This window comes from Pseudomonas sp. PDM22 (genome assembly GCF_014851965.1).
Taxonomy (GTDB): domain Bacteria; phylum Pseudomonadota; class Gammaproteobacteria; order Pseudomonadales; family Pseudomonadaceae; genus Pseudomonas.
In genome coordinates this window covers 54,080-111,505 of record NZ_JACVAR010000011.1, presented here as the reverse complement: position 1 = coordinate 111,505, position 57,426 = coordinate 54,080, and the positions used below count along the sequence as shown (strand labels likewise).

General features: G+C 64.8%; 51 protein-coding genes, 2 tRNA genes, 1 other RNA gene and 1 riboswitch (2 of these 55 only partly in view). Of the genes, 17 read left to right on the top strand and 37 right to left on the bottom strand.

Annotated features, from left to right (window positions below):
- The 10 genes from nusA to rlmE all read right to left on the bottom strand — a co-directional run.
- A protein-coding gene (gene nusA / locus IB255_RS29150; RefSeq protein ID WP_017518943.1) for a transcription termination factor NusA crosses the window boundary here: on the bottom strand, positions 1-1,135 show its 5' portion. The gene continues 347 nt to the left of window position 1, outside the view; the window shows 1,135 of its 1,482 coding nt (coding positions 1-1,135); it begins with the start codon at positions 1,133-1,135; its stop codon lies off the left edge, out of view.
- Positions 1,136-1,180: 45 nt separating this feature from the next.
- The gene (rimP, locus tag IB255_RS29145; protein WP_045216751.1) at positions 1,181-1,639 is read right to left on the bottom strand and encodes a ribosome maturation factor RimP; all 459 of its coding nucleotides are present in this window, start codon (positions 1,637-1,639) and stop codon (positions 1,181-1,183) included.
- Between the two features lie 127 nt (positions 1,640-1,766).
- Positions 1,767-1,843, bottom strand: a tRNA-Met gene (locus tag IB255_RS29140).
- Positions 1,844-1,936: 93 nt separating this feature from the next.
- Positions 1,937-2,022 (bottom strand) — tRNA-Leu (locus IB255_RS29135).
- 16 nt (positions 2,023-2,038) lie between these two features.
- Positions 2,039-2,431, bottom strand: coding sequence for a preprotein translocase subunit SecG (gene secG / locus IB255_RS29130; protein ID WP_081520701.1), 393 nt, complete (start codon positions 2,429-2,431; stop codon positions 2,039-2,041).
- A gap of 2 nt (positions 2,432-2,433) precedes the next feature.
- Positions 2,434-3,189, bottom strand: a complete 756-nt coding sequence (gene tpiA / locus IB255_RS29125) for a triose-phosphate isomerase (RefSeq protein WP_081520700.1) — start codon at positions 3,187-3,189, stop codon at positions 2,434-2,436.
- Between the two features lie 65 nt (positions 3,190-3,254).
- Positions 3,255-4,595 (bottom strand): phosphoglucosamine mutase, encoded by a 1,341-nt coding sequence (glmM, locus tag IB255_RS29120; RefSeq protein WP_081520699.1) that lies wholly within the window; start codon positions 4,593-4,595, stop codon positions 3,255-3,257.
- Entirely contained in the window at positions 4,592-5,461 is an 870-nt protein-coding gene (folP, locus tag IB255_RS29115) for a dihydropteroate synthase (RefSeq protein WP_081520698.1), read from the bottom strand. Before folP ends, glmM begins: the two co-directional genes overlap by 4 nt.
- 9 nt (positions 5,462-5,470) lie before the next feature.
- Positions 5,471-7,387, bottom strand: a complete 1,917-nt coding sequence (gene ftsH / locus IB255_RS29110) for an ATP-dependent zinc metalloprotease FtsH (protein WP_081520697.1) — start codon at positions 7,385-7,387, stop codon at positions 5,471-5,473.
- A 201-nt stretch (positions 7,388-7,588) separates the two neighbouring features.
- Complete coding sequence (rlmE, locus tag IB255_RS29105) at positions 7,589-8,212, bottom strand: 23S rRNA (uridine(2552)-2'-O)-methyltransferase RlmE (RefSeq protein WP_081520696.1); 624 nt, start codon at positions 8,210-8,212, stop codon at positions 7,589-7,591.
- Between the two features lie 79 nt (positions 8,213-8,291).
- On the opposite strand from rlmE, the gene IB255_RS29100 reads away from it, so the two are divergent.
- Positions 8,292-8,606, top strand: coding sequence for a YhbY family RNA-binding protein (locus IB255_RS29100; RefSeq protein ID WP_015478938.1), 315 nt, complete (start codon positions 8,292-8,294; stop codon positions 8,604-8,606).
- 42 nt (positions 8,607-8,648) lie between these two features.
- Here the strand turns inward: IB255_RS29100 and IB255_RS29095 are convergent, their stop codons facing one another.
- The 9 genes from IB255_RS29095 to grpE all read right to left on the bottom strand — a co-directional run bounded on the left by IB255_RS29095 (position 8,649) and on the right by grpE (position 19,494).
- Positions 8,649-9,053 (bottom strand): DUF4149 domain-containing protein, encoded by a 405-nt coding sequence (locus IB255_RS29095; protein ID WP_081520743.1) that lies wholly within the window; start codon positions 9,051-9,053, stop codon positions 8,649-8,651.
- A 10-nt stretch (positions 9,054-9,063) separates the two neighbouring features.
- Positions 9,064-9,540 carry a transcription elongation factor GreA gene (gene greA / locus IB255_RS29090; RefSeq protein WP_081520695.1) on the bottom strand — a complete coding sequence of 159 codons (477 nt, stop codon included), beginning with the start codon at positions 9,538-9,540 and terminating at the stop codon, positions 9,064-9,066.
- Entirely contained in the window at positions 9,537-12,758 is a 3,222-nt protein-coding gene (gene carB, locus IB255_RS29085) for a carbamoyl-phosphate synthase large subunit (protein WP_081520694.1), read from the bottom strand. The genes greA and carB overlap by 4 nt, the downstream gene beginning before the upstream one ends.
- 19 nt (positions 12,759-12,777) lie before the next feature.
- Positions 12,778-13,431, bottom strand: coding sequence for a leucine efflux protein LeuE (gene leuE / locus IB255_RS29080; RefSeq protein ID WP_026079047.1), 654 nt, complete (start codon positions 13,429-13,431; stop codon positions 12,778-12,780).
- Positions 13,432-13,460: 29 nt separating this feature from the next.
- Positions 13,461-14,597: a glutamine-hydrolyzing carbamoyl-phosphate synthase small subunit gene (gene carA / locus IB255_RS29075; RefSeq protein WP_081520693.1), complete on the bottom strand. Its 1,137-nt coding sequence runs from the start codon at positions 14,595-14,597 to the stop codon at positions 13,461-13,463.
- A gap of 187 nt (positions 14,598-14,784) precedes the next feature.
- Positions 14,785-15,591 (bottom strand): 4-hydroxy-tetrahydrodipicolinate reductase, encoded by an 807-nt coding sequence (gene dapB / locus IB255_RS29070; RefSeq protein ID WP_081520692.1) that lies wholly within the window; start codon positions 15,589-15,591, stop codon positions 14,785-14,787.
- Between the two features lie 79 nt (positions 15,592-15,670).
- A complete protein-coding gene (dnaJ, locus tag IB255_RS29065; protein WP_081520691.1) occupies positions 15,671-16,801 on the bottom strand; it encodes a molecular chaperone DnaJ in 1,131 nt (376 codons plus the stop codon).
- Between the two features lie 122 nt (positions 16,802-16,923).
- Entirely contained in the window at positions 16,924-18,840 is a 1,917-nt protein-coding gene (dnaK, locus tag IB255_RS29060; protein ID WP_081520690.1) for a molecular chaperone DnaK, read from the bottom strand.
- Positions 18,841-18,930: 90 nt separating this feature from the next.
- On the bottom strand, positions 18,931-19,494 hold the full coding sequence (gene grpE, locus IB255_RS29055; RefSeq protein ID WP_081520689.1) for a nucleotide exchange factor GrpE: 564 nt from the start codon (positions 19,492-19,494) through the stop codon (positions 18,931-18,933).
- A gap of 196 nt (positions 19,495-19,690) precedes the next feature.
- Between grpE and recN the strand changes: the two genes are divergently transcribed.
- Positions 19,691-21,367, top strand: coding sequence for a DNA repair protein RecN (gene recN / locus IB255_RS29050; protein WP_081520688.1), 1,677 nt, complete (start codon positions 19,691-19,693; stop codon positions 21,365-21,367).
- Between the two features lie 72 nt (positions 21,368-21,439).
- On the opposite strand, the gene fur is transcribed toward recN, so the two are convergent.
- Positions 21,440-21,844, bottom strand: a complete 405-nt coding sequence (gene fur, locus IB255_RS29045; RefSeq protein ID WP_009613072.1) for a ferric iron uptake transcriptional regulator — start codon at positions 21,842-21,844, stop codon at positions 21,440-21,442.
- A 96-nt stretch (positions 21,845-21,940) separates the two neighbouring features.
- Here fur and IB255_RS29040 point away from each other — a divergent pair, with 96 nt between their 5' ends.
- A complete protein-coding gene (locus IB255_RS29040) occupies positions 21,941-22,477 on the top strand; it encodes an outer membrane protein assembly factor BamE (protein ID WP_081520687.1) in 537 nt (178 codons plus the stop codon).
- An 89-nt stretch (positions 22,478-22,566) separates the two neighbouring features.
- On the opposite strand, the gene IB255_RS29035 is transcribed toward IB255_RS29040, so the two are convergent.
- Entirely contained in the window at positions 22,567-22,875 is a 309-nt protein-coding gene (locus IB255_RS29035) for an RnfH family protein (protein ID WP_081520686.1), read from the bottom strand.
- Positions 22,868-23,302 carry a type II toxin-antitoxin system RatA family toxin gene (locus IB255_RS29030; RefSeq protein WP_081520685.1) on the bottom strand — a complete coding sequence of 145 codons (435 nt, stop codon included), beginning with the start codon at positions 23,300-23,302 and terminating at the stop codon, positions 22,868-22,870. Before IB255_RS29030 ends, IB255_RS29035 begins: the two co-directional genes overlap by 8 nt.
- 154 nt (positions 23,303-23,456) lie before the next feature.
- Here IB255_RS29030 and smpB point away from each other — a divergent pair, with 154 nt between their 5' ends.
- Entirely contained in the window at positions 23,457-23,936 is a 480-nt protein-coding gene (gene smpB, locus IB255_RS29025) for an SsrA-binding protein SmpB (RefSeq protein WP_017518965.1), read from the top strand.
- Positions 23,937-23,972: 36 nt separating this feature from the next.
- On the opposite strand, the gene IB255_RS29020 is transcribed toward smpB, so the two are convergent.
- Positions 23,973-24,749 (bottom strand): FCD domain-containing protein, encoded by a 777-nt coding sequence (locus IB255_RS29020; RefSeq protein WP_081520684.1) that lies wholly within the window; start codon positions 24,747-24,749, stop codon positions 23,973-23,975.
- Between the two features lie 346 nt (positions 24,750-25,095).
- Here IB255_RS29020 and IB255_RS29015 point away from each other — a divergent pair, with 346 nt between their 5' ends.
- From IB255_RS29015 to ssrA, 10 genes are all read left to right on the top strand, one after another.
- Positions 25,096-26,772 (top strand): lactate permease LctP family transporter, encoded by a 1,677-nt coding sequence (locus IB255_RS29015; protein ID WP_081520683.1) that lies wholly within the window; start codon positions 25,096-25,098, stop codon positions 26,770-26,772.
- A 115-nt stretch (positions 26,773-26,887) separates the two neighbouring features.
- Entirely contained in the window at positions 26,888-28,033 is a 1,146-nt protein-coding gene (lldD, locus tag IB255_RS29010) for an FMN-dependent L-lactate dehydrogenase LldD (RefSeq protein ID WP_081520682.1), read from the top strand.
- Positions 28,034-28,113: 80 nt separating this feature from the next.
- Positions 28,114-30,936: an FAD-binding and (Fe-S)-binding domain-containing protein gene (locus tag IB255_RS29005; protein WP_192211224.1), complete on the top strand. Its 2,823-nt coding sequence runs from the start codon at positions 28,114-28,116 to the stop codon at positions 30,934-30,936.
- A 189-nt stretch (positions 30,937-31,125) separates the two neighbouring features.
- Positions 31,126-31,803 carry a response regulator gene (locus IB255_RS29000; protein WP_192211223.1) on the top strand — a complete coding sequence of 226 codons (678 nt, stop codon included), beginning with the start codon at positions 31,126-31,128 and terminating at the stop codon, positions 31,801-31,803.
- On the top strand, positions 31,800-33,203 hold the full coding sequence (locus IB255_RS28995) for a sensor histidine kinase (protein WP_192211222.1): 1,404 nt from the start codon (positions 31,800-31,802) through the stop codon (positions 33,201-33,203). Before IB255_RS29000 ends, IB255_RS28995 begins: the two co-directional genes overlap by 4 nt.
- Before the next feature lie 83 nt (positions 33,204-33,286).
- Positions 33,287-33,553: a hypothetical protein gene (locus IB255_RS28990; protein ID WP_081520678.1), complete on the top strand. Its 267-nt coding sequence runs from the start codon at positions 33,287-33,289 to the stop codon at positions 33,551-33,553.
- A gap of 150 nt (positions 33,554-33,703) precedes the next feature.
- Complete coding sequence (locus tag IB255_RS28985) at positions 33,704-36,988, top strand: acetyl-CoA carboxylase family protein (RefSeq protein ID WP_081520677.1); 3,285 nt, start codon at positions 33,704-33,706, stop codon at positions 36,986-36,988.
- 37 nt (positions 36,989-37,025) lie between these two features.
- Positions 37,026-37,195, top strand: a riboswitch (yybP-ykoY riboswitch).
- 52 nt (positions 37,196-37,247) lie between these two features.
- The gene (locus IB255_RS28980; RefSeq protein WP_081520676.1) at positions 37,248-38,261 is read left to right on the top strand and encodes a sodium:calcium antiporter; all 1,014 of its coding nucleotides are present in this window, start codon (positions 37,248-37,250) and stop codon (positions 38,259-38,261) included.
- 86 nt (positions 38,262-38,347) lie between these two features.
- Positions 38,348-39,025 (top strand): type 1 glutamine amidotransferase domain-containing protein, encoded by a 678-nt coding sequence (locus IB255_RS28975; RefSeq protein ID WP_081520675.1) that lies wholly within the window; start codon positions 38,348-38,350, stop codon positions 39,023-39,025.
- A 74-nt stretch (positions 39,026-39,099) separates the two neighbouring features.
- Positions 39,100-39,457: a transfer-messenger RNA gene (gene ssrA / locus IB255_RS28970) on the top strand.
- Between the two features lie 61 nt (positions 39,458-39,518).
- On the opposite strand, the gene IB255_RS28965 is transcribed toward ssrA, so the two are convergent.
- From IB255_RS28965 to IB255_RS28950, 4 genes are all read right to left on the bottom strand, one after another.
- A complete protein-coding gene (locus IB255_RS28965) occupies positions 39,519-39,821 on the bottom strand; it encodes a hypothetical protein (RefSeq protein WP_081520088.1) in 303 nt (100 codons plus the stop codon).
- Between the two features lie 113 nt (positions 39,822-39,934).
- A complete protein-coding gene (locus tag IB255_RS28960; RefSeq protein ID WP_081520087.1) occupies positions 39,935-40,606 on the bottom strand; it encodes a YceH family protein in 672 nt (223 codons plus the stop codon).
- Between the two features lie 61 nt (positions 40,607-40,667).
- The gene (locus tag IB255_RS28955) at positions 40,668-41,423 is read right to left on the bottom strand and encodes a cache domain-containing protein (protein ID WP_081520086.1); all 756 of its coding nucleotides are present in this window, start codon (positions 41,421-41,423) and stop codon (positions 40,668-40,670) included.
- Between the two features lie 107 nt (positions 41,424-41,530).
- Positions 41,531-42,277 carry a FadR/GntR family transcriptional regulator gene (locus IB255_RS28950; RefSeq protein ID WP_225595094.1) on the bottom strand — a complete coding sequence of 249 codons (747 nt, stop codon included), beginning with the start codon at positions 42,275-42,277 and terminating at the stop codon, positions 41,531-41,533.
- A 294-nt stretch (positions 42,278-42,571) separates the two neighbouring features.
- On the opposite strand from IB255_RS28950, the gene IB255_RS28945 reads away from it, so the two are divergent.
- Both IB255_RS28945 and IB255_RS28940 read left to right on the top strand, forming a co-directional pair.
- Complete coding sequence (locus IB255_RS28945) at positions 42,572-44,065, top strand: aldehyde dehydrogenase (protein WP_081520084.1); 1,494 nt, start codon at positions 42,572-42,574, stop codon at positions 44,063-44,065.
- A 131-nt stretch (positions 44,066-44,196) separates the two neighbouring features.
- Positions 44,197-45,681: an APC family permease gene (locus IB255_RS28940; RefSeq protein ID WP_081520083.1), complete on the top strand. Its 1,485-nt coding sequence runs from the start codon at positions 44,197-44,199 to the stop codon at positions 45,679-45,681.
- Positions 45,682-45,873: 192 nt separating this feature from the next.
- On the opposite strand, the gene IB255_RS28935 is transcribed toward IB255_RS28940, so the two are convergent.
- The 7 genes from IB255_RS28935 to IB255_RS28905 all read right to left on the bottom strand — a co-directional run bounded on the left by IB255_RS28935 (position 45,874) and on the right by IB255_RS28905 (position 53,249).
- Positions 45,874-46,545, bottom strand: a complete 672-nt coding sequence (locus IB255_RS28935; RefSeq protein WP_081520082.1) for a flavin reductase family protein — start codon at positions 46,543-46,545, stop codon at positions 45,874-45,876.
- Positions 46,546-46,556: 11 nt separating this feature from the next.
- A complete protein-coding gene (locus tag IB255_RS28930; RefSeq protein WP_081520081.1) occupies positions 46,557-48,056 on the bottom strand; it encodes an amidohydrolase family protein in 1,500 nt (499 codons plus the stop codon).
- Positions 48,053-49,252, bottom strand: coding sequence for an amidohydrolase family protein (locus tag IB255_RS28925; RefSeq protein WP_081520080.1), 1,200 nt, complete (start codon positions 49,250-49,252; stop codon positions 48,053-48,055). Before IB255_RS28925 ends, IB255_RS28930 begins: the two co-directional genes overlap by 4 nt.
- 123 nt (positions 49,253-49,375) lie before the next feature.
- A complete protein-coding gene (locus IB255_RS28920) occupies positions 49,376-50,428 on the bottom strand; it encodes an extracellular solute-binding protein (protein WP_081520079.1) in 1,053 nt (350 codons plus the stop codon).
- A 49-nt stretch (positions 50,429-50,477) separates the two neighbouring features.
- Complete coding sequence (locus IB255_RS28915; RefSeq protein ID WP_081520078.1) at positions 50,478-51,269, bottom strand: ABC transporter permease; 792 nt, start codon at positions 51,267-51,269, stop codon at positions 50,478-50,480.
- Positions 51,266-52,177 (bottom strand): ABC transporter permease, encoded by a 912-nt coding sequence (locus tag IB255_RS28910; RefSeq protein ID WP_081520077.1) that lies wholly within the window; start codon positions 52,175-52,177, stop codon positions 51,266-51,268. The genes IB255_RS28915 and IB255_RS28910 overlap by 4 nt, the downstream gene beginning before the upstream one ends.
- A gap of 1 nt (position 52,178) precedes the next feature.
- A complete protein-coding gene (locus tag IB255_RS28905; protein ID WP_192211221.1) occupies positions 52,179-53,249 on the bottom strand; it encodes an ABC transporter ATP-binding protein in 1,071 nt (356 codons plus the stop codon).
- A gap of 140 nt (positions 53,250-53,389) precedes the next feature.
- On the opposite strand from IB255_RS28905, the gene IB255_RS28900 reads away from it, so the two are divergent.
- A complete protein-coding gene (locus IB255_RS28900) occupies positions 53,390-54,076 on the top strand; it encodes a GntR family transcriptional regulator (RefSeq protein WP_081520076.1) in 687 nt (228 codons plus the stop codon).
- A 146-nt stretch (positions 54,077-54,222) separates the two neighbouring features.
- Here IB255_RS28900 and yjiA read toward each other — a convergent pair whose 3' ends face one another.
- The 3 genes from yjiA to IB255_RS28885 form a co-directional block, all read right to left on the bottom strand.
- Positions 54,223-55,221, bottom strand: coding sequence for a GTPase (gene yjiA, locus IB255_RS28895; RefSeq protein ID WP_081520075.1), 999 nt, complete (start codon positions 55,219-55,221; stop codon positions 54,223-54,225).
- 93 nt (positions 55,222-55,314) lie between these two features.
- A complete protein-coding gene (locus IB255_RS28890; protein ID WP_015478970.1) occupies positions 55,315-55,518 on the bottom strand; it encodes a YbdD/YjiX family protein in 204 nt (67 codons plus the stop codon).
- Between the two features lie 12 nt (positions 55,519-55,530).
- Positions 55,531-57,426, bottom strand: the 3' portion of a protein-coding gene (locus tag IB255_RS28885; RefSeq protein WP_081520074.1) for a carbon starvation CstA family protein. 171 nt of this gene lie beyond the right edge of the window; only the last 1,896 of its 2,067 coding nucleotides appear in the window; its start codon lies beyond the right edge, outside the window; the stop codon is at positions 55,531-55,533.

Genomic DNA, 57,426 nt, shown 5'->3' with positions numbered 1-57,426 from the left:
CTTCTTCAACCAGAACCTGGGCGAGTTCTTCATCGACATCCAGCTCGTCGACGAAGCGCTGCAGGATGTCGCCAGTTTCAGCCTGCTGTTTGGCCTGGATATCGGCCTCGGTCATCACGTTCAGGGTCCAGCCGGTGAGCTGGCTGGCCAGACGGACGTTCTGGCCACTGCGGCCGATGGCCTGTGCCAGGTTGTCCTCGGCGACGGCGATATCCATGGTGTGGGTATCTTCGTCGACGATGATCGCTGCCACTTCGGCCGGGGCCATGGCGTTGATCACGAACTGCGCAGGGTTGTCGTCCCAGAGGACGATGTCCACACGCTCGCCGCCCAGTTCGCCGGAGACGGCCTGGACGCGGGAACCACGCATACCGATGCAGGCGCCCTGCGGGTCGATACGCTTGTCCTTGGAGCGAACTGCGATCTTGGCGCGCGAACCCGGGTCACGGGCAGCAGCCATCACGTCGATCAGTTGCTCGGCGATTTCCGGTACTTCGATGCGGAACAGTTCGATCAGCATTTCCGGCGCGGTACGCGACAGGATCAGCTGAGGGCCACGGTTCTCGCTGCGGATTTCCTTCAGCAGGGCACGCACGCGGGTGCCGACGCGGAAGGTTTCACGCGGGATGATCTGGTCGCGGGCCAACAGCGCTTCGGCGTTGTTGCCCAGATCGACGATGACGTTGTCGCGGGTGACCTTCTTGACGGTGCCGGAGATGATCTCGTTGACCTTCTCGCGGTAGGCGTCGACCACCTGGGCGCGCTCGGCTTCGCGAACCTTCTGCACGATGACCTGCTTGGCGGTCTGTGCGGCGATGCGGCCGAACTCGATGGACTCGATCTTCTCTTCAATGACCTCGCCGGCTTTCATGCCGGGATGCTCTTCCTGCACGTCTTCGACGGTCAGTTCCGATGCCGGATTGGAGTAGTCCTCGTCTTCGACGATGGTCCAGCGACGGAAGGTTTCGTAGTTGCCGTTGGCGCGGTTGATTTCCACGCGCAGGTCAACCTCGTCCTCGAAACGCTTTTTGGTCGCGGTCGCCAGAGCGAGCTCCAGCGCTTCGAAAATCACGCCAGGCGGTACACCCTTCTCGTTGGATACCGACTCAACAACCAGCAGTACTTCTTTGCTCATCGTACGCCTCGCCTTTCAATCCATTGGAATCCGCGCTCTGGCGGCTCACTCAAATCGGGGAATGATGTTGGCCTTGTCGATCGAGTCGACCGGCAGCAGGTATTCATGGTCATCCACCAGGACCACCACATCCTGCTCCTCCACACCACGGAGAATGCCCTGGAAATTGCGACGCCTTTCGAAAGGCGTGCGCAGCTTGATCTTCACCTGCTCGCCGACGTAACGGGCGAACTGTTCGAGTGTGAAGAGCGGCCGATCCATGCCGGGCGAAGACACCTCCAGGGTGTACTCGCCACTGATCGGGTCTTCCACGTCGAGGATGCCACTGATCTGACGACTGACAATTTCGCAGTCATCGACCAGGATGCCTTCGGCACGATCGATATAAACCCGGAGCAGGGAATGGCGACCTTGGGAAATGTACTCCAGGCCCCAGCACTCATAGCCGAGCGCTTCTACTACAGGGGCCAACAAGGCCTGCAACTGTTCTAGCTTGCTCGACACCTGATCGCCTCGCGTATGCTGTAGAAACAAAAAATGGGCGAAACGCCCATCCCTTAAGGACCGCCCTGATCTGGCGGCGCGGACTGTCCAGCTAGCAAAAAGCCCCTGAAAAGGGGCTCTGCCAAACTGGTTGCGGGAGCAGGATTTGAACCTACGACCTTCGGGTTATGAGCCCGACGAGCTACCAGACTGCTCCATCCCGCGTCAAAGCTGGTGCGAAATTATACGGTCGAGCCCCTTGAAGGTCAACCGAAACTCCGGAACGACAAGGCCCGCACTGCGGGCCTTTTCGTAATATGGTACCGAGGAGGGGACTCGAACCCCTACAGCCTATGGCCACTACCACCTCAAGGTAGCGTGTCTACCAATTCCACCACCTCGGCAAAAACTCTTGCCTGCTTACTTCTGCTCAGGAGCCGCCGGAACGTCGCCGTTACCGCCTGCAGGGGCTTGAGGTTGCCCTTGCGCGCCCGGCACATCGCTAGCTGCCGGAGCTTGTTCCTGCTTCTGCTCCATCACTGCCGGATCAGGAAGCCCAGCGTGACGAATCATATCAGCTTTTTCTTTAGCAAAATACGCTAAACCCAAGCTGGTAATAAAAAAAACTGCGGCCAGCACAGCGGTGAAGCGACTCAGGAAGGTAGCAGAACCCTGGCTACCGAAAACAGTACCCGAAGCGCCAGCACCAAACGACGCACCTGCGTCGGCACCCTTGCCTTGCTGAAGCAGGACCAGCACAACCAGACCCAGCGCCATCAGCAGGTGAATCACGATTACAACTGTTTCCAGCATCTTCAGTTTCCTGCGGCGCGACAGATCGCACCGAACTCATCTGCATTCAGGGAAGCTCCACCAATGAGCCCCCCATCGATATCCGGCATGCCGAAAAGCTCGACAGCGTTGGCGGCCTTGACACTACCGCCGTACAGGAGACGAAGGCCGCGAGCCACCTCTGCGTTCTCCGCCGAGATCTGCGCGCGAATCGCCGCATGTACTTCCTGGGCCTGCTCGGGAGAAGCGGTCAGCCCCGTCCCAATCGCCCACACCGGCTCGTAAGCCACAACGGCGCGGGAGAAAGCCCCGACACCGAGATCTTCGATCACCGAGCCCAACTGGCGCCCGACAACCTCAAGAGTCTTGCCCGCCTCACGCTGCTCGCGGGTCTCGCCCACGCACAGGATCGGAACCAGGCCACACGACTGAACCGCCGCAAACTTGCGACTGATCACGCCATCGCTCTCACCCAGGATCAGGCGACGCTCGGAGTGACCGACCAGCACCAGCGAGCAACTCGCATCCGCCAACTGGCTGGCTGCGATCTCGCCCGTCAAGGCGCCCTGCATCGGCTCAACCGCGCAATTCTGCGCACCGACGGCAACCGCCTTTCCATCCAGGCCTTGTACGACCTGATTGATGTACAGACAGGGCGGAAACACCGCCACATCGACACCCGTGGGAAGAGCCAGTTGACGCAGGCCTTTGATCAGCTCCGTTACGCTGGAGCGGGTACCGTGCATTTTCCAATTACCGGCCACCAAGGGTCGACGCATGCTGTACCTCGCTGAGCAAAGTGGGCGCAGATATTACTCGACGCTTTGGGAACTGACAAGAGAAATCAAGCACATACCTCTGTAACGACTTTTGCCAGCTGCTCGGCATAGCCGCGAACGCGAGCCTCCTCGTCACCCTCGACCATCACCCGAACCAGCGGCTCGGTACCGGACTTGCGCAGCAGAACGCGGCCGCGCCCAGCCATTTCCTCGGTCACCTTGGCGCAAGCTTCCTTGACCGCCGGATGCTCCAGAGGATCGACGCCACCGCCAGCGAAACGCACGTTGATCAGCACCTGCGGGCACTTGCGAATGCCCATGCGCGCCTCCGCCAGGTTCTGCCCGCGGGTCTTGAGCGCCATCAGCACCTGCAGCGCCGCAATGATCGCATCGCCCGTGGTGGTGTGCTGGTAGCACACGACATGGCCGGAATTCTCGCCACCCAGTTGCCAGTTGCGCGACTGCAGCTCGGACATCACGTAACGGTCGCCCACCTTGGCGCGGGCGAAGGGAATATGCAGTTCCTGCAGAGCCAATTCGAGCCCCAGGTTGCTCATCAGGGTCCCGACCACGCCGCCATGCAGCTTGCCGCGATCAAGCATGTCACGGGCGATCAGGTAGAGAATCTCGTCGCCGTCGACGATGGTGCCGGTATGGTCGACCATCATCACCCGGTCGCCGTCGCCGTCGAAGGCGATACCGATATCCGCATGATTAGCCAGAACAGCTTCCTGCAGCGCCCCCATGTGGGTGGAACCGCAATTGTGGTTGATGTTCAGGCCGTTGGGCTCGGCGCCGATGACAAATACCTCGGCACCCAGCTCACGAAATACGTTGGGTGCGATCTTGTAGGTCGCGCCATGGGCGCAATCCAGCGCGATGCGCAGGCCGGCAAAACTGGTGTTCGAAGGCACGCTGCTCTTGCAGAACTCGATGTAGCGGCCGGCCGCGTCATTGATGCGCGAGACCTTGCCCAGACGGGCAGACTCGACCACGGTCATCGGCGCGTCGAGGAGCTCCTCGATGATCAGCTCGACCTCGTCGGGCAGCTTGGTGCCCTGGCCGGAGAAGAACTTGATGCCGTTGTCGTCATGGGGATTGTGCGAGGCACTGATGACGATGCCGGCTTCAGCATGGAAAGTGCGGGTCAGATAGGCGATGCCGGGCGTCGGCATAGGACCCAGCAGCATCACGTCGGCGCCGGCGGCAGACAAGCCAGCCTCCAGCGCGGATTCGAACATGTACCCGGAAATCCGCGTGTCCTTGCCGACGAGCACGCGGCATTTACCCTGCTGACGGAAGGCCATGCCCACCGCCCAGCCCAATTTGAGCACGAAGTCCGGCGTGATCGGCGGAGTGCCTACGCGCCCGCGAATTCCATCGGTGCCAAAATACTTCCTGCTCATGCGGGCATCCCCTCTTCCGTTGCACTTTCCACTGCGTGAATCATTCGAACCACATCCACGGTCTCGGCGACATCGTGGACGCGGATAATGCTGGCTCCCCTGGTGACCGCAAGGGCGGCCAGCGCCAGGCTGCCATAGAGACGCTCGCCCACCTCACGGCCAAGCGCGCGCCCGACCATGCTCTTGCGCGAGACACCGACCAGCAGCGGGCACCCCATGTCCATCAACCTGTCCATCTGTCGGAACAGATTCAGGTTGTGGCTCTGGGTCTTGGCGAAACCGAAGCCAGGATCGATGACGATCCGCTCGCGAGCAATGCCCACGGCTTCGCACAGCGCGATGCGTTCCTCAAGGAAGGCACGGACTTCCTGAAGGATATCCGGGTAACGCGGGTCGTCCTGCATGTTTCCCGGCTCACCGCGCATGTGCATCAGGCACACCGGGAGCCCGGTATCGACGGCAGCATCCAGGGCGCCGTCGCGCTGCAGTGAGCGTACGTCGTTGATCAGCCCGGCACCAAGGCGCGCGGTCTCGCGCATGACGGCCGGAGTGGAGGTATCCACCGAAATCACCACGTCCAGCTCGCGGGCAATGGCCTCGACCACCGGAGCGACACGTTCCAGCTCCTCGGTGGGCGAAACCACGCGAGCGCCCGGACGCGTCGACTCGCCGCCGATATCGATCAGCGTGGCGCCTGCCGCGACCATCTCCGCTGCGTGGCGCAACGCAGCATCGTGCTGGTTGAAGCGCCCGCCGTCGGAGAAGGAATCAGGGGTGACGTTGAGGATGCCCATGACGTGCGGGCGGCTTAAATCAAGAACCCGGTTGCCGCAAGGCAACCGGGTCGGGTGGTACAACGAACTCATTCAGTGCTCTCAGTGTTCGCCGGCGGGCCCGCCAATCGGGTTTTCCTGGCGACCTTCGTCGCGCGGCGAGGCAGCGTTGCCGGAGGAACCGGAGTTGCCACCCTGCCAGTCACGCGGTTCGCGCGGAGTACGGCCAGCCATGATGTCGTCGATCTGATCGGCATCGATGGTTTCGTACTTCATCAGTGCGTCGGCCATCATGTCGAGCTTGTCGCGGTTCTCTTCCAGCAGGCGCTTGGCGATGCCGTAGCAGTCGTCGATGATGCGACGCACCTCCTGGTCGATCAGCTTGGCGGTCTCACCCGAGATATTCGAGTGCTGGCCACCAGCGCTGCGGCCGAGGAAGACCTCGCCCTCCTCTTCCGCGTACATCAGCGGACCGAGCTTCTCCGACAGGCCCCACTTGGTCACCATGTTCCGCGCCAGCTGGGTGGCACGCATGATGTCGTTGGAAGCGCCGGTGGTCACACCCTCGAAGCCCAGGGTCATCTCTTCGGCGATACGGCCACCGAACAGCGAGCAGATCTGGCTTTCCAGGGCGCGCTTGGACAGGCTGTAGCGGTCCTCTTCCGGCAGGAACATGGTCACTCCCAGGGCGCGACCGCGCGGAATGATGGAAACCTTGTAGACCGGGTCGTGTTCCGGCACCAGGCGACCAACGATGGCGTGGCCGGCTTCGTGGAACGCGGTGTTCTTCTTCTCCTTCTCGGACATGACCATGGTCTTGCGCTCGGCGCCCATCATGATCTTGTCCTTGGCCAGCTCGAACTCACGCATGTCGACGATGCGCTTGTTGGAGCGGGCGGCGAACAGCGAAGCCTCGTTGACCAGGTTGGCTAGGTCGGCACCGGAGAAGCCGGGGGTACCGCGCGCGATCACGGCGGGATCGACGTTGTCGCCCAGCGGGACCTTGCGCATGTGCACTTTCAGAATCTGCTCGCGACCACGGATGTCCGGCAGACCGACCACCACCTGGCGGTCGAAGCGACCGGGACGCAGCAGCGCGGGGTCGAGCACGTCCGGACGGTTGGTCGCGGCGATGACGATGATGCCGTCATTCATCTCGAAGCCATCCATCTCCACCAGCAACTGGTTGAGGGTCTGTTCGCGCTCGTCGTGACCGCCACCCAGGCCGGCGCCACGATGGCGACCGACGGCGTCGATCTCGTCGATGAAGATGATGCAGGGTGCGTGCTTCTTGGCCTGATCGAACATGTCGCGAACGCGCGAGGCGCCCACGCCGACGAACATTTCCACGAAGTCCGAACCGGAAATGGTGAAGAACGGCACCTTGGCTTCGCCGGCGATCGCCTTGGCGAGCAGGGTCTTACCGGTACCGGGCGGGCCGACCATCAGCACACCGCGCGGGATACGACCGCCCAGGCGCTGGAACTTGCCCGGATCGCGGAGGAATTCCACCAGCTCGCTGACCTCTTCCTTGGCCTCGTCGCAACCGGCGACGTCGGCGAAGGTGGTCTTCACCTGGTCTTCCGACAACAGGCGGGCCTTGCTCTTGCCGAAGCTCATCGGGCCGCCACGTCCACCGCCGCCGCCCTGCATCTGGCGCATGAAGAACATGAAGACCGCGATGATCACCAGGATCGGGAAGCTTGCGACCAGCAACTGAGTCCAGATGCTCTGCTGCTCGGGCTGCTTGCCCTCAACAACGACATTGTTGTTGACCAGGTCGCCGATCAGGCCATTGTCCTGGATCGCCGGGCGGATGGTCTTGAAGGTGTCACCATCCTGGCGCTTGCCGGTGATGACATAGCCGTCGACGGTTACGCGCTCGACCTTGCCGTCCTTCACCTGCTGGATGAAGTCGGAATAGTTGAGCGTCTGCGGCTCGCTCGGGCTGGAGAAGTTGTTCATCACGGTGACGAGTACCGCCGCGATGATCAGCCACAGAATCAGGTTCTTTGCCATGTCGTTCAATTGACTACCCTCTGAAGCCGGCTCCGCCCTGGAAACCGCTTCTCACGACGGCCAGACTCCTTCCGGCCAAAATTACTACACAACGCCCGCCGCCAGGCAGGCGCCGTCTGTAACCCTTTATGAACCCCGGCTTTCACCGGTACAAGCAAAACCTGCAAGGCATAGACCAGAAGCCTGCCCAATCATTCCAGTCTAGGCGCCGCGAAAGCCCCGTGCGAGCAGATACTGCTCCCGCGAACGGTCGCGGGACGACAGCGGTTTGCGCATCTGCACCTTCTCGAAGTTCTCGCGAACCATCTTGTGGTAAGCGTCGAAACCCTCACCCTGGAAAATCTTGATCAGGAAATCACCGCCCGGACGCAGTACACGGGTGCACAGGTCCAGGGCCAGCTCGCAGAGGAACATCGCACGAGGCATGTCCACGGCGGGCAGTCCACTCATATTGGGGGCCATATCGGAAATCACAAGGTCTACCGGATTTTCTCCGATGGCCTCGAGCAACTGGGCAAAGACCTCGTCCTCGGTGAAGTCACCCTGGATGAAGGTGACGTCCGGGATGCTGTCCATCGGCAGGATGTCCGACGCGATCAGGGCGCCCTTGTCGCCGATCACCCGGCTGGTGACCTGCGACCAGCCGCCCGGCGCCGCGCCGAGGTCGACCACGGTCATGCCGGGGCGCAGGATGCGATCCTTCTCCTGGATTTCCAGCAGTTTGTAGCTGGCACGCGAGCGATAGCCGTCGCGCTGTGCCATCTTCACGTAAGGATCGTCGAAATGTTCTTTCAGCCAGCGATGGCTAGTCTTGGAACGGGCCACGTATTACCTCGTCTGAGCGGCATCCCGGTATAACCGAAACTCGGGTAGAATATCCGCCTTTTTTCCCAGGGGTCAGATTATGGCGCTCTCTCAGGAGCAGAAAAAGCAGTTCAAATCTATTGGGCATCACCTGAAACCCGTATTGACCGTTGCTGAAAACGGTCTTTCGGAAGGTGTGATGGCCGAGCTTGAGCGTGCGCTCAACGATCATGAACTGATCAAGGTGCAGTTCCGCATCACCGAACGCGACGACCGTCGTGCGCTGATCGACGAACTCTGCCAGAACGGCAGCTGCGAACTGGTTCAGTCCATCGGCAAGATGGCGCTGATCTATCGTCGCAATCCCAAGCCGAACAAGAACCTGTCGAACATCAGCCGCTTCAGCGGCCTCTGACAGTCAAGACCGGCAACGCGGAGCCGGCAAGGCTCCGCCGCGTCAGTTCCGCTCGTCCCGCCCGGGCGCCGGCTGCAACACCAGCAGCAAGCCACACAGCGCCACCACCAGGTAGTTGAACAGCAGCCAGCGCTGAGCATCCGGCGCTACCTGGCGCACCACGAAATAAGCCGCCGCCATCACCAGCACGGTCAGCAGCAACTGCCCCCGGGTTTCACGGGTGAAGGCAGCGAACCCGCGCGCCTGCCAGAGCACCAGAGCCTGGAGCAGCACGCAGAAACCGGCGAAGCCCAGCAGCAATGGCTTCAGCGCGTCGGCGACGGCTTCCACCAGCAGTGGCGCCAGGCCGATCTTGTCCAGTGCCGGCAACACCACGAACTGAAGCAGCCAGAGGCCGCCGACCCAGAATGTCTGGGCCAGCAGCCAACTGATGGTGCCTGCGCTCAGGGATTGCCGATCAGGCGTGGCGGACTTCAACGATCTCGTACTCGACGTCGCCGCCCGGAGTCTTGACCAGAACAGCGTCGCCTTCAGTCTTGCCGATCAGCGCACGGGCGATCGGCGAGTTGACCGAGATCTTGCTGTTCTTGATGTCCGCCTCGTCGTCGCCGACGATCTGGTAGGTCACCGTCTCGTCGGTCTCGACGTTGGCGATATCGACGGTGGTGCCGAAGATCACCTTGCCGCTGTGCGGAATGGTGGTCACGTCGATGATCTGCGCGTTGGACAGCTTGGCCTCGATGTCGCGGATGCGAGCTTCGGACATGCCCTGCTGTTCACGGGCCGCATGGTATTCGGCGTTTTCCTTGAGGTCGCCCAGTTCACGCGCTTCGGCGATGGCCTGGGTGATCTGCGGGCGCAGAACGGTCTTCAGGTACTTCAGTTCTTCTTCCAGGGCGCGAGAGCCCTGGACGGTCATTGGAAATTTGCTCATGCGTTGATTCCTGCATGGAGATCCTGCAGACGGCGAACGGTCTTCTCGGGACCGAACTTGAGCGCCTCACAGATCGCCTGCCCCGCCGCAATGGTGGTGGTGCAGTAGATCTTGTGCTGCAGGGCGTTACGACGGATGGAATAGGAGTCAGCGATGGACTGGCGGCCTTCGGTGGTGTTGATGATCAGGGTGACTTCGTCATTCTTGATCATGTCGACCACGTGAGGACGGCCCTCGGTCACCTTGTTCACGCGACGTACCGGCAGACCGGCAGCCTCGATCACCTTGGCGGTGCCAGCAGTGGCAACCACCTCGAAGCCCAGCGCGACCAGGTCGCGGGCGACCTGAACGGCTTGCGGCTTGTCGTCCTCGCGGACGCTGATGAAGGCGCAACCGGCATTCGGCAGGATTTCGCTGGCGCCCAACTGGGCCTTGGCGAATGCCTCACCGAAGCTGTCGCCGACACCCATCACCTCGCCAGTGGATTTCATCTCTGGGCCGAGGATCGGGTCGACGCCGGGGAACTTGGCGAACGGGAACACCGCTTCCTTGACGCTATAGTACGGCGGGATCACCTCCTGGGTGAAGCCGACTTCGGCCAGGGACTTGCCAGCCATGACGCGGGCCGCAACCTTGGCCAGCGATTCGCCGATGCACTTGGAGACGAACGGCACGGTACGCGATGCGCGCGGGTTCACCTCGATCACATAGATGTCTTCGCCCTGCACGGCCATCTGCACGTTCATCAGGCCGACCACGCCGAGCTCCAGGGCCATCTTCTTGACCTGCTCGCGGATCTCGTCCTGGATGTGCTGCGGCAGCGAGTACGGCGGCAGCGAGCAGGCGGAGTCACCGGAGTGCACGCCGGCCTGTTCGATGTGCTGCATGATCGCGCCGATCACCACGGTCTCGCCGTCGCACACCGCATCGATGTCGACCTCGATGGCGCAGTTGAGGAAGCGGTCCAGCAGCACCGGGCTGTCGTTGGAAACCTTCACGGCCTCGCGCATGTAGCGCTTGAGCTCTTCTTCCTGGTAGACGATTTCCATCGCGCGGCCGCCCAGTACGTAGGACGGGCGCACCACCATCGGGTAGCCGATGTTCTTCGACAGCTCCAGGGCCTGGTCTTCGCTGCGCGCGGTGGCGTTGGCCGGCTGGCGCAGGTTCAGGCGCTGCACCATGTGCTGGAAGCGCTCGCGGTCTTCGGCGCGGTCGATGGCGTCCGGGCTGGTGCCGATGATCGGCACGCCGGCTTCTTCCAGGGCGCGGCAGAGTTTCAGCGGGGTCTGGCCGCCGTACTGTACGATCACGCCCTTGGGTTGCTCGACGCGGACGATTTCCAGCACGTCTTCCAGGGTCACCGGCTCGAAGTACAGGCGATCGGACGTGTCGTAGTCGGTGGAGACGGTCTCCGGGTTGCAGTTGACCATGATGGTCTCGTAACCGTCTTCACGCATGGCCAGCGCGGCATGTACGCAGCAGTAGTCGAACTCGATGCCCTGGCCGATACGGTTCGGACCGCCGCCCAGGATCATGATCTTGTCGCGAGTCGACGGATTGGCTTCGCACTCTTCCTCGTAGGTCGAGTACATGTAGGCGGTGTCGGTGGCGAATTCGGCGGCGCAGGTATCCACGCGCTTGTACACCGGCAGCACCTTGAGCTTGTGGCGATGGTTGCGCAGGTTCTTCTCGGTCACACCCAGCAGGGTGGCCAGGCGGGCGTCAGAGAAGCCCTTGCGCTTGAGCTTGTACATCAGCTCGCGGTCGATGGCGGACAGACCCAGGGTCTTGACGCGCTCTTCATCCTTGACCAGGTCTTCGATCTGCACCAGGAACCACTCGTCGATGCGGGTCAGGTCGAAGACTTCGGCGATGCTCTTGCCAGCACGGAAGGCGTCGGCGACGTACCAGATGCGGTCGGCATTGGGCACGGTCAGCTCGCGCTTGAGGATGCTCTCGGCTTCCGGGTTGCTCAGGTCGAGCTTCGGATCGAAACCGGTAGCGCCGACTTCCAGGCCGCGCAGGGCTTTCTGCACGGACTCCTGGAAGGTACGACCGATGGCCATGACTTCACCCACGGATTTCATCTGAGTGGTCAGGCGGGCGTCGGCTTTCGGGAATTTCTCGAAGGCGAAACGCGGGATCTTGGTGACGACGTAGTCGATCGCCGGCTCGAAGGACGCCGGAGTGCGGCCGCCGGTGATGTCGTTCTGCAGTTCGTCGAGGGTGTAGCCGACCGCCAGCTTGGCGGCGATCTTGGCGATCGGGAAGCCGGTAGCCTTGGAGGCCAGCGCCGAGGAACGCGATACACGCGGGTTCATCTCGATCACGACCATGCGGCCGGTGTTCGGGCAGATGCCGAACTGCACGTTCGAACCGCCGGTTTCCACGCCGATCTCACGCAGCACCGCCAGCGAGGCGTTGCGCATGATCTGGTATTCCTTGTCGGTCAGGGTCTGTGCCGGCGCCACGGTGATCGAGTCACCGGTGTGCACGCCCATCGGGTCGAAGTTCTCGATGGCACAGACGATGATGCAGTTGTCCTTCTTGTCGCGGACAACCTCCATCTCGTATTCCTTCCAGCCGATCAGCGATTCGTCGATCAGCAGCTCGTTGGTCGGCGACAGGTCCAGACCACGGGTGCAGATTTCCTCGAATTCTTCGCGGTTGTAGGCGATGCCGCCGCCAGTGCCGCCCATGGTGAAGGACGGACGGATGATGCACGGGAAGTTGACCTTCTCCAGCACGCCGTAGGCTTCTTCCATGGTGTGGGCGATGCCCGAGCGCGGGCAGGCCAGGCCGATGTCGCGCATGGCCTTGTCGAAGCGCGAACGGTCTTCGGCCTTGTCGATGGTGTCGGCGTTGGCGCCGATCATTTCCACGCCGAACTGCTCGAGCACGCCGTGGCGCTCCAGGTCCAGGGCGCAGTTCAGAGCGGTCTGGCCGCCCATGGTCGGCAGCAGCGCGTCAGGGCGCTCCTTCTCGATGATCTTGGCGACGGTCTGCCACTTGATCGGCTCGATGTAGGTGGCGTCGGCCATGGCCGGGTCGGTCATGATGGTGGCCGGGTTGGAGTTCACCAGGATGACACGGAAGCCTTCTTCCTTCAGGGCCTTGCAGGCCTGTGCGCCGGAGTAGTCGAACTCGCAGGCCTGGCCGATGACGATCGGGCCGGCGCCGAGGATCAGGATGCTCTTGATGTCTGTACGCTTGGGCATGGGACTCTCGTTGCAATATTCAGGAAAGGGTTGCGCTGGCCAGCTTCACGCCAAAGCCGACGAACAGGGCGCCGACGCCACTCGAGGCGCCGGCAGCCAGCCGTTGCCGCCGACGGAACCAGGCCGCCAGACGCACACCGGAGAAAATCAGGAAACTCAGGTACAGGGCGCTGATGATCTCGAGGATCGTGCCCAGCACCAGGAACGACAGGCCGGGGTAGGCGTAACCCGGGTCGACGAACTGGATGAAGAAGGAAATGAAGAAGAGGATCGCCTTGGGGTTGGACAGGCTCAGCAGCAGCGCCTTGCGGAACGGCTGGTTGACGTCCACTTCCTTGGCCGGCGCGGCGGCTGCCTCCAGCGGGTGGCGCAGCTTCTGCCAACCACCGCGGAGCATGCCGATACCCAGATAGAACAGATAGGCGGCACCGACGTACTTCAGCCCCAGGAACAGCATCGGCTCGGCCTTGAGGACCGAGGCAATACCCAGCGCCGACAGGAACATCAGGATCGCATCACCGAGGAACACCGCACTCGCCGCCCGGTAGCCCGACGCCACGCCGCGCTGGGCGGCGGTGGCGAGGACGAACAGCGAGTTCGGCCCCGGCAGCAGGACGATGAACAACGTACCCAGGACATAGGTCCAGAGATCGGTGATTCCCAGGGTCGGCATCATCTTCTTCTACCTCTTCGAGCTCGTACTCAGCGGCGCTCGGCCATCGCCGCGATGAAGCGGTCGAACAGCGGAGCCACGTCGTGCGGGCCTGGGCTGGCTTCCGGGTGACCCTGGAAGCTGAAGGCCACCTTGTCGGTGCGCTCGATACCCTGCAGGGTGCCGTCGAACAGCGACTTGTGGGTGGCGCGCAGGTTGGCCGGCATGCTGCCTTCGTCGACGGCGAAACCATGGTTCTGGCTGGTGATCATCACCACGCCCGAATCCAGGTCCTGCACCGGGTGGTTGGCACCGTGGTGGCCGTGGCCCATCTTCAGGGTCTTGGCGCCGGAGGCCAGGGCCAGCAGCTGGTGGCCGAGGCAGATGCCGAAGACCGGGATCTCGGTATCGAGGAACTCGCGGATGGCCTGGATGGCGTAGTCGCACGGCTCGGGGTCGCCAGGGCCGTTGGAGAGGAAGATGCCGTCCGGGTTCAGGGCGAGCACTTCGCTGGCCGGAGTCTGTGCCGGCACCACGGTCAGGCGGCAGCCACGGGCAACCAGCATGCGCAGGATGTTCAGCTTGACGCCGAAATCGTAGGCGACCACATGGTACGGCAAGTCGGCGGCGGCGATTTCCGGATGGCTGTCGGTTTCCAGGTTCCACACGCTGGAACGCCACTCGTAACGCTCGGTGGAGGAAACGACCTTGGCCAGGTCCATGCCTTTCAGGCCCGGGAAGCCGCGCGCCAGTTCGAGGGCTTTTTCCTCAGTGGCGTCGTCGCCAGCCAGGATGCAGCCGTTCTGCGAACCTTTCTCGCGCAGGATACGGGTCAGACGGCGGGTATCGATGCCGGCGATGGCAACGGTGCCGTTCTCTTTCAGGTAGTCCGGCAGGGACTGCTTGTCGCGCCAGCTGCTGGAGAGCAGCGGCAGGTCACGGATGATCAGGCCGGCGGCCCAGACCTTGTTCGACTCGGCGTCTTCAGGCGTAGTGCCGGTGTTGCCGATGTGCGGGTAGGTCAGGGTGACGATCTGTTGGGCGTAGGAAGGATCGGTGAGGATTTCCTGGTAGCCGGTCATGGCGGTGTTGAACACCACCTCTCCGACGGTCTGGCCGTCGGCGCCGATGGCTTCACCGCGAAAAACGCTGCCGTCGGCAAGTGCAAGTATGGCTGGCTTAGTCAAGAAGACCTCCCGTAGTTCAAGCCTGGCTGGGCGTGCGCAGATTGTAAAAAAGCGGGATGACATCAGAAGAAGTCATCCCGCTTTTTATGTGATCATGCTGCGCTACTTTTAGTGGACACACTAAAGCTGTAGTTTACAGAAATGCGACATCATGGTCCACCTTTTGCACGACGTACGGCCATGCCACTCAGCGCAGGCCGAGAACATCCTGCATGTCGTACAGGCCGTTGGCCTGCCCATCCAGCCACTGCGCAGCACGCACGGCACCGCGAGCAAAGGTCATGCGGCTCGAAGCCTTGTGGGTGATTTCCACGCGCTCGCCATCGGCGGCGAACAGCACGGTGTGATCGCCCACCACGTCGCCGGCACGCACGGTGGCGAAGCCGATGGTCTCGCGCGGACGCGCACCAGTCTGGCCTTCGCGACCATACACGGCCACTTTCTCCAGATCACGACCCAGCGCATTGGCAACTACTTCGCCCATGCGCAGCGCGGTACCGGACGGCGCGTCGACCTTGTGGCGGTGGTGCGCTTCGAGGATCTCGATATCCACGTCATCACCCAGAACACGGGCGGCGGTGTCGAGCAGCTTCAGACAGAGGTTCACGCCGACGCTGTAGTTGGCCGCGAAGACGATCGGGATGTCCTTCGCCGCCTCGCTCAGCAGCTCCTTCTCCGCCGCGGAGAAACCGGTGGTGCCGATGACCATGGCCTTGCCGGCCTTGCGGCAGACTTCCAGGTTCTTCAGGGTCACGGTCGGGTGGGTGAAGTCGATCAGCACGTCGAACTCGTCGACCACCTTGGCCAGGTCGCCCGACAGCGGCACGCCGATACGGCCCAGGCCGGCCAGCTCACCCGCATCGGCGCCCACCAGGGTGCTGTCCGGACGGTCGACCGCCGCAGTCAGGCCGGCACTGCCATTGGTCTGCTGGACCGCTTCGATCAGGGTCTTGCCCATGCGCCCGGCGGCGCCCATTACGGCTATACGTCGCATAAAAACAGCTCCAGGCTGTAGGCCGCAGGCGACAGGCGGGAAGCTCATGGAGCCTGCAGCCTGCGGCCTGCCGCTGAGGTTATAGATCGTCGAAGAAGCGCTTCATGCCTTCGAACCAGCCACTGGCCTTCGGCGAGTGGGAAGAGTTGCCCTGCAGGGTATTGCGGAACTCTTCGAGCAGCTCGCGCTGGCGCTTGTCCAGGTTGACCGGAGTCTCGACGACGACGCGGCACATCAGATCGCCAGCACCACCGCCGCGCACCGGGGCAACGCCCTTGCCGCGCAGGCGGAACAGCTTGCCGGTCTGGGTGCCCTCGGGGATCTTCAGCTTCACACGGCCGTCCAGGGTCGGCACTTCCAGCTCGCCACCCAGGGCCGCGTCAGCGAAGCTGATCGGCACTTCGCAGTACAGGTGCTTGCCGTCGCGCTGGAAGATGTCGTGCTCGCGCACGTTCACCACCACATACAGGTCACCCGCCGGGCCACCATGGGCGCCGGCTTCGCCTTCGCCAGTCAGGCGAATGCGGTCACCGGTATCGACGCCCGCCGGCACTTTCACCGACAGGGTCTTGTGCTCTTCCACACGCCCCTGACCGTGGCACGAGCCACAGGGGTCGGTGATCATCTTGCCGCTGCCATGGCAACGCGGGCAGGTCTGCTGCACCGAGAAGAAGCCCTGCTGCATGCGCACCTGACCGATACCGCCACAGGTAGTACAGGTGACCGGCGTGGTGCCGGGCTTGGCGCCGCTGCCGCTGCAGGTCTTGCAACCGACCAGGGTGGGAACGCGGATGGTCACGGTGGTACCGCGAACCGCGTCTTCCAGGTCCAGGTCGAGGGTGTAGCGCAGGTCGGCGCCACGCGCCGGGCCGCCACGGGAGCCGCCACGGCCGCCGCTGCCACCGAAGAAGTCGCTGAAGACATCACCGAAGATGTCCGAGAAGCTCGCGCCACCGAAGCCCGCACCGCCGCCACCCATCTGCGGGTCGACGCCGGCATGGCCGTACTGATCGTAAGCCGCGCGCTTGCTGGCGTCGGACAGGACCTCGTAAGCCTCGTTGGCCTCCTTGAATTTGTCCTCGGCTTCCTTGTCGCCGGGATTGCGGTCCGGGTGGAACTTCATGGCGAGCCGGCGATAGGCCTTCTTCAGGTCCGCTTCGCTGGCGCCGCGCTCGACACCCAGTACCTCGTAAAAATCACGTTTGGCCATAAATTCTTTGCACCTTGAAAACCTTTCCCCCAGACACGCCAACGCGGGAGCAAGCCCCCGCGTGACGTTTCATGCGCACCGACACGCTGGTCGGTGCGCCGGGGCGGAAGTAAGCACGCGGCTTACTTGTTCTCCTTGACCTCTTCGAACTCGGCGTCGACGACATCGTCGCCAGCCTTGTCGTCAGCGGTTTCGCCCTGAGCGGCAGCACCCGGCTGCGGCTGTTCGGCGTACATCTTCTGCGCCAGCGGAGTGGATGCCTGGGACAGCGCATTCATCTTCGCTTCGATCTCGGCCTTGTCGTCGCCCTTCACGGCAACTTCCAGCTCGCCCAGCGCCTTGTCGATGGCAGCCTTCTCTTCGGCAGTGGCCTTGTCGCCAGCCTCGGTAACCATCTTGCGAGTCGCGTGGACCAGCGCATCACCCTGGTTGCGGGCAGCGGCCAGTTCCTCGAATTTGCGGTCTTCCTCGGCATTCGCCTCGGCGTCGCGGACCATCTGCTGGATCTCGTCTTCGGACAGACCCGAAGAAGCCTTGATCACGATGGACTGCTGCTTGCCGGTGGCCTTGTCTTTCGCACCAACGTGCAGGATGCCGTTGGCGTCGATGTCGAAGGTCACTTCGATCTGCGGCACACCGCGCGGAGCCGGCGGGATGTCGGCCAGGTCGAATTTGCCCAGCGACTTGTTCTGGCCGGCTTGCTTGCGCTCGCCTTGCAGCACATGGATGGTCACAGCGCCCTGGTTGTCATCGGCAGTGGAGAACACCTGCGACTTCTTGGTCGGGATGGTGGTGTTCTTGTCGATCAGTGCGGTCATCACGCCACCGAGGGTTTCGATACCCAGGGTCAGCGGGGTGACGTCGAGCAGCAGCACGTCCTTCACGTCACCGGCCAGAACGGCGCCCTGGATCGCAGCACCCATGGCAACGGCTTCGTCCGGGTTGACGTCCTTGCGCGCTTCCTTGCCGAAGAACTCGGCAACGGTCTTCTGCACCAGCGGCATGCGGGTCTGGCCGCCGACCAGGATCACTTCGTCGATCTTCGACACGTCCAGGCCTGCGTCCTTCAGCGCAACGCGGCACGGCTCGATGGTACGGGTGACCAGGTCTTCCACCAGGGACTCAAGCTTGGCGCGGGAAACCTTGACGTTCAGGTGTTTCGGGCCGGAAGCGTCAGCGGTGACGTACGGCAGGTTGACGTCGGTCTGCTGGGTCGAGGACAGCTCGATCTTGGCCTTCTCGGCAGCTTCCTTCAGGCGCTGCATGGCCAGCGGGTCGCCCTTGAGGTCCATGCCGGATTCTTTCTTGAACTCTTCGACGAGATAGTCGATCAGGCGCAGGTCGAAGTCTTCACCACCCAGGAAGGTGTCACCGTTGGTGGCCAGTACTTCGAACTGGTGCTCGCCATCGACTTCGGCGATTTCGATCACGGAAACGTCGAAGGTGCCGCCGCCCAGGTCATAGACGATGATGGTGTGGTCGCCCTTGGCCTTGTCCAGGCCATAGGCCAGCGCCGCCGCGGTCGGTTCGTTGATGATGCGCTTGACGTCCAGACCGGCGATGCGACCGGCGTCCTTGGTGGCCTGACGCTGGCTGTCGTTGAAGTAGGCCGGAACGGTGATGACCGCTTCGGTGACCGGCTCGCCCAGGTAGTCCTCAGCGGTCTTCTTCATCTTCTTCAGGACTTCGGCGGAGACCTGCGGCGGAGCCATCTTCTGGCCCTTGGCCTCGACCCACGCGTCGCCGTTATCAGCCTTGACGATCTTGTAAGGCACCATCTTGATGTCTTTCTGCACGACGTCTTCTTCGAAGCGACGGCCGATCAGGCGCTTTACGGCGTACAGGGTGTTGGTCGGGTTGGTCACGGCCTGGCGCTTCGCCGGCTGACCTACCAGGATTTCGCCGTCGTTGGCGTAGCCGATGATCGACGGGGTGGTACGAGCGCCTTCGGCGTTCTCGATGACCTTGACGTTACCGTTCTCCAGGATGGACACACAGGAGTTGGTGGTCCCCAGGTCGATACCAATGATTTTGCCCATATTTCACTCTCCAGAAATTAGATTCCGCGCTGACCCTGTTGCGGGTCTTTGGCTCGGTTGATTACCCAGATGGGGACCGGGTGGTGGATTTCAAGCCTTCTCGTCGATCGAAGGCGGAGTTTGTTCCGGTGCCTTGCTGACCACGACCATGGCCGGACGCAGCAGGCGACCGTTGAGCAGGTAGCCCTTCTGGAACACCTTGACCACGCTACCCGGCTCGAGACGAATGCTCTCTTCCATGGCCATGGCCTGGTGGTGTTCGGGGTTGAACGGCTCGCCGTGCGGGTCGACCGGCTCGAGGTTGTAGCGCTTCAGCGTGTCGTGGAACATCTTCAGCGTCAGTTCGATGCCTTCACGCATCGGCTTGATCACTTCGTCTTCCGGGTTCGACATCTCCAGCGCGCGCTCGAGGGTATCGACGATCGGCAGCAGGTCGCCGGCGAATTTCTCCAGGGCGAACTTGTGCGCCTTCTCCACGTCCTGCTCGGCACGGCGGCGGACGTTCTGCAGTTCGGCGACGGCGCGCAGGCTCTGGTCCTTCGCCGCGGCTACCTGTTCTTCCAGTTCCAGCACGCGGGCGTTCAGATCCCCGGTAGCGCCGGTGTCCGGCTGCTCGTTGAACTGGGAATCCTGAGTCTGTTGTTCGTCAGACATGCCACTCTCCTAAAAAAGAAAATAAGCCTTTGAAAACAAGGCGAACCCTATGGTCCGCGGCTCTGCCGTGTATATGGGGCGGAAATCCCCGAGTTCAAGGGCACCCACTTCAGGAGCGCCTCCGGGCGACGAGAGAAAATTGCCAGCGCCTGAAAATACTGTATAAATAACCAGACCTTTCTGCGGAGCCGCCGCCATGCTGGTTCATCTGTCCGTGCACAACTACGCCATCGTCGAGCACCTCGATCTCGAGCTCGCCGCCGGCATGACCGTGATCACCGGCGAAACCGGCGCCGGCAAGTCGATCATGCTCGACGCCCTCGGCCTGGCCCTGGGCGACCGCGCCGACAGCGGCGTAGTCCGCCCAGGCTCGGACAAGGCCGACATTCTCGCCAGCTTCGATGTCAGCGCGATTGCCGAAGCCCGTGACTGGCTCGCCGAGCGCGACCTGGAGCAGGACGGCCCGTGCATCCTGCGCCGGGTGATCACCGCCGAAGGCCGCTCCCGCGCCTACATCAACGGCACGCCCTGCCCACTGGGCGACCTCAAGCACCTGGGCGAGCTGCTGATCGACATCCACAGCCAGCACGAGCACCAGTCGCTGCTCAAGGCCGACACCCACCGCCGCCTGCTCGACGAATACGCCGGCAGCCAGGACCTGGCGCGCCAGGTGCACCTCGCCGCCCAGCGCTGGAAGCAGACCCGCCAGGAGCTGGACCGCCTGTCGCGCAATGGCGACGAGCAACGCGCCCGCCACCAGTTGCTCAGCTACCAGCTGGAAGAGCTGGAAAACCTCGGCCTGGGTGACAACGAACTGGAGTCGCTGGAAGCCGAACACAAGACCCAGAGCAACGCCGGCAGCCTGATCGCCGCCTGCCGCCAGGTCGTCGAGTTGTGCAGCGAAAGCGATGCCGGCAACGTGCTGTCGGCGCTGACCTCCAGCCTCAACCGCCTCACCGCTTTCCCGAGCCAGCCGACCGCACTGGGCGAAGCGGTGAACCTGCTGTCCAGCGCGCAGATCCAGGTGGAAGAAGCCATCGGCGAGCTGAACCGCTTCGTCGACCACTTCGACGCCGACCCGATGCGCCTGCAGCAACTCGAAGAACGCATGGACGCCATCTATAGCCTCGCACGCAAACACCGCGTGCAGCCCCACGAGCTGCAGGACCTGCAGCAGCGCCTGCTGGACGAACTGGAAGCGCTGAACGCCGACGACGAAGCCGTGGAGCGCCTAGGCGACGAACTGGCCGCCTACGCCCGCCACTATCAGGACAAAGCCGACGAACTCAGCCGCATCCGCCAGGATGCCGCACCGAAGCTGGCCAAGGCCGTGGAAGTGGAGATGCAGCGCCTGGGCATGCCCGGCGGGCGCTTCGCCATCGAACTGCGCCAGTCCAGCTCGGATGAGCCGCAGGCCAGCGGCCTGGAGCAGTTGGAGTTCCTGGTCAGCGCCAACCCCGGCCAGCCGATGAAGGGCTTGGCCAAGGTCGCTTCGGGCGGCGAATTGTCACGCATCAGCCTGGCGATCCAGGTGATCACCGCGCAGACCTCGCGCATTCCCACGCTGGTCTTCGACGAAGTGGACGTCGGCATCGGCGGCCCCACCGCCGAAGTGGTCGGCCAGTTGCTGCGCCGCCTCGGCGATCGCGGCCAGGTGCTGACCGTCACCCACCTGCCGCAGGTTGCTGCCCAGGGTCACCAGCACCTGTTCGTGCACAAGGACCGCGACACCAGCGAAACCCGCACCGCCGTGGCCAACCTGAAGAAGGCCGAGCGCATCGAGGAAATCGCCCGCATGCTCGGCGGTGTCGATCTGACCAAGGAATCCCTGGCCCACGCCCGCAAGATGGTGGATTCGGCCGTACAAGGCTGACGCATGCCACCTTGAAAGCCGCACAAACGAAAACGGCGACCCGAGGGTCGCCGTTTCTGCATCCGCGTACGCTTACTTCTTCTTGCGTACGTAGAGCACCAGGTTGTGATCGACGAGCTCGAAGCCGCGCTCCTTGACGATCTCCTTCTGGCGTTTCTCGATTTCCGAGTCCATGAACTCGATGACTTCGCCGGTATCGACGCAGACCATGTGGTCATGGTGACCGCTGTCGGCCAGTTCGAAGACGGCATGGCCGCCGTCGAAGTTGTGGCGCACCACCAGGCCGGCGGCTTCGAACTGGGTCAGGACGCGGTAGACGGTGGCCAGACCGACGTCTTCACCCGCCTCCATCAGCGCTTTGTAAACATCCTCTGCGCTCATGTGGCGCTGCTCGGCGGAATCGAGCATCTGGAGGATCTTGACGCGCGGCAGTGTGACCTTAAGTCCGGCTTTGCGCAGTTCGCTATTTTCAACCATGTGTGCTTTCTCGGCGCGGAATGCTTCGCAGCATCTCTCAATACAGGTATGATCGGGATTTCGTCGCTCAGCCAAGATAGTGGAAGTCACCCCTTGATGCAAAACGCCAAGCTCATGCTGACCAGTCTCGCTTTCGGGCTGGGACTCGCCGCACTCGCCGGTTGCTCGTTCCCGGGGGTCTACAAGATCGACATCCAGCAGGGCAACGTTGTAACGCAGGATATGATAGACCAGTTGAAGCCCGGAATGACCCGGCGCCAAGTGCGGTTTATCATGGGCAACCCCCTGATCGTGGATACCTTCCACCCCAATCGCTGGGACTACCTCTACAGCATCCAGCCCGGCGGCGGTCAGCGCCAGCAGGAGCGCATGAGCCTGTACTTCGGCGAGAACGACCAGCTGGTCGGTCTGAATGGCGACTTCATGCCCGGCGTCAGCCGCGACGAGTCGATCCTCGGCAAGGAAGGCACCCCGGCAACTTCGCCGTCGCAGCCGACCCAGCAGCAGCCCGAACAGCCCAAGGAAGAACCGGCCAAGCCCGGCTCCGTGGAAGAGCAGATCCAGAAGGAAGTCGACCAGGTGGAAACCGTGCCGGTCCCGACTCCGGAACCGCTGGACAAGAATCCGCAGTAAGGGATTCGCGCCAACGAAAAAAGCCCGGCCAATGCCGGGCTTTTTGTTGCCTGCGATTTCAGCACACAAGAATCAGCAGCGCAGAAGATTCAGCCGCGCGCTGCCTTGGCCCGCGCAGCCCGCTGCTTGCGTACTTCCTTGGGATCGACGATCAGCGGGCGGTAGATTTCCACTCGTTCGCCCTCCTCCAGCACACGCTCCTCGGGCCGGGCCACCGCCTTGCCGAAGATACCCAGCGGGCAATCCTGCACATCCAGGCCAGGAAATTGCGCAGCGATGCCCGACAACAACACCGCTTCGCGCATCCGCGTGCCGCGCGGAACACTCAGGCGCAGCAGCGCCTGCTTCTCCGGCAACGCGTAGACGACCTCGATGGCGATGCTCGCGGATTCAGCCATGCAGCTGCTTGGCGCGCTGGCAGAAGGCGTCGACCATGGTGTTCGCCGCCTGGGTGAACAGCGGGCCGAGGGTGGCTTTCACCAGGGCGCCGGCGTAGTCGAAGGTCAGGTCGAGGGAAATCTTGCAGGCCTTGTCGCCCAGCGCCTTGAAGGTCCACACGCCGTGCAGCTGGGAAAACGGGCCTTCCTCGAGATTCATCTCGATGCTCTGCCCCGGCACCAGCGCATTACGCGTGGTGAAGCGCTGGGTGATGCTGCCCTTGGCCACGGTCAGCTCGGCGCGCATGGCCGTATCGCTGGCCTCCAGCACGGTGGAGGCGGAACACCAGGGCAGGAACTCCGGGTAGCGCGCCACATCGTTGACCAGGTCGTACAGCGCCTTCGCCGGATAGGGCAGCAGCGCCGAACGCTGGATATGCGTGCTCATAGACGTCTCGCTTGGTTGTGGGGCGTTTCATACGCCCGCTGCTCAAAAAAACAGCGCGCATTGTCCGAGATTAGCCACACACCCTCAAGCTTGCATGCCGTCGCACGTTGTCCCGATAGCGGCGCGGCGAGCGACTCCCTATAATGCGCGGCCTATGGCTAAACAGAAGAAACACCCTTCGGGGACCATCGCGCAGAACAAGAAGGCTCTGCACGACTACTTCATCGAGCAGCGCTTCGAGGCAGGCGTCGCCCTGGCCGGCTGGGAAGTGAAAAGCCTGCGCGCCGGCAAGGCGCAGCTGGTGGACAGCTACGTGCTGCTCAAGGATGGCGAAGCCTGGCTGCTGGGCAGCCACATCACGCCACTGACCACTGCCAGCACCCACGTCATCGCCGACCCGGTGCGCACGCGCAAGCTGCTGCTGCACAAGCGCGAGCTGGGCAAGCTGTTCGGTGCCGTGCAGCAGAAAGGCTACGCCTGCGTCGCGCTGTCGATGTACTGGAAGAAGCACCTGATCAAGTGCGAGATCGCACTGGCCAAGGGCAAGAAAGAGTACGACAAGCGCGGCACCGAGAAGGAGCGCGACTCCGACCGGGAAATCCAGCGCGCCATTCGTCACGGCAAGGACGACTGAGCCCGTTCGCGCCCTCCTGCGAGGGCGCGTTGCCGGTCAGGCGTCCACCGCGCCCTGGCGTCGCTGTGCCCGTTGCAGGCGCAATTCCTTCGCCTGCACCTCGGCCAGCACTTCCTGCACGTAGTCGATATGCCGCTGGGAAATCTCCCGCGCCGCTTCCGCGTGCCCGCCGATAATCGCCTCGTACAACTCGCGGTGCTGACGCATCAGCTGCTCGCGGGTCTCGTCACGCTGCGCGTACATCCCGCCAATGTTGGTCACCACGTTGCGCTTGAGCAGGTCGAACAGGCCGCGAATGGTGTGCAGCAACACGGCATTGTGGCTGGCCTCGGCGATGGCCAGGTGGAAGGCCGCATCCGCCGCGCCCTCTTCCGCACGACTGACCTTCCCCACCCGCCGATAGCAATCCTGCAACGCATCGAACGCCTGTTTCAGGCGCTGGTGATCCACCTCGGTCGCGCGTTGCGCCGCGTAGAAGGCGCAGGAGCCTTCCAGGGTATGGCGAAATTCCAGCAGGTCGCGCTGGGCCTCCGGGTTGCTCTCCAGCAGGTGCAGCAGCGGATCGCTGAACATCGAGCCCAACCCCTCGCTGACGTAGTTGCCACCGCCCTGACGACTGACCAGCAGACCCTTGGCGCCGAGCTTCTGGATCGCCTCGCGCAGTGACGGCCGCGAGACGCCGAACTGTTCGGCCAGCACGCGCTCGGCAGGCAGTCGCTCGCCAGCCTTGAGAGTGCCCTCGAGGATCATCGCCTCCAGCCGCTCGACGATATCGTCCGACAGACGGCGCTGCTTGACCTGACCAAAACTCATGCGGGTGAACTCCTTCGCTCTCTCACTCTGGGCCGCGACCTGCGCGGCGCGCGGCAGCCTAACCAGTGCCGCCGCCGGCAACAAGACCAGCGCAACTTTCCGACCACGCTCGACAAAAGTCGCAGGGCAGCAAATTGACACGCCGCCAGCAGGGCTTTTACCCTGAGCGCTCGGCTTTGTAAATTGGTCATACCAATTTACCGAAAGTCGGATTGCACGACAACACATGCACGAAAAACAACAAGCCGCGATCAGTCGACCGTCTGCCCAACGCGCCACAAGCGCATCGGAATCGCCCGACCGGCAACCAGGCCCTCCACCCAAAAACAATTAGGGAGCCAACCAGATGCAAACCTGGCAGCAGATCTACACCCCGCTCGGCAGCCTCGGCCTGTCCGCGCTGGTCGCCGTCATTCCGATCGTGTTCTTCTTCCTCGCCCTCGCCGTGTTCCGCCTCAAGGGCCACGTCGCCGGCAGCATTACCCTCGCCCTCTCGATCATCATCGCCATCGCCGCCTTCGGCATGCCCGCCGACATGGCCATCGCCGCCGCCGGTTATGGCTTCGCCTACGGACTGTGGCCAATCGCCTGGATCATCGTCGCGGCGGTGTTCCTCTACAAACTCACGGTCAAGAGCGGCCAGTTCGAGGTGATCCGCAGCTCGGTGCTGTCGATCACCGGCGACCAGCGCCTGCAGGTGCTGCTGATCGGCTTCTCCTTCGGCGCCTTCCTCGAAGGTGCGGCGGGCTTCGGCGCGCCGGTGGCGATCACCGCCGCCCTGCTGGTCGGCCTGGGCTTCAATCCGCTGTATGCCGCGGGCCTGTGCCTGATCGCCAACACCGCGCCGGTCGCCTTCGGCGCCCTGGGCATCCCGATCATCGTGGCGGGCCAGGTCACCGGCATCGACGCGTTCAAGATCGGCGCAATGACCGGCCGCCAGCTGCCGTTCCTGTCGATCCTCGTGCCGTTCTGGCTGGTGTTCATGATGGACGGCCTCAAGGGCGTGAAGGAAACCTGGCCGGCCGCCCTGGTCGCTGGCGGCAGCTTCGCCATCACCCAGTACTTCACCTCCAACTTCATCGGCCCGGAACTGCCGGACATCACCTCCGCCCTGGTCAGCCTGATTTCCCTGACCCTGTTCCTGAAAGTCTGGCAACCCGCCAGCGAGCGCGAAGTGGTCGCCACCGCCGGCGGCGCCGCCGTCATGGGCGGCAACGGCCCGCGCAGCGCCGAGCCCACCCCCTACAGCTTCGGCGAAATCCTCAAGGCCTGGTCGCCCTTCCTGGTGCTGACCGTCATGGTCACCATCTGGACGCTGAAGCCGTTCAAGGCGCTCTTCGCTCCGGGCGGCGCGCTGTACAACCTGGTGTTCAACTTCGCCATCCCGCACCTCGACCAGCTGGTGGTGAAGACCGCGCCCATCGTCGCCACCCCGACGCCGATCGCCGCCGTGTTCAAACTGGACCCGGTCTCGGCCACCGGCACCGCGATCTTCCTCTCCGCCGTGATCTCGATGTTCGTCCTGCGCATCAGCGCGAAAACTGGTCTGACCACCTTCAAGGAGACCCTGGTCGAGCTGAAGTGGCCGATCCTCTCCATCGGCATGGTCCTGGCCTTCGCCTTCGTCACCAACTACTCGGGCATGTCCACCACCCTGGCGCTGGTCCTGGCCGGCACCGGTGCGGCGTTCCCGTTCTTCTCGCCGTTCCTCGGCTGGCTGGGCGTGTTCCTGACCGGTTCGGATACCTCCTCCAACGCCCTGTTCAGCTCGCTGCAGTCCACCACCGCACACCAGATCGGGGTCAATGACACCCTGCTGGTGGCCGCCAACACCAGCGGCGGCGTGACCGGCAAGATGATCTCGCCGCAATCCATCGCCGTGGCCTGCGCCGCCACCGGCATGGTCGGCAAGGAATCCGATCTGTTCCGCTTCACCCTCAAGCACAGCCTGATGTTCGCCGCCATTGTGGGTCTGATCACCCTGGCCCAGGCCTACATCTTCACCGGCATGCTGGTTCACTAAGGCAAGACCCGACTCCGCGCCTGCGCGCGGAGATCCGTCCAAAGCAGCTAAGGTCTTTCGAGGTCACCCGCGCCAGCGCGGTGGCCTCGACAAGCCCCACAACGATGAGACGCCCATGATCATCTCTGCCTCTACCGACTACCGCGCCGCGGCCCAACGCAAGCTGCCGCCGTTCCTCTTCCACTACGCCGACGGCGGCGCCTACGCCGAGCGCACCTTGCGCAACAACGTCGACGACCTGGCCAACATCGCCCTGCGCCAGCGCGTGCTGAAGAACATGTCCGAGCTGAGCCTTGAGACGAAGCTGTTCGACGAGACGTTGAGCATGCCCATCGCCCTGGCCCCCGTCGGCCTGACCGGCATGTATGCCCGGCGCGGAGAAGTACAGGCAGCCCGCGCGGCCGCCGCGAAAGGTATCCCCTTCACGATGTCCACGGTCTCGGTCTGCCCCATCGAGGAAGTCGCCCCGGCCATCGACCGCCCCATGTGGTTCCAGCTCTATGTGCTCAAGGATCGCGGCTTCATGCGCAACGCCCTGGAGCGCGCCAAGGCCGCCGGCGTGAAGACCCTGGTGTTCACCGTCGACATGCCGGTGCCCGGCGCCCGCTACCGAGACGCCCACTCCGGCATGAGCGGCCCGAACGCACCGCTGCGCCGCGTCTGGCAGGCCATGACCCACCCGTCCTGGGCCCTCGACGTCGGCCTGCTGGGCAAGCCCCACGACCTGGGCAACATCTCCAAGTACCGCGGCAACCCGACCGGCCTTGCCGATTACATCGGCTGGCTGGGCGCCAACTTCGACCCGTCGATCTCCTGGAAGGACCTGGAGTGGATCCGCGAGTTCTGGGATGGCCCGATGATCATCAAGGGCATCCTCGACCCGGAAGACGCAAAGGATGCAGTGAAATTCGGTGCCGACGGCATCGTCGTCTCCAACCACGGCGGCCGCCAGCTCGACGGCGTGCTCTCCAGCGCCCGCGCCCTGCCGGCCATCGCCGATGCGGTGAAAGGCGACCTGAAGATCCTCGCCGACTCCGGCATCCGCAACGGCCTGGACGTCGTGCGCATGATCGCCCTGGGCGCGGACACCGTGCTCATCGGCCGCGCCTTCCTCTACGCCCTGGCGACCCACGGCGAAGCCGGCGTGAAGAACCTGCTGGACCTGTTCGAGAAGGAAATGCGCGTGGCCATGGTGCTCACCGGCGCCAAGACCATCGGCGAGATCACTCGCGATTCGCTGGTGCGCGAACTGGGCGCGTGATCCATACGCCCACACGAAATACAGCCTGATTGACCGGGGTACGTGGCGCGCCAGACGCCACGACCCCGCGAGGAGATTGCATGAGCCTGCCCGCCGCGTTCCTCGACACGGTAGAACACCTGATCCCCCGCGAGCGCCGCTTCGACGACGCGCTCTCGACCCTGGCCTTCGGCACCGACGCCAGCTTCTACCGGCTGATCCCCAAGCTGGTGATCCGCGTCGAGAGCGAAGACGAAGTCGCCAGCCTGCTCAAGTCCGCCCACACCAACAAGGTCGCGGTGACCTTCCGCGCCGCCGGTACCAGCCTCTCCGGCCAGGCCGTGAGCGACTCGGTGCTGCTGGTGCTGGGTGACAACTGGAACGGCCGCGACATCCGCGACGGCGGCACGCAGATTCGCCTGCAGCCTGGCGTCATCGGCGCCCAGGCCAACGCCTGGCTGGCTCCGTTCGGCCGCAAGATCGGACCGGACCCGGCGTCGATCAACGCCTGCAAGATCGGCGGCATCGTCGCCAACAACGCCAGCGGCATGTGCTGCGGCACCGCACAGAACAGCTACCACACCCTGGCCGGCATGCGCCTGCTGCTGGCCGACGGTACGCTGCTGGACAGCGAGTTGCCCGACAGCCTCGCGGCCTTCCGCGAAAGCCACGGCACACTGCTCGACCAGCTCGCCGAGCTGGGCCGGCAGACCCGTGCCAACACCGAGCTGGCCGCGAAGATTCGCCACAAGTACCGCCTGAAGAACACCACCGGCCTGTCGCTGAATGCGCTGGTCGACTACGACGAGCCGCTGGATATCCTCACCCACCTGATGGTCGGCTCCGAAGGCACCCTGGGCTTCATCAGCGCGGTCACCTACGACACCGTGCCCGACCACCCGAACAAGGCCAGCGCGCTGATCGTCTTCCCCGACGTGGAGACCTGCTGCAAGGCCGTGACCGTGCTCAAGCAGCAACCGGTGTCCGCCGTGGAACTGCTGGACCGCCGCAGCCTGCGCTCGGTAGAGAACATGCAGGGCATGCCGACGTGGGTGAAGAGCCTCTCCGAAGGCGCCTGCGCGCTGCTCATCGAATCCCGCGCAGCGACCCAGTCGCTGCTGCATGAACAACTCGCGCAGATCAGCGCCTCCATCGCCGGTTACCCGGTGGAGAAACAGGTCGACTTCAGCGAGGACCCGGCGGTCTACAACCAGCTCTGGCGCATCCGCAAGGACACCTTCCCGGCCGTCGGCGCAGTGCGCGAGACTGGCACCACGGTGATCATCGAGGACGTCACCTTCCCCGTCGAACAGCTGGCCGAGGGCGTGAACCGCCTGATCGAGCTGTTCGACAAGCACGGTTACGACGAAGCCATCCTGTTCGGCCACGCGCTGGAAGGGAACCTGCACTTCGTCTTCACCCAGGGTTTCGAATCGCCTGAGCAGATCGCGCGCTACTCGGCCTTCATGGACGACGTCGCGCACCTGGTCGCCGTGGAATACGGCGGCTCGCTCAAGGCCGAGCACGGCACCGGGCGCAACATGGCGCCCTTCGTCGAGCTGGAATGGGGCCACGACGCCTACCAACTGATGTGGCAGCTGAAGCGCCTGCTCGACCCCACCGGCATCCTCAACCCCGGCGTGGTGCTGACCGACGACCCGCAGCTGCACCTGAAGAACCTCAAACCGCTGCCGGCCGCCGACGAGATCGTCGACAAGTGCATCGAGTGTGGCTTCTGCGAGCCGGTCTGCCCGTCCAAGGGGCTGACCCTCAGCCCGCGCCAGCGCATCGTCATGTGGCGCGACATCCAGGCCAAGCGCCGCGCCGGCGTCGACACCACCGAGCTTGAGCGCGACTACCAGTACCAGGGCATCGACACCTGCGCCGCCACCGGCCTGTGCGCCCAGCGCTGTCCGGTGAACATCAACACCGGCGAGCTGGTCCGCAAGCTGCGCGGTGAAGAAGCGCACCACGCCGGCACCGCCACCTGGCTGGCACGCAACTTCGCCACCGCACTCAAGGGTGCGAAGTTCATGCTGCACGCTGCCAACGGTGCGCGCATGGTCCTCGGCGCGCCGCGCCTGGCCCGCCTCAGCGCTTCCATCAGTCACGCCAGCAAGGGCCGCGTGCCGCAGTGGACGCCGTCCATGCCGCAGCCCGTGCGCCTGGCTGCCGCTTCGCAGCCTGTGGATAACGGCAAGCCGCGCGTCGTCTACCTCACCGCATGCGTATCCCGCGCCATGGGCCCGGCGGCGGCGGACGAAGAGCAGATGCCGCTGATCGACAAGACCCGCCAGTTGCTGGAGAAAGCCGGCTACCAGGTGGTCTTCCCGGACAACGCCGACAACCTCTGCTGCGGCCAGCCGTTCGCCTCCAAGGGCTACAAGAGCCAAGCCGACGCCAAGCGCGACGAACTGCTCGCCGAATTGCTGCGCGCCAGTCGGGGTGGTCTCGACCCGATCTACTGCGACACCAGCCCCTGCACCCTGCGCCTGGTGCAGGAACTGGCGGACGACCGGCTGAAGATCTACGACCCGGTGAAGTTCATCCGCACCCATCTGGTCGAGCGTCTGGACTTCCAGCCGCAGGACAAGCCGGTGGCCGTGCACGTCACCTGCAGCACCCAGCACCTGGGCGAAAGCCAGGCACTGATCGACCTGGTCAAGCGCTGCACCCGCGAAGTGGTGATCCCCGAGGGTATCCACTGCTGTGGTTTCGCCGGCGACAAGGGCTTCACCACGCCCGAGCTGAACGCGCATTCGCTGCGCACGCTCAAGGACGCGGTGCAGTATTGCGAGGAAGGCGTCTCCACCAGCCGCACCTGCGAGATCGGTCTGTCCGCCCATGGCGGTATCGACTATCGCGGCGTGGTCTATCTGGTGGATCGCGTGACTCGCGCGCGTTCGTCCACTGTCCAGGCGTAGGGCGCACAACGTCTCCAGCGTTATCCGCCGTCCCCACGGGCGGCGGATAATCGGTCCGGATTCTTCGCCCTGCTTTCTCCGTCAACGGCGCAGAAAGCCTTAACACCTCGTTAAGCGAGCGCTGTCACCCTCTGCCCTAACCGGATCACGCCAGCTATCCTGCTGCACAGGCCGGTAGAGGGGACCAAGATGAGAATCCTGTTGGCAGAAGACGACCAGCTGCTGGGCGATGGCATTCGCGCGGGGCTCGGTCTGGAAGGCGACACCGTGGACTGGGTGAGCGATGGCGTGGCCGCCGACCAGGCGCTGGCCACCGATGAGTTCGACCTGCTGGTCCTCGATCTCGGGCTGCCGCGCAAGGACGGCCTGGAAGTGCTGCGCGGCCTGCGCCGCCGCGGTGACCTGACGCCCGTGCTGATCCTCACCGCCCGCGACAAGGTGGCCGACCGCGTCGCCGGCCTGGACGCAGGCGCCGACGACTACCTGACCAAACCCTTCGACCTCGACGAACTGCTCGCCCGCGTCCGCGCCCTGACCCGCCGCCACACCGGCCGCGCCGCGCCGCTGCTGCAACACGGCGAACTGGCACTGGACCCGGCCACCCACCAGGTCAGCCTGGCCGGCTCACCGGTGGACCTGGCACCGCGCGAATACGCCCTGCTGCGCCTGCTGCTGGAACAGCGCGGCAAGGTGCTGTCCCGCGCCCGACTGGTGGAAGCCCTCTACGGCTGGGACGGCGACCTGGAAAGCAACGCCATCGAAGTCCACATCCACCACCTGCGGCGCAAGCTGGGCAATAGCCTGATCCGCACCGTGCGCGGCATCGGCTACGGCATCGACCGCCCTGAAGGCGCCGCGCGAGCTTGAGCAGCGCGCCCCGTCGCGCCGGCTCCATTAGCCGGCGCCTGCTGCTGACACTGATCGGCGGTGTTTCCTTGCTGTGGCTCGTCGCCGGCCTGTTCACCTACCACCTGACCCGCGAGCAGGTGAACCGCCTCTACGACCAGGACATGATCGACTTCGGCCAGGCGGCCCTGAGCCTGATCGATGTCGCCGACGCGATAGACCCGCAGTCCAGCGACGCCATGGAAATCCTCGCGCGCAGCCGCAAGGCCATCGAAGGGCTGCCGCTGATTCGCCGCGAAGCCACGCTCGGCTATGCCGTCTGGTACCGCGGCCAACCGCTGCTGGCCACTCACAAGCCGCCCAGGGGAATCGAGGCGCAGCCGCCGGGCTTCTCCGACCTGCTCAGTGGCGGGGTCAACTGGCGCGTGCTGCACATGGCCACGACGGGCACCGACGAGGTGCGCATCTGGGTCTTCGAGGACCTGCACTACCGCCACAAGACCCTGCACCTGCTGCTGTTCAGCGCCCTTTTCCCGTTGCTGCTGGCCCTGCCGCTGTTCGGCGTACTGGTGTGGTTCGGTGTGCGCCAGGGCCTGGCACCGCTGCGCAGCCTGATCGAACAGGTGCACCAGCGCGGCGCCCACAGCCTCCACCCGCTGGCCCTGAGCCGCGCACCGGTGGAGGTGCACAGCCTGGTCAACGAACTGAACCTGCTGCTGGAGCGCCTGCATTCGGCAATGGAGGCCGAGCGCCGACTGACCAGCGACGCCGCCCACGAAATCCGCACGCCCCTGGCCAGCCTGCGCACCCACGCCCAGGTCGCGCTGCGCTCATCCGACCCGGCCGCCCACGCCCACGGGCTGCAGCAGGTCAGCCGCAGCGTCGAACGAATCAGCGCGCTGATGGAGCAGATTCTCCTGCTGGCGCGGCTCGATGCCGAAGAGCTGCACGAAATCTTCGCCCCGGTGGACCTGCGCCTGCTGGCCGAAGACACCATCGCCGATCTCGCACCGCAGGCCATCGACAAGCAGATCGAACTGACCCTCGATAGCCAGGAGGTCACGCTGCGGGGCGTAGCGGCGTGGCTCGGGCTGATGCTCACCAACCTGGTCGGCAACGCCCTGCGCTACACCCCCGAAGGCGGCCGTGTGGCAGTCAGCCTGGAAAGCGCGAGCAACCGACTGAGCCTCTGGGTGCGCGACAACGGCCCCGGCGTGGCGCCGGCCGAACAGGCGGCGATCTTCACCCGCTTCTACCGCAGCCCCAGCGTCGCCAGCAGCCATGGCAGCGGGCTGGGCCTGCCCATCGTCAAGCGCATCGTGGAAATCCACCACGGGCGCATTTCCCTGCACGAAGGGCTGGACGGCGCCGGCCTGGGCGTCTGCGTCGAACTCCCGACAGCCGCCGGGCCGATTCTCTGAACCCCGCGTGAATCGTGGCAGTCCACCCTGTACGGCCCGCTCGTTCGGTCCGCGACAACGGTCAAGTTGACAGGAGTACTGCCATGAAACGTGCCGCCCTGCTCATTACAGCCGCCCTGCTGGCGTCGCCGGCTTTTGCCGCCGACCTGTGCAGCGACAATCTGCAGAAAGTCGATGACGCGGTGAAAACCGTCACCAACAACACCCAGGCCCAGGAACAGGCCATGCGCCTGCAGGAAAAGGCCGCCCAGGCCCAGGCCGCGGGTGACACCAAGGCCTGCATTGCGCAGACCGAAAAAGCCCTGCAGCTGCTGAAGAAGAACGCCGGCGACGGCGGAGCCAACGGGTGATCCCGCACGCGGTGGCCGGCTCCAGGCCGGTCACCGCTCATAAGGCCCACTAAGCCTGCGCCATTCGCGACGCCGTACTTGATTCCCCACCCTCCTCACCCGCCTAAGATGGTGCGATTGCCGACCACAAGAACCACAACCGGAATCGCCATGCCCGTCAACCGCCTGCTCATCGCCAACCGTGGCGAGATCGCCATCCGCATTGCCCGCGCCGCCGCCGAGCTGGGTATCCAGACGCTGGCGATCTTCGCCGAGGACGACGCCGCCTCGCTGCACACTCGCCAGGCCGACCAGGCCACGGCCCTGAAAGGGCGTGGCGCCAGCGCCTACCTCGACCAGCAGCAGATCATCGACATCGCCCTGACCCAGGGCTGCGACGCGGTGCATCCGGGCTATGGCTTCCTTTCCGAGAACGCCGGCTTCGCCCGCCGCTGCGAAAGCGCCGGGCTCACCTTCGTCGGCCCCTCGGCGGAGGTGCTCGACGTCTTCGGTGACAAGGCCCGCGCCCGCGACCTCGCGCGCGATCACGGCGTGGCGCTGGCCGCCGGCAGCAACCGCGCAACCTCACTGGAAGATGCCGAACGCTTCTTCCGCGAACTGCCCGCCGGCGCCGGCATGATGATCAAGGCCCTCGCTGGCGGCGGTGGGCGCGGCATGCGCGCGGTGCGCAGCGTCGAGGAGATCGCCGACGCCTACGCCCGCTGCCAGGCAGAGGCCCGCGCGGCCTTCGGCGATGACCGGCTCTACGTCGAACGCCTGATCCAGCGCGCCCGCCACATCGAAGTGCAGGTGATCGGCGACGGCCGCGTCGTCAGCCACCTGGGGGAGCGCGACTGCACCCTGCAGCGGCGCAACCAGAAGCTGCTGGAGATCGCCCCGAGCCCCAACCTGCATCCTCGGCTGCGTGGTGCCATTCTCGCCGCCGCCGTGCGGCTGGCCGAAGCCGTGAACTATCGCGGCCTGGGCACCTTCGAGTTCCTGCTCGACGAGGACAGCGGCGATTTCGTGTTCATGGAAGCCAACCCGCGCCTGCAGGTGGAACACACCATCACCGAAGCAGTGACCGGCGTCGACCTCGTCCAGGCGCAACTGCGCATTGCCGCCGGCGCCAGCCTCGCCGAGCTGAACCTGACCCAGGCGGAAATTCCCGCGCCACGCGGCCACGCCCTGCAACTGCGGATCAACCTGGAAACACTTTCCAGCGACGGCACGCCCCACCTCGCCTGCGGCACCCTCAGCGCCTACGAGCCGCCCAGCGGCCCGGGCCTGCGCGTGGATGGCTACGGCTACGCCGGTTACCGCAACAGTGCCGGCTACGACTCGCTGCTGGCCAAGCTGATCGTCCACGGCATCGGCAGTTATCCACAGCTGGTGCAGCGCGCCTATCGCGCGCTCTGCGAATTCCGTCTCGAAGGCGTGGCGAGCAACATTCCGCTGTTGCTCAATCTGCTGCGCCAGAGCGCGGTGGCGGACAACCAGGTCACCACCCGCTACATCGAAGAACACCTGCCCACGCTGCTGGGCGCACAGGATCACGCGCACCCGCATCGCTTCTTCAGCCATGCCGGTGCCACTGCACAAGCCCAACGCAGCAACGAAGCACCGGCCGGCTGCCTCCCGCTCGCCACGCCGAGCGCGGGTGTGCTGGTCAGCCTGAACGTGGCCACGGGCGATGCCGTTGCCCAGGGCCAGACCATCGCCGTGGTCGAGGCGATGAAGATGGAATTCGAGGTAAAAGCCAGCGCCAGTGGCATCGTCCACAGTCTCGCCGCCACCCCCGGCGACAGCCTCGGCGAGGGCGACGCATTGCTGTTCGTCGAGCCGGCGGACATCGAAGCGCAGCACCATGAAAGCAGCGCCGCCATCGATCTCGACGCCATCCGCGCCGACCTCGCCGAAGTGCTCGAACGCCACGCCATCGGCCTCGACGAGCGCCGCCCGGACGCCGTCGCCAAGCGCCACAGGATCGGCAAGCGCACCACCCGCGAGAACCTCGCCGATCTGCTCGATGACGGTAGCTTCATCGAGTACGGCGCACTGGCCATCGCGGCCCAGCGCCGTCGCCGCAGCGTCGAGGAACTGATCGCCAGCAGCCCTGCCGACGGCCTGGTCAGCGGGCTGGGCAGCATCAACGCTGCGCAGTTCGGCGACGAGAAGGCACGCTGCCTGGTGCTGGCCTACGACTACACGGTGTTCGCCGGCACCCAGGGCGTGATGAACCACAAGAAGACCGACCGCATGCTGCACCTCGCCGAGCAATGGCGCATCCCGCTGGTGCTCTACGCGGAAGGCGGCGGCGGGCGTCCGGGCGACACCGATTTCGTCGGCGTGGCCGGGCTGGACAACATGAGCTTCGTCGGCCTGGCGCGGCTCTCCGGGCTGGTGCCGCTGGTGGGCGTGGTCTCCGGCCGCTGCTTTGCCGGCAACGCCGCGCTGCTGGGTTGCTGCGACGTGATCATCGCCACCCGCGACACCAGCCTGGGGATGGCCGGCCCGGCAATGATCGAGGGCGGCGGCCTGGGCAGATTCGCCCCCGAAGAAGTCGGCCCCAGCGACGTGCAGAGCGCCAATGGCGTGATCGACGTACTGGTGGAAGACGAGGCCGAAGCCACCCGCATCGCCCGCCAGTACCTCGCCTACTTCCAGGGCGACAGCACCGACTGGCAATGCGCCGACCAGCGCCTGTTGCGCCATGCTGTGCCCGAGAATCGCCTGCGGGTCTACGACATCCGCCAGGTCATCGAGCAACTGGCCGACAGCGGCTCGGTGCTGGAACTGCGCCGGCACTTCGCAGCCGGGATGGTCACCGCGCTGGTGCGCATCGAAGGCAAGCCGTTCGGCCTGATCGCCAACAACCCCATGCACCTGGGCGGCGCCATCGACGCCGAGGCCGGCGACAAGGCCGCGCGCTTCATGCAGCTGTGCGACGCCTTCGACCTGCCGATCATCTCGCTGTGCGACACCCCCGGCTTCATGGTCGGTCCGGAAGCGGAGAAGACCGGCACCGTGCGCCACGTCTCGCGCATGTTCGTCACCGCCGCCAGCCTCAGCGTGCCGTTCTTCACCGTGGTCCTGCGCAAGGGCTATGGCCTCGGCGCGCAGGCCATGGCCGCCGGCAGCTTCCACGCTGCGCTGTTCACGGTCGCATGGCCCAGCGGCGAGTTCGGCGCCATGGGGCTGGAGGGAGCGATCCGCCTCGGCTACGCCAAGGAGCTGGCCGCGATTGAAGACCCGCAGGAGCGGCAGAAGCTGTTCGACAAGCTGGTCGCCGCCGCCTACCGCAACGGCAAGGGGCTGAACATGGCGAGCTACCTGGAGATCGACGACGTCATCGACCCGGCCGATACCCGTCGCTGGTTGCTGCGCGGCCTGGCATCGACGCCGAAGCCCATACCGCGGCAGGGGAAAAAGCGTCCACTGATCGATACCTGGTGAGATGACGGTTGAGCTGCCCTACCGATCCGCTAGAATGCGCGGCGTCATTGGGGAGTAGCCGACCGTTCGAACGGGGGCGACGTCAACACACTTGGCCCACAGGCCATGGCGTCGTCAGCAGCTTTGCCTGGCAAGACCTTTGACCACGTGATCTCCGCAACGGCCGGGGAGATGCGTGGTCATGGGTACTTACACCGGCCGGGAGCTTCACCGTGATGCACCACCTCACCCTTCGCTCCATCCCTCTGGAGCTGCGCGCATGCTGACATTCATCCTCGAACTGCTCGGCATGCTGCTGGTGATCCTGATCGCCGCCGAACTCTTCACCAACGCGCTGGAACATTTCGGCGAGCGCCTGGGCATCTCCGAAGGTGTCACCGGTTCGCTGTTCGCCGCCATCGGCACCGCCCTGCCGGAAACCCTGATCCCGCTACTGGCGCTGTTTGCCGGTACCAGCAACGTCAACCTCAATGAGGAAGTCGGCGTCGGCGCGATCCTCGGCGCACCGCTGATGCTCTCCACCTTGTCCACCTGCCTGATGGCGCTCGCCGCCTGGCGCGCTCGCGGCCTGTTCGGACGCATTCGCCCCGAGCGCACGGGCATGCAGCGCGACCTGAACTTCTTCCTGGTCGCCTTCAGCTTCGCCACCATCGCCATGTTCGTCCCGGCTGAACTGCACTCCGTGCGCGTCGCCCTCAGCGTACTGCTGGTGCTCACCTACATCGGCTACATCACGCTGACCATCCGCGCCTCGCAAAGCCTGGTGGAAGACGGCCACGGCACCGAGGCCGACCACCGCATGTACCTGTCGCGCATCGGCCTGCCGACCAACCTCGCCACCATCCTGCTGCAACTGCTGCTGGGCCTGGCGCTGCTGGTGCTGGGCGCCAAGGGCTTCATCCATGGTGTGGAAGGCCTGTCGCACATCCTGGGCATTTCCGCGCTGCTGCTGTCGCTGCTGATCATCCCCATCGCCACCGAGCTGCCGGAGAAGATCAACAGCATCCTCTGGGTACGCCGCGGCAAGGACACCCTGGCCTTCGGCAACATCAGCGGCGCCATGGTCTTCCAGGGCACCCTGTTGCCCGCCATCGGCATCCTGCTCACACCCTGGCAGCCGCGTATCGAAGTGCTCACCGGAGTACTGGTGACCCTCGGCGCTGCGCTCTGGCTGCGAATCAACGCCCAGCGCGGCGGCGGCCTGCCGATCTGGGTACTGATGCTCAACGGCGTGCTGTACGCCGCCTATCTGGGTATCACCCTGTCGCGCTGACGCAGACGGCTCATTGCCTACACTGACAGTCCGGGCTGCCGTTTCGGCGGCAGCCGCACGACTAGCGATACGCCGAAGGAGTGAGCATGAAAATCCTGGTAGTCCTGACCTCCCACGACCAGCTCGGCAGCACCGGCAAGAAAACCGGCTTCTGGCTCGAGGAGTTCGCCGCGCCCTACTACGTGTTCAAGGATGCCGGCGCCAGCCTGACCCTGGCCTCGCCCAAGGGCGGCCAGCCGCCGCTCGACCCCAAGAGCGACGAGGAAGGCGCACAGACCCCGGCCACCCTGCGCTTCCGCCAGGACAGCGACGCCCAGGCCGCGCTGGCCAGCACCGTGAAGCTCAGCGAAGTGAAGGCCGACGACTACGACGCCGTGTTCTACCCTGGCGGCCACGGCCCGCTCTGGGACCTGGCCGAGGACCGCACCTCGGTGGCGCTGATCGAAGCCTTCCACTCCAGCGGCAAGACCGTCTCCGCGGTCTGCCACGCCCCGGCCGTGTTCCGTCACCCGCGCGGGCTCGACGGCCGGCCGCTGGTACAGGGCCGGCACGTCACCGGCTTCTCCAACAGCGAAGAGGACGCTGTCGGCCTCACCGACGTGGTGCCCTTCCTCGTCCAGGACATGCTCAAGGCCAACGGCGCCCGCTACAGCAAGGGCCCGGACTGGCAGAGCCACGTCGAGGTGGACCGCGGCCTGATCACCGGGCAGAACCCCGCGTCCTCCGAGGCCGTGGCCGAAGCCGTGCTGAAATTCCTGAGCTGACAACACCTTGCGCCGCCCCGGGTGGCTATCGGGGCGGCTTTCCCGTACAATCGCCAACGACCTTTCAAGGTTTTGGGGCCGATTAGGATTCGACGCCGGTAACAAAACTCGAGGGGCATGCCGAGTAGGTGACAGTTCTCGTAAATCAGCTGCCACAACTTTATAGTTGCCAACGACGACAACTACGCCCTAGCAGCCTAAGTGCCGCTAGCAGACCCTAGGGGATGCCTGTAAACCCGAAGATTAGGTCTGTCATATAGAACAGGATCGCCGCCAAGTTCGCTGTAGACGTAACGGCTAAAACTCATACAGCTCGCTCCAAGCGCCCTGCCACTCGGGCCGCAAGGAGTTAACCTAATAGAGATGGCTAAGCATGTAGAACCGACAGCGGAGAACTGGCGGACGGGGGTTCAAATCCCCCCGGCTCCACCAAATCCAAAGAAAAAGGCGCTGAGCCTCAAGCCCAGCGCCTTTTTTCTTGCCCGCGATTTGCCTAGAGCGTCAGGAATCCCAGCCGAGGCATCAGCGGTTCGGCCTGCTCATTCACCACCCTTTCCACACAAGGTTTGCGCAGGCGCAGGCGTTCGGCGTTGCACAGCAGCGGGCCGTCCTCGTCTGCAGCGCCAAAGGGATCGTCGATCAGCACGCCCTTGATCAGCCCCTGGCGGAACAATTCGCGGATGGCGAAGAGATTGGCTTCGCGGGGGCCGGCAAGATCGCCGATGGATTTGAAGTCGGTTTCCGTGAGCTGGCTGAGCACGGCGCTCAACTGGGCCTGGGAGGGTTTGCGACTCATGGGGTACTCCGGGGTAGAGCGGGGGCAAGCATGACTATCGGGGACAAATGTTAACGCTGTATTAGCAAGCGAGCAGGCCGACCTTGGTCGGCCTGTCGTAGGAATCTTCCGCCTCAGTCTCGGGAGATGCCCATTTCCAGTAGCGCGAGACGCTCTTCGAGGGCCGCAATACGGCCTTCCAGCTCGACCAGCCGGCCCTCGTCATGACCACCGCCGTCGCTGCGCTCGCTGGAGGCGCGGCTGCCGCTGGCGGCGATGGCGGCCTCGCGGTCTTCCTCGGTGCCCAGCAGGTGCATGTAGCGGTCTTCACGCTGGCCGCTCAGGCGCTCCAGCTGAAGGGCCATGCCACGGCCAGCGAGGCGTTCGAGCTGGTGGCGGACTTCCTCGGTATCGTCGAAGTCGTGCATCCGCTGGCTGCGGGTGAGCAGTTCGTTGAGCGTCTGCGGGCCGCGCAGGAACAGCAGGCCGAGCAGGATGACCTGTGGCTTGACCAGTTCCAGCGCCTTGTCCAGCCGCTGCTCCCAGCGGTCGGCGCGGCTGCCCATGACCAGGCGGGTCATTTCGCGTCCTTCCAGGTGCCGCAGGGACTGGCCGACCTGGCCAGGAGTGAGGTTCATCACCGGGTCGCGGCTGGTCTTCTGGTTGCACGCGGTGACCAGCGCGTTGAGGGTCAGCGGGTAGGCTTCGGGGGTGGTGAGCTGCTTTTCGATCAGGCACCCGAGAACGCGGGCATCCGTTGCACTCAGGGGTTCGAAGTCGGAGAGGGTGTCGAGCGACTGGCTCATGGCGGTATCCGTCGATGAGGAAACCGCCCTAGCCTAGCCGTTTACGCAGCGTTTGGCAGCCTCAGGCGGCGCCGGCGAGACGGCGGTTCAACGGCCGCTCGATGACTGCCCAGTGCGAGAAGGACGCCGCCAGCTCCTGCTCGCGCCCCTGCGCATCACGTCCCAGCGTACGCCGGGCGAGGTCGCCGGTGAACCAGTTGGCGGTATTGGCTGCGACAACGCGCCCTTCGCCATTCACCACCAGGGCTTCGTGGCCCATCTGCATCAGGCTGCCCAGCAGCACGCCCTCGAACTCGTGCAGGGCGATATCAGCGGCGGCGACGCCGATGAAGCGGCCGTCCACCTGGATCGGCACGGAGAAGGCGAGGATGTACAGGTCGGTGCCGTAAAGGTCGACGAAGGGCCCGACCACCGAGGGCTGGCCGCTGGCGCGCGGGCGGGAGAACCACGGCATGTTGAGGTAGTTGTAGAAGCTCTCGCTGCGCCGGTTGAAGTTCAGGCTCATGGGCACGACCTTGTCGCCGCGGCCGTGATACCACCACTCCAGGTACATCTCCTGGTCGGCCAGCTCGCCTGGCTCGATCACCACGCCGGTGCCGTGCAGGCGCGTGCCGTCATCGGTGAGGTCATGCTGGATGCGCGGGCGCAGCGCACTGAGGTCCTTCGAGGACGGGCGCTTGCCCTCTTCCGCCAACGTGCGCCAGATCGCCACGACCTCGCCGGCCAGCTCGTCGAGACGCTGGAAAACGTTACGGATGGAAGCGTCGATGCGCTGGGCGCAGCGCTGGAGTTCATCCGAGGGTTGTTCGCTGGACATGACCGGGGCCTCGCTGTTCTTGTTATCGCGCAGGCCAGAGAGGTCTGCGGTGAGTCGTTGCCTGCGCCCTTCCGGACGCGTCGGGAAAGCAGCAAGCGCTGTGCCAGTCAGCCGTCTTCGGCCAGCAGGCTCAGGCGCAGGTTGATCAGGCGCTTGATGCCACGGGTGACGTGGGCCTCGGCCAGCGCACCGGCCAGGTTCGAATCACCGGCACTGATCGCTTCAAGGATCGCGCGGTGCTCCTGCTCGATGGCTGCGGCGCCCGGGAAGCCTTCTACCGGCAGCCACAGCCATTCGCCGATCTCCGCCTGCAGGCGGGACTCCGCGTGGGTCAGGCGCACGGACTGGGCGGCGACGGCGATCTCGATATGGAAGCGCGCATCGGCGCGGCGCTGTTCCTGCCGGGTGGTGGCGCTCGCCAGCGCATCGAGGTACTGGGCGATGCGCGCCTGCTCATCGGACGTGGAGCGCTGCGCGGCGAGGCGCGCGGCAGCGCCGGCGATGGCGACGTGTTCGTCGCCCAGATCGCGCAGTTCCAGTGCACTCATCTGGCGCAGTTGCCCCAGCAGGGCGTCCTCGGAGGTGTGCTGCGGCGAGCAGACGAAACTGCCACCGTTGCGCCCGCGCCGGGTCTCGATCACGCCGCGTTCGCGCAGCTCCGCCAGCGCATCGCGCAGGGTCACGGTGGCAACGCCGAACTGCATCGCCAGCTCGCTTTCGCTGGGCAGCTGCTCGCCTTCGGCGTAGAGGCCGAGGTCGACCATTTCCACCAGCCGGCGCGCAACCTCCTCGGTGCGCCCTTCCTGGCGCAGGCGCATGAAACTGGCGGGGCGGACTTTCCTGAATTCGTTCATAGGCAGCAGCGCGATGGGCGCGGAATATTCCTGTTCTGGCGTTCTGTTCTGGCGTCGAGGGAGAAGTCTACCGGTAAGCCCGGCTGCGGCTCCGCGCAAAACTATGTCTCCATATTTTTAAATCGCTTTCCGGACTTTCAGCAAGGTCTTTTGCCACGAAAACCCCTTTCAAGTGCTCGTTTTTCGACCTGTATTGGCAACCGGCAAAACATAAGATATGGTTTCAAATGTATTTGCCAGCGACGGTCCGCAGGCCGTCTCCGCCAACAACAGGAAGAACGAGGAGCGATACGCATGAGCCAGCCAACCCGCGCCGAATGGGAAGCCCGCGCCAAGACCCTGAAGATCGAGGGCCGCGCCTTCATCCAGGGCGAGTACCTTGCCGCCGCCTCCGGCGAAACCTTCGATTGCATCAGCCCGGTGGACGGCCGCCTGCTGGCCAAGGTCGCCAGCTGCGACGCCGCCGATGCCGAGCGCGCCGTGCAGAGCGCCCGCAACACCTTCGACTCCGGCGTCTGGTCGCGTGAAGCGCCGGCCACCCGCAAGGCTGTGATGATCCGCTTCGCCGCCCTGCTGGAAGAGCACGCCGAGGAGCTGGCGCTGCTGGAAACCCTGGACATGGGCAAGCCCATCGGCGATTCGCTGAACGTCGACCTGCCGGGCGCCGCCGACTCCCTGCGCTGGAGCGGCGAGGCCATCGACAAGGTCTACGACGAAGTGGCCGCCACCTCCCACGATCAGCTCGGCCTGGTCACCCGCGAGCCGGTGGGCGTGGTCGCCGCCATCGTGCCGTGGAACTTCCCGCTGATGATGGCCGCCTGGAAACTCGGCCCCGCACTGGCCACCGGCAACTCGGTGATCCTCAAGCCCTCCGAGCGCTCGCCGCTGACCGCCATCCGCATCGCCCAGCTGGCCATCGAAGCGGGCATTCCCGCCGGCGTGCTGAACGTGCTGCCGGGCTACGGCCACACCGTCGGCAAGGCCCTGGCGCTGCACATGGACGTGGACACCGCGGTGTTCACAGGCTCTACAAAAATTGCCAAGCAACTGATGGTCTACGCCGGCGAATCGAACATGAAGCGCGTCTGGCTGGAGGCCGGCGGCAAGAGCCCGAACATCGTCTTCGAGGACGCACCGGACCTGCAGGCCGCCGCTGAGTCCGCCGCCGCCGCCATCGCCTTCAACCAGGGCGAAGTGTGCACCGCTGGCTCGCGCCTGCTGGTGCAGAAATCGATCAAGGCGAAGTTCCTGCCGCTGGTGGTCGAGGCCCTCAAGGGCTGGAAGGCCGGTCACCCGCTGGACCCGGAAACCAACGTCGGCGCACTGGTCGACGGCCGCCAGCTGGAGCAGGTACTGGGCTATATCCAGGCCGGCCAGGACGAAGGCGCGAAGATCCTCGCCGGCGGCAAGCGCGTGCTGGAGGAAACCGGCGGCACCTATGTCGAGCCGACCCTGTTCGACGGCGTGAGCAACGCGATGAAGATCGCCCGCGAGGAAATTTTCGGCCCGGTGCTCTCGGTCATCGAGTTCGAAGACGCCGAGGAAGCCATCCGCATCGCCAACGACACCCCCTACGGGCTGGCGGCGGCGGTCTGGACCCGCGACATCTCCAAGGCCCACCTCACTGCCCGCGCCCTGCGCGCCGGCAGCGTGTGGGTGAACATGTACGACGGCGGCGACATGACCGCGCCCTTCGGCGGCTTCAAGCAGTCGGGCAACGGTCGTGACAAGTCGCTGCACGCCTTCGACAAGTACACCGAGCTGAAGGCGACCTGGATCAAGCTGTAACGCGATCCGGAAAACGAGAGGTTTGGAGCAAGACGGCGCGTGGCTCAAGCCGCGCGCCGAACAATAACAACAACGCTTTCCGTTGCACCCGATTGGCTGCCGACGCGAAAACCTCAGACAGGACACCCACGATGAACAGCTCGATCCAGCCAGGCGCCGCCCTGGACCGCGACGCGGAGCAACTCCGCGCGCTGGGCTACACCTCCAATTTCGAACGCAGCATGACCCTCTGGCAGAACTTCGCCCTGGGCTTCACCTACCTCTCGCCGGTGGTCGGCGTGTACACCCTGTTCGGCCTGTGCCTGGCCGCCGGCGGCCCGCCGATGTTCTGGTCCTACCTGCTGGTGGGCATCGGGCAGATGCTGGTGTGCCTGATCTTCTGCGAGGTCGTCTCGCAGTTCCCCATTTCCGGCGGCGTCTATCCCTGGGCCCGGCGCCTGGTCGGCAAGCGCTGGGCCTGGATGGTCGGTTGGATCTACTCGGTGTCGCTGTGCGTGACCATCGCCGCCGTGGCCCTGGGCGCCGGCCCGTACATCGCGACATTGCTCGGCTTCGAGTCGACACCGGTGACCAACACCTTCGTCGCCCTCGCGCTGACGGTGATCGCCACCCTGCTCAACCTGTCCGGCACCAAGCTGCTGGCGCGCGTGGCGATGTTCGGCTTCATCTGCGAGCTGCTCGGCGCGCTGGTAATCGGCACCTACCTGCTGATCTTCGAACGCCACCAGCCGTTCTCGGTGCTGTTCAACACCTTCGACATCCGCATCGACGGCAGCTACTGGCCAGCGTTCCTCACCGCCTCGCTGGCCGGCATGTTCCTCTACTACGGCTTCGAGGCCTGCGGTGACGTCGCCGAGGAAACCCCAAACCCCAGCCGCCGCATTCCCAAGGCCATGCGCATGACCATCTGGATCGGCGGCGGCGCGGCCATCTTCGCTGCCCTGGCGCTGATCCTCGCGGTACCGGACATGGCCGCGGTGATCTCCGGCGCCGACAAGGACCCGATGACCACCATCCTCGACAACGCCTTCGGCGTGACCGGCGCGCGCCTGGTGATGGCGGTGATCATCGTCTCGTTCGTCTCCTGCGTGCTCAGCCTGCAGGCCGCCGCCAGCCGCCTGCTGTACTCCTACGCCCGCGACGAGATGGTGATGGGCAGCGGCCTGCTCAAGCGCCTGTCGCCCAACACCCACGTGCCGGTGGCCGCGCTGATCGCCTGCGGGGTGATCCCGTCCGTGATCGTCTGCGCCGGCTTCTACCTGCAGAACGCCATCGCCATGGTGGTGAGCTTCGCCGCCATCGGCATCTACCTGTCGTTCCAGATGATCGTCGGCGGCGCCCTGTTCGCCCGCCTGCGCGGCTGGAAACCGAGCGGCGCCTTCACCCTGGGCAACTGGGGCTGGATCGTGAACATCCTGGCGCTGACCTACGGTGTGCTGGCGATCATCAACATGTCCTGGCCGCGCACGCCGGACGCGCCCTGGTACCTGAACTACGGGATCATCCTGGTAGGTGGCATCGTGATCCTGCTAGGCCTGGCCTACATGACCCTGTTCCGCCCGTACGACAAGGGCACCGCTCCCCACGGGGATGCGTGGAAGCTGCATCAGCAGTAATCGGCAGTGCGAAACGAAAACGCCCGGCAAGGATGCCGGGCGTTTTCCGTTGTGGGGCTGCTCCCGGTTTCGACACTGAGCGGGAACCTTGTAGGAACGGACCGTGCCCGCGACCGCGGACAAAGTCCGCGCCCCACTATGGACGCCGTGAGCCCTGCTCACGGTTCGCGGGCATGGCCCGCTCCTACAGGGTCAAGCGATCTCTTCGGACTGGGCCCAGAGGCGGTCACCCGCGCCCGGTGCTTCCTTCCACTGCTTCAACGACCGCGTCGGCAGGTCGAAGTACTCCCTCGTGCGTGCATAACCCTGTCCGCCCATGCGCCCAATGGCGTCGAGGCCGAGCTGGTCGATGTAGAGCGTCGCCGGGTCGATCAGGTCGTCCCGCACGTGGGCCATCAGCACTTCGCCGAGGATGATTTCCCGTGACTGGCCGATGGACAGCGCCATCATCCGCCGACACTCCAGCGCCACCGGCGCCTCGCCGATGCGCGGGCAGCCGACACGGGTGCCGGGGATGGCGGTGAGTCCGGCGGCGACCAACTCGTCGAAGCCCGGCTCGAAGGGCACGGCGCAGACGTTCATGGCTTCCACCAGCGCGTCGGAGACGATGTTCACGGTGAATTCCTGGTTCTGCCGGATGTTCAGCGTGGTGTCCTTGGGACTCAGATCGCTGTAGTTCTCCACGCCCAGGGCGAGGATCGGCGGATCGGCAGAGAGGGCGTTGAAGAAGCTGAAGGGCGCCGCGTTCACGCGCCCCTCGGCGTCGATGGTGGTGACAAGGGCGATGGGCCGGGGTACCACACTGCCAATGAGGATCTTGTATTTCTCGCGGGCGGAGAGCTGCTGGAAGTCGAAGCTGAGCATGGGGTGATCCTTCACGGGGCCGTTGGTGCGTGCGCGTCGAGTAGCGGTGCGGCGGCGCTGTACGAGTCGGCAAAGGGAATCGCGGAACGGAACAGCGTGCGCCATGGCGGGTTGCCGAAAGCGCGGCCGGCGTGGTGCTGCATCTGCTTCTGGAACAGCGCGTCGGCGCGGCGTTGCAGGTCGGCGTAATCGACACCGATCACCTGGCCGCCCTGCATCACGCTGCGACCGTCGATGAAGCTGGCGATGCAGTCATCGCCGCGGCCGGCGGTGAACAGGTTCTTCAGCGGATCGAAGAACGGGCCCTGATGGAAGTCGCCAAGGCGGAACACCGTGATGTCTGCCCGGGCGCCGACGGCGAGACGGCCGAGGTCGTCGCGGCCCAGCGCCTGGGCGCCGCCGAGGGTGGCGGCGTTATAGAGATCGAGCATGCGCGTGTGTTCGGCGTCGCCCTCCTTCACCCGCGCGATGTTCAGGCCCTGGCGCAGGTTGTCGAGCATGTCCGCCGGGAAGGTGTCGGTGCCCATGGCGAGGTTGATACCGCGTGCGCGGTAAGCGCCGAAGGAATCCAGCGCGTCGCCTTCGCGGGCGAACACCACCGGGCAATGCACCAGGCTCGCGCCGGTATCCGCGAGGCGCTGCAACTCATGCTCGCCGCTGTGCAGAATACCGTGGGGCAGCACGCTGCGCGGGTTGAGCAGGCCGTAGCCGTCGAGCCACTGCAGCGAGGACGTGTCGCGCAGGCGACGCACCAGCTCCACCTCGTAGCGCGACTGGCAGCAGTGCAGGCGCAGCGGCGCGCTCAGTTCGCGCTGTACAGCGGCGGTGCGCTCCAGCAGCGCAGGCGTACAGGTTTCGATGCGGTCCGGCAGCAGCGCACCGCGCACCAGGCCGTGGTGGGCGCCGTCGAAGTCATGGAAGAAGCGCTCGGCTTCCTTCAGTCCGGCGAGGCCGGCAGCTTCGTCCCAGTGCTGCGCAGGGCTGCCGTCGGCGCGGGCATAGGTCATGCCGCTCATGTAGCAGGGGCCGAGGTAGGTGCGCAGGCCGAGCTCGCCGGACAGCGCGGCGACCCCGGCGAATTCGTCGTAGTGCTCGGCCCAGCGCCGGTAGTACATCGAGGTGATCGGCATGGCGGTGGTGATGCCGTTGCGGATCAGCTGGGTGAAGGCGTAGCGGTACTTGAACAGTTCCTCGTCCGGGCTGTAGCACTCGCTCGGCCCGGCACGCAGGTAGTCTTCGGACCAGACGCGGCCCATGTTCCACTCGGCGCCGTTATCCAGGGTGAGCACGGTGGAGTCGAGGTCGCCGAGGGCATCGAGGTCGATGAAGCCGGGGCCGATCAGCGCGTGACCGTAGTCGATCCACTGGCTGACGTCGCCGGGAAAGCCACGGCCAACGAAGACGATCCTGCCGCTCTCGAACACCACTTCGCCGTGGCGCCACAGCACGTGCTGCGCGCCGTCGAAGCCGACCACGAAGCTGGCTTTCAGGCCGATGCGTGGCGTGCTCACAGACGCGACTCCACCAGGCGACCGTGCTCGGCGATCAGCTTGCCGGCCTTGAATACCCGGCGCTGCGCCGGGCGCGCGACCACGGCTTCACCGAGGGTTTCCACCGGCAGCAGGAGGAAGTCCGCCGGCGCACCAACTTCAAGACGCGCTGGCTCGCGCCCCAGTGCACGAGCGCCGTTGTCGGTAGCAGCGGCGAAGGCGGCGGCGAGGTCGTCGTCCTTGCACAGGTCGAAGCGGAAGGCGAGGAACATGGCGCGTTCGAGCATGTCGCCGTTGCCCATGGGCGACCAGGCATCGCGGATGCCGTCGCTGCCCAGGCACAGGTTCACGCCGGCCTCGCGCAGGGCGAGGAACGGCGGTACCGAGGTGTCGGCCGGCGCGGAGCTCATCAGGGAAATGCCCAGTTCGGAGAGTCGCTCGGCCAGCGGCTCGACCTGCTCCCAGGGCGCCATGCCCAGGCAGTAGGCGTGGCTGATCATCACCTTGCCCTGCAGGCCGTGGCGCTCGGTGTAGTCGGCGATGCGAGCGATCTGCCAGAGGCCCAGTTCGCCCTTGTCGTGCAGGTGGATATCCACGCCACGGCCAAATTCCACGGCCAGGCCGAAGACGATATCGAGCTGGGCAATGGGGTCGTCGTCGATACCGCAGGGGTCGAGGCCGCCGACATTTTCCACACCCAGCGCCAGCGCTTCGCGCATCAGTTCGGCGGTGCCGGGACGACTGACGAGGCCGGTCTGCGGGAAGACCACGAACTCCATGTCGATCAGGTCCGCATAGCGCTCGCGCAGCGCCTGCATCGCTACCACGTGGCGCAGGCCCAGTTCGGGGTCGATATCCACGTGGCAGCGGAAGGTCAGTGAGCCACGGGCAATGCACTGCTCCAGCAGCGCGCCAGCGCGTACGGCGATGGGCGCCTCGATCTCACGCAGTACGCGGCGCTCGTTGGCGATGTAGTCCTTGAGCGTGGGCCCGGCGCTGTTGGGGCGCCAGGGTTGACCCCAGAGGGTCTTGTCCAGGTGGCAGTGGCTTTCCACCAGCGGCGGCAGCAGGAGCTGGCCGCCGCCGTCGATGTCGCCGGCCTGCGGCGCGGTGTTGCCGGCCGGACGGCGTTCGGCGATGCGGCCGTCACGGATGAGGAAGTCTTCCGCTGCATTGCCCAGCGGACGGATGTTGCGCAGCCAGTAGCTGTCGGTCATGGGGACCTCGAATCCAGAGAAGAACGTAGGGCGAATAACTGCTTGCAGTTATCCGCCGATGAACTCGGCGGCGGACGAGGCGTTCCGCCTCATGCGCCCTACGGGTTTACGGAGAACGGCGCGTCAGCCCTTGAGCTTGGACCAGATGCGATCCTGCAGCTCGCGGGACTTGTTGCTGCACTCCTTTTCCAGGCGCAGGCGCTGCGCGTATTCCTCGGGCATGTTGATGGCGTCCATGACCTTCCACTTGGCGTCCAGCAGGTGGTCGGTCTGGATGCCGTTGGAATAGGCAATGGCGTTGGTCACCGCGGCGGCGTTCTCCGGCTTCATCATCCAGTTGATGAAGACCTTGGCGTTCTCCGGGTGCGGCGCGCTTTTCGGCACGGCGAAGTTGTCCTGGAAGGAGGCCACGCCTTCGCGCGGGTAGACGTACTTGATGGTGCTCTTCTGCAGCGTGGCGCGGGCGGTGGAGCCGTTCCAGTTCTGCATCAGCACGACTTCGCCGGAGGCCATGCGGTCCACGGTGTTGTCGGAGCTGTACATCTTCAGGAAGGGCTTCTGCTTCTGCAGCAACTCGAGAATTTTCTTGGCGTCCTGCGGGTTCTCGGTGCACTCGTCGACGTTGAGGTAGTGCGCGGCGGCGTTGATCAGGCTGCTCGGGGTATCCAGCGCAGCGACCTGGCCCTGCAGTTCCGGACGCGGCTCGAAGAATTCCTTCCAGGAGTCATCCAGCTTGCCGCCCGGCACCCGTGCGCTGTCGTAGGAGAAACCGGTGGTGCCCCACAGGTAGGGCGCCGAGTACTTGCGGCCAGGGTCGAAGCCCGGGTCGCGGAACGCTGGCTTGACGAACTGGAAGTTGGCCAGCTTGGGCGTGTCGATTTTCAGCAGCAGGTCCTGGTTGATCAGCGTCTGCATGATCGAGTGCGACGGCACGATCACGTCGTACGCCGCGCCGCCGGCCTGCAGCTTGGCCAGCAGGGTCTCGTTGCTGTCGTAGCCGTCCATGGTGACCTTGATGCCGGTCTCCTTCTCGAACTTGGCCAGCAGTTCCACCGGGTAGTAGTCGGTCCAGTTGTAGAAGAACAGCTGCTTGGGCTCCTCGGCCTGGGCGACGCCCGCAGCCAGCAGGGCGAGGGACAAACCGGCAAGGCCGTGACGCAGGGCATTCAACTTCATGTTGCTCTCCGAAACGTAAGGTCAGAAAACGAAAGGTTGGCAGTCTTGATCAGGCGTCCGGTTTGCCGCGCTGGCCGAGCCAGTACGACAGCACCACGAGGACGATGGAAATCACCAGCATGAGGGTCGAGATTGCGTTGATCTCGGGGGTCACCCCGGCCTTGATGGCCGAGAAGATGTAGACCGGCAGCGTCGTCGAGCCGGGGCCGGCGACGAAGAAGGTCATGATGAAGTCGTCAAGGCTGACCACGAACGCCAGCACCGCGCCGGACAGCACCGCCGGCCACAGCAGCGGCAAAGTCACCCGGCGGAACACCTGGTAGGGGCTGGCGTAGAGGTCGCCGGCGGCTTCCAGCAGGCTCTTGTCCAGGTCGTTCAGGCGTGCACGGATCGGCAGGTAGGCGAAGGGAATGCAGAAGCCGACGTGGGCGACGATCACCGTCATCAGGCCCAGCTTGATGCCCAGCGACATGAACAGCAGCAGCGTGGCCACCGCGATGACGATCTCCGGCAGGATCAGCGGCAGGTTGATGCCGCCCTCCACCAGCCGCCGTCCGTAGAACGGCCGCGAGGTCGCCAGCGCCGCCGCCAGGGCGATCGCCGTGGACAGCACGGTGGCAAAGCCGGCGACCACCAGCGAGTTGAACGCCGCCGCCTGGATCGAGGGGTTGGCGACTATCTTGCCGTACCAGGCGAAGGAGAATTCGGTCCACACCGTGGCCGAGCGGTTGGCGTTGAAGCTGTAGCCGATCAGCACGAAGATCGGCAGGTACAGGTAGGCCAGGACCAGCATGCTGGTTTCGCGGGTGCCGGGCAGTTTCTTCAGGTGCTGGGCGATCATGCGTTGGCTCCTCCCAGGTGGACGGCCTTGGCGGCGCGGCGGCTATACAGGGCGAACGCGATCAGGGCGAGCAGCATGATCGCCAGCAGCAGGAACGACAGCGAACCGCCCAGCGGCCAGTTGCGCGCGGTGCCGAACTGCTGCTGAATCAGGTTGCCGATCATCAGGGTCTTGCCGCCGCCGAGGATCGCCGGAGTGATGAAAGCGCCCAGGCTCGGGACGAACACCAGCAGGGAGCCGGCGATCACACCGGGCATGGACAGCGGCAGGATTACCCGCTGCAAAGCCTTCCAGCGGTTCGCACCCAGGTCATAGGCAGCCTCGACCAGGCGCCAGTCGAGCTTCTCCAGAGTCGAGTAGATCGGCAGGATCATGAACGGCAGGAAGCTGTAGACCAGGCCGACGCAGACCGCGAAGTCGTTGTACAGCAGGGTGATGCCGCCGGCCTGGGGGAACAGCGCGTTGACCGACTGGGCGACCCAGCCGTGCTCGCGCAGGATGATCAGCCAGGCGTAGTTGCGGATCAGCAGGTTGGTCCAGAACGGGATGGTGATCAGCAGCACCATCAGGTTGCGCGAACGCTCGCTGAGGCTGGTCATCCACAGCGCCACCGGGAAGCCGAATAGGAAGCACAACAGCGTGGTGCCGCCGGCCTGGAACAGCGAGCGCAGCAGCGCCTGGGCATAGACCCAGTTCAGCTCGAGGTTGCCGTCGAAGTCTTCCTGGAAGAACAGCTGCACGTAGCTCTGGATCTGCCAGTCGGCGTGCCAGTCGACGCCGCCGTAGAGGTTGCGCGGCAGCAGGCTGATGTAACCCATGATCGCCAGCGGGATGGCGATCAGCCCGAGCAGCGTCAGCGCCACCGGGCTGAGCAGCAACAGGCGGCGAGTGGTGGGCGACTCGTTCATTTCAGGCCTCCATCAGCAGGCAGGCCTGGGGCGGCAGGTGCACCGCCACGGCCTCGCCGACGTCGCGGGCGCGACCGCCCTCGTTGCTCTCGCGCAGGGTGATCTGCGAAGCATCCGGCAAGCGGCAGCGGTACAGCGTGGCGGTGCCGACGTACATCACCGTCTCGATCACCGCGCGCAGGTGGTGCGGCTGCGACGGGGCGACCAGCTTCGAGCGCTCCGGGCGGAAGGCGAGTTGGACACTGGCGCTGCTCAGGCCCGCCGGCAGTTCGCAGGGGATCTCCGCGGCCATGGCGTTGGGGTGGAACCCGCCCTGGCGCATCTGCCCGGGGAGGAAGTTGATGTCGCCGATGAACTGCGCGACGAAGCGGTGCGTCGGGCGTTCGTAGATTTCGTTGGGCGTGCCGATCTGCATGATATTGCCGTGGGACATCACGGCGATGCGGTCGGACAGGGTCAACGCTTCTTCCTGGTCGTGGGTGACGAAGATGAAGGTGATGCCCGCCTCTTCCTGCACGCGCTTGAGCTCGACCTGCATCTCCTTGCGCAGCTTCAGGTCCAGCGCGGACAGCGGTTCATCGAGCAGCAGTACCGAAGGCTTGGGCGCCAGCGCGCGGGCCAGGGCCACGCGCTGCTGCTGGCCACCGGAGAGCTCGGCTGGCTTGCGGCGCGCCAGGTGTTCCATCTGCACCAGCGCCAGCATTTCCTTCACCCGGCCGGGAATTTCGCCGCGCGCCAGGCCCTGCATCTCCAGGCCGAAGGCGATGTTCTCGCTCACCGACATGTGCGGGAACAGGGCGTAGCTCTGGAACACGGTATTGATGCGGCGACGGTACGGCGGCAGGTCGTTGACCCGCTCGCCGCCGACGAGGATGTCGCCGGAGGTGACGTTCTCGAACCCGGCGATGCTGCGCAGCAGCGTGGTCTTGCCGCAGCCGGAAGGCCCCAGCAAGGTGAAGAACTCATTATGGGCAATGTCGACCGACACTTCGTTTAGGGCGGGAGCGACGTTGGGATCATCGGTGTAGCGCTTGCTGACCCGACGCACCTCGACTGACGACGAGTGATTCATTTTGGTGCATTCCTCTTGTTTTTGTATGCAATATTTGAATGCAATCTAGAAATAGCTGATGTATTTTTCTTCTGCAACTGGTTTTGCACGGACGGTTTTGCGGCATCCTTTGAAGGGTCAAGCAAGAGGCGGAGTCGCTCATGGCGGAGAATCACCCCGAGTCCACGGTGGAACGCGTCTACCAAGGGGTTTACGAGGCAATCAGCAAGCGCACCCTGCGCCCCGGCATGAAGCTGGGCGAGGCGGCATTGGCGGAATTGTTCAAGGTCAGCCGCACTTCGGTACGCGCGGCGCTGAAACATCTGGAAGCGGATGGACTGGTTTCCAGCGCGCTCAACAAGGGTGCGTGGGTGTCTTTACCCAGCGACGAGGAGATCCGCTCGCTGTTCGAAACGCGGCGGTTGATCGAGATCGGCATCGTCAGTGAACTCTGTCGCCGCGCGGACAGCGCGATCATCCAGGACCTGCGCGACCACGTGGCGCTGGAAGAGGCGACCCACGACCACGACCACGCGCGGTTCGTCCACCTGCTGGGCGAGTTCCACCTGAAGCTGGCAGCGGCGCTGAACAACCCGGTGCTGCTGGACTTCTTCCGCAAGCTGATCGAGCGCGCCTCGCTCTACGCCACCACCCTGGACGACGACCAGCACGAGACCTGCCGCGGCAACGAGCACCAGCGACTGATCGAGTACATCGAGTCGGGCAACCAGGCGGCGGCCATCGAGCTGACCTGCATGCACCTCAATGCGATCGAGCAGGCGATCCTCAAGGCGGCGGGGAACCTGAAGGCGGATTACCATCCGCTCAAGCATCTGATTGGCGGCTGAGCCGCTGCCAACCAACGTGGAACGTAGGGCGCATAACCTGGAACAGGTTATCCGCCAGCACGCCTGCGGCGGATAACGCTGACGCGTTATGCGCCCTACGCAAGCGTGCAGAGAAAACCGCCCGGCACTGGCCGGGCGGTTTTCATTCAGGCGGTCGGGCCGCCCGTGATGCGATCGAAGCCACGACGAATCTCTTCTTCGGGCAGGTTGTCGCCGATGAAGACGATCACGCTCTCGCGCTGCTCGTTGCCCTTCCACGGCGTATCCCAGTCGAAGCCATACAACCGCAGCACGCCCTGGAACACCAGGCGACGCTCCTCGCCGGCGATGTTCAGCACGCCCTTGTAGCGCAGCAGCGAGTTGCCGTGCCACTGCAGCAGGTCGTCCATGAATTCGCTGAGGCGCTCGATATCCAGCGGGTTGTCGCTGCGCAGCACAAGGGTGGTGATGCGGTCGGTCGTATCCGCCGCCGGGCGCACGGGGCGCAGCAGCGGACGCAGGCCGAGGTCGGCGTTGAGGTTGAAGCCGCGTACGTCGAGCAGGCGCTCCAGCTCGATGGCGCCGTGCTCCACGGCATGGATCTCGGCGCGGCGGTTGATGCGCTGCAGGCGCTCGACCAGGGCCTCGTACTGCGCAGGAGAAACGAGGTCACTCTTGCTCACCAGGATGCGGTCGCCAAAGCCGACCTGGGCCTGGGCGATGGCTTCCTGCAGGTGGCGCTCGGCGTTGGCGGCGTCCACCAGGGTGATGATGCCGTCGAGCAGGTAGCGCTCGCGCAGGGTCTCGTCGACGAAGAAGGTCTGCGCGACCGGGGCCGGGTCGGCCAGGCCGGTGCACTCGATCACCACGCGGTCGAAGACCAGCTCGCCGTTGTCGCGGCGCTCCAGCAGGACGCAGAGCGCGCGCTCCAGGTCGCTATTGATGGTGCAGCAGACGCAGCCGTTGGACAGCGTCGTCACCTGAACCGCGTCGTCGCCGAGCAACTGAGCGTCAATCGGCGTCTCGCTGAATTCGTTCTCGATCACGGCGATCTTCAGGCCGTGCTCTGCCTTGAGGATGTGCTTGAGCAGGGTGGTCTTGCCGGCCCCGAGGAAGCCGGTGAGGACGGTCACCGGAATCTGCGGCGCGCTTGCGGAATCGGTCATGGAAACTTCCAGGCAATCAGAATGAAAAACGGGCGGAAATGAAAACGGGCCGCGATCGCTCGCGGCCCGTCCGTTATACACCCATCCGCGGACTCAACAGCAGCGGATCGGCCTTCCCTTGCCGCCACCGTAGCGCGCCTCCTGGCGCTCGCGGAAGAACTCCTCGTAGGTCATCGGAGTCTTGTCCGGGTGCTTGTTCTGCATGTGCTGAACGTAGGTGTCGTAATCGGGCATGCCGACCAGCATGCGTGCGGCCTGCCCGAGATACTTACCCATGCGGCTGAGGTCGTTGAACATGATGCTCCTCCGTCAGGCGTCCGGAATCGGCTGGAACGGAGCTTCCTTGTCGGTGCGCTCCTTCTTGGTCCAGGCGCTGGCGCCTACCTTGATCGCGTACACCAGCACGCTGAACACCACCAGCAGGAACAGCACGGTGAGGCCGGCGTTGATGTAAGCGTTCATCATCACATGCTGCATCTGGCCGATGTCCTTGGCCGGAGCGATGATTTGACCGGCGTCCAGGCCGGCGGAGTACTTCTTGCCCAGGGCGATGAAGCCCACGGCCGGGTTGCTGTCGAACAGCTTGATCAGGCCGGCGGTGGTGGTGCAGATCAGCAGCCAGGCGGCCGGCAGGGCGGTCACCCAGACGTACTGCTGGCGCTTCATCTTGATCAGCACGACGGTGGAGAGCATCAGCGCGATGCCGGCGAGCATCTGGTTGGAGATGCCAAACAGCGGCCACAGCGTGTTGATGCCACCCAGCGGATCGACCACGCCCTGGTACAGCAGCCAGCCCCACAGCGCGACGCAGCCGCCGGTGCCGATGATGTTGGCGGTCCAGGATTCGGTCTTCTTCAGCGCCGGGACGAAGTTGCCCAGCAGGTCCTGCAGCATGAAGCGCCCGGCACGGGTGCCGGCGTCCACCGCGGTGAGGATGAACAGCGCCTCGAAGAGAATCGCGAAGTGGTACCAGAAGGCCATGGTGTTCTCACCCGGCAGCACCTGGTGAAGGATGTGCGCGATGCCCACGGCGAGGGTCGGCGCACCACCGGCACGGGCCAGGATAGTGGTCTCGCCGATGTCCTTGGCGGTCTGGGTCAGAATCTCCGGGGTGATGGTGAAGCCCCAGCTGCTGACGGTCGCGGCCACCGCGGTAACGTCGGTGCCGACCACGGCCGGCGGGCTGTTCATGGCGAAGTAGATGCCCGGTTCGATGACCGAGGCGGCGACCATCGCCATGATGGCCACGAAGGACTCCATCAGCATGCCGCCGTAGCCGATGTAGCGGGCGTCGGGCTCGCGGTTGAGCAGCTTGGGCGTGGTGCCCGAGGAGATCAGCGCGTGGAAGCCGGAGACGGCGCCACAGGCGATGGTGATGAACAGGAACGGGAACAGGCCGCCCTTCCACACCGGGCCGGTGCCGTCGGTGAACTGGGTCAGGGCCGGCATCTTCAGCTCCGGCGAAACGATCACGATGCCGATGGCCAGGGCGATGATGGTGCCGATCTTGAGGAAGGTCGACAGGTAGTCACGCGGCGCCAGCAGCAGCCACACCGGCAGGACCGAGGCGATCGCGCCGTAGGCGATCAGCATCCAGACGATCTGCACGCCATGGAAGGTGAACACCGGGGCCCACTCGGGGCTGGCGGCGATCTGGCCACCGAGCCAGATGCTGCCCAGCAGCAGGATGATGCCGACCACGGAAATCTCGCCGATGCGGCCCGGGCGGATGTAGCGCATGTACACGCCCATGAACAGCGCGATCGGGATCGTCGCCAGCACGGTGAACATGCCCCAGGGGCTTTCGGCCAGGGCCTTCACCACGATGAGCGCGAGCACCGCGAGGATGATGATCATGATCAGGAACGCGCCGAACAGAGCGATGGTCCCCGCCACCTGCCCCATTTCCTCGCGTACCAGTTCACCCAGCGAACGCCCGTTGCGGCGGCTGGAGATGAACAGGACCATGAAATCCTGCACGGCACCGGCCAGCACCACGCCGGCGATCAGCCAGAGCGTGCCGGGCAGGTAACCCATCTGCGCAGCCAGTACGGGGCCGACCAGCGGGCCGGCGCCGGCGATGGCAGCGAAGTGGTGACCGAAGAGGATGTGCTTGTTGGTCGGGACGTAGTCCAGGCCGTCGTTGTTGAGGACCGCAGGGGTCGCTCGGTTGGGGTCCAGTTGCATCACCCTGGTGGCGATGAA

Coding starts and splice junctions, on each gene's coding strand:
- secG (WP_081520701.1), bottom strand. CDS start 2,431: ATGCTGGAAACAGTTGTAATCGTGATTCACCTGCTGATGGCGCTGGGT.
- tpiA (WP_081520700.1), bottom strand. CDS start 3,189: ATGCGTCGACCCTTGGTGGCCGGTAATTGGAAAATGCACGGTACCCGC.
- glmM (WP_081520699.1), bottom strand. CDS start 4,595: ATGAGCAGGAAGTATTTTGGCACCGATGGAATTCGCGGGCGCGTAGGC.
- folP (WP_081520698.1), bottom strand. CDS start 5,461: ATGAGTTCGTTGTACCACCCGACCCGGTTGCCTTGCGGCAACCGGGTT.
- ftsH (WP_081520697.1), bottom strand. CDS start 7,387: ATGGCAAAGAACCTGATTCTGTGGCTGATCATCGCGGCGGTACTCGTC.
- IB255_RS29100 (WP_015478938.1), top strand. CDS start 8,292: ATGGCGCTCTCTCAGGAGCAGAAAAAGCAGTTCAAATCTATTGGGCAT.
- greA (WP_081520695.1), bottom strand. CDS start 9,540: ATGAGCAAATTTCCAATGACCGTCCAGGGCTCTCGCGCCCTGGAAGAA.
- carB (WP_081520694.1), bottom strand. CDS start 12,758: ATGCCCAAGCGTACAGACATCAAGAGCATCCTGATCCTCGGCGCCGGC.
- leuE (WP_026079047.1), bottom strand. CDS start 13,431: ATGCCGACCCTGGGAATCACCGATCTCTGGACCTATGTCCTGGGTACG.
- dapB (WP_081520692.1), bottom strand. CDS start 15,591: ATGCGACGTATAGCCGTAATGGGCGCCGCCGGGCGCATGGGCAAGACC.
- dnaJ (WP_081520691.1), bottom strand. CDS start 16,801: ATGGCCAAACGTGATTTTTACGAGGTACTGGGTGTCGAGCGCGGCGCC.
- dnaK (WP_081520690.1), bottom strand. CDS start 18,840: ATGGGCAAAATCATTGGTATCGACCTGGGGACCACCAACTCCTGTGTG.
- grpE (WP_081520689.1), bottom strand. CDS start 19,494: ATGTCTGACGAACAACAGACTCAGGATTCCCAGTTCAACGAGCAGCCG.
- recN (WP_081520688.1), top strand. CDS start 19,691: ATGCTGGTTCATCTGTCCGTGCACAACTACGCCATCGTCGAGCACCTC.
- fur (WP_009613072.1), bottom strand. CDS start 21,844: ATGGTTGAAAATAGCGAACTGCGCAAAGCCGGACTTAAGGTCACACTG.
- IB255_RS29040 (WP_081520687.1), top strand. CDS start 21,941: ATGCAAAACGCCAAGCTCATGCTGACCAGTCTCGCTTTCGGGCTGGGA.
- IB255_RS29035 (WP_081520686.1), bottom strand. CDS start 22,875: ATGGCTGAATCCGCGAGCATCGCCATCGAGGTCGTCTACGCGTTGCCG.
- IB255_RS29030 (WP_081520685.1), bottom strand. CDS start 23,302: ATGAGCACGCATATCCAGCGTTCGGCGCTGCTGCCCTATCCGGCGAAG.
- smpB (WP_017518965.1), top strand. CDS start 23,457: ATGGCTAAACAGAAGAAACACCCTTCGGGGACCATCGCGCAGAACAAG.
- IB255_RS29020 (WP_081520684.1), bottom strand. CDS start 24,749: ATGAGTTTTGGTCAGGTCAAGCAGCGCCGTCTGTCGGACGATATCGTC.
- IB255_RS29015 (WP_081520683.1), top strand. CDS start 25,096: ATGCAAACCTGGCAGCAGATCTACACCCCGCTCGGCAGCCTCGGCCTG.
- lldD (WP_081520682.1), top strand. CDS start 26,888: ATGATCATCTCTGCCTCTACCGACTACCGCGCCGCGGCCCAACGCAAG.
- IB255_RS29005 (WP_192211224.1), top strand. CDS start 28,114: ATGAGCCTGCCCGCCGCGTTCCTCGACACGGTAGAACACCTGATCCCC.
- IB255_RS29000 (WP_192211223.1), top strand. CDS start 31,126: ATGAGAATCCTGTTGGCAGAAGACGACCAGCTGCTGGGCGATGGCATT.
- IB255_RS28990 (WP_081520678.1), top strand. CDS start 33,287: ATGAAACGTGCCGCCCTGCTCATTACAGCCGCCCTGCTGGCGTCGCCG.
- IB255_RS28985 (WP_081520677.1), top strand. CDS start 33,704: ATGCCCGTCAACCGCCTGCTCATCGCCAACCGTGGCGAGATCGCCATC.
- IB255_RS28980 (WP_081520676.1), top strand. CDS start 37,248: ATGCTGACATTCATCCTCGAACTGCTCGGCATGCTGCTGGTGATCCTG.
- IB255_RS28975 (WP_081520675.1), top strand. CDS start 38,348: ATGAAAATCCTGGTAGTCCTGACCTCCCACGACCAGCTCGGCAGCACC.
- IB255_RS28965 (WP_081520088.1), bottom strand. CDS start 39,821: ATGAGTCGCAAACCCTCCCAGGCCCAGTTGAGCGCCGTGCTCAGCCAG.
- IB255_RS28960 (WP_081520087.1), bottom strand. CDS start 40,606: ATGAGCCAGTCGCTCGACACCCTCTCCGACTTCGAACCCCTGAGTGCA.
- IB255_RS28955 (WP_081520086.1), bottom strand. CDS start 41,423: ATGTCCAGCGAACAACCCTCGGATGAACTCCAGCGCTGCGCCCAGCGC.
- IB255_RS28950 (WP_225595094.1), bottom strand. CDS start 42,277: ATGAACGAATTCAGGAAAGTCCGCCCCGCCAGTTTCATGCGCCTGCGC.
- IB255_RS28945 (WP_081520084.1), top strand. CDS start 42,572: ATGAGCCAGCCAACCCGCGCCGAATGGGAAGCCCGCGCCAAGACCCTG.
- IB255_RS28940 (WP_081520083.1), top strand. CDS start 44,197: ATGAACAGCTCGATCCAGCCAGGCGCCGCCCTGGACCGCGACGCGGAG.
- IB255_RS28935 (WP_081520082.1), bottom strand. CDS start 46,545: ATGCTCAGCTTCGACTTCCAGCAGCTCTCCGCCCGCGAGAAATACAAG.
- IB255_RS28925 (WP_081520080.1), bottom strand. CDS start 49,252: ATGACCGACAGCTACTGGCTGCGCAACATCCGTCCGCTGGGCAATGCA.
- IB255_RS28920 (WP_081520079.1), bottom strand. CDS start 50,428: ATGAAGTTGAATGCCCTGCGTCACGGCCTTGCCGGTTTGTCCCTCGCC.
- IB255_RS28915 (WP_081520078.1), bottom strand. CDS start 51,269: ATGATCGCCCAGCACCTGAAGAAACTGCCCGGCACCCGCGAAACCAGC.
- IB255_RS28910 (WP_081520077.1), bottom strand. CDS start 52,177: ATGAACGAGTCGCCCACCACTCGCCGCCTGTTGCTGCTCAGCCCGGTG.
- IB255_RS28905 (WP_192211221.1), bottom strand. CDS start 53,249: ATGAATCACTCGTCGTCAGTCGAGGTGCGTCGGGTCAGCAAGCGCTAC.
- IB255_RS28900 (WP_081520076.1), top strand. CDS start 53,390: ATGGCGGAGAATCACCCCGAGTCCACGGTGGAACGCGTCTACCAAGGG.
- yjiA (WP_081520075.1), bottom strand. CDS start 55,221: ATGACCGATTCCGCAAGCGCGCCGCAGATTCCGGTGACCGTCCTCACC.
- IB255_RS28890 (WP_015478970.1), bottom strand. CDS start 55,518: ATGTTCAACGACCTCAGCCGCATGGGTAAGTATCTCGGGCAGGCCGCA.